The organism is Ochrobactrum sp. 19YEA23, assembly GCF_029909865.1.
In the GTDB taxonomy this organism is placed as follows: Bacteria; Pseudomonadota; Alphaproteobacteria; order Rhizobiales; family Rhizobiaceae; genus Brucella; species Brucella gambitense.
Genome location: NZ_JASAMQ010000005.1, coordinates 170794 through 228464, shown reverse-complemented (window position 1 = coordinate 228464; position 57671 = coordinate 170794). Strand labels below are relative to the sequence as shown.

The window sequence follows — 57671 nt, the reverse complement described above, 5'->3', positions numbered from 1 at the left end:
ATCAGGAGACTGGTGTTCATTTCGGTCAGTGTCAGTCGCACCTCCGGCCAACGGGCACGAAACTGCCGGATAGTGCCGCTGACCACCGGATTGAAGGCCGAGGACGCCGTGAAGCCCAAGGCCAGACGCCCTGTCTCGCCGCGCGCAGCACTCTGCGCGGCAAGCCTGGCTTTTTCCGCTGCGGCGACCGCCGCTTTTGCTTCCTCACGAAAGGCCGTACCTGCTGCCGTCAACTCCGCACCGTGGGGAACACGATGGAAGAGAGCGACGCCGATCTCATTCTCCAGATCGCGGATCTGCTGGCTCAATGGCGGCTGACCGATCCCGAGATTTGCCGCCGCGCGCGTAAAATTGCCCTCATCGGCGACAGCAAGGAAATATCTAAGGTGGCGCAGTTCCATCGGTATATCCAAAACATATCATAATCGTCTGTTCCATATATTAGACAAATGATGTGCTTTTGACTAGATCAAGGCTCGGGAGGATTTGAAAAGGCAAAGTCATGTCCCGCGTCCAAGAACGCAGTCTCGATAGCGTTAGAACACCAGACAGCACCCTCCGGCTGGTCACCGCTCCAACATCATCCGGAGCTGTACCGGAAGAAACGCACTATCTGGTCAAGGGCACGCCCGCATTTCGCAATGCCAGTGTCGCGCTCTTTCTGTCGGGCTTTGCAACCTTCTCGCTTCTCTATTGCGTGCAGCCTTTGATGCCGCTCTTCGCGCATGATTTTAACATCACGCCCGCAGCAAGCTCCCTGTCACTTTCCGTGTCCACCGGCTTTCTGGCCTTCGCTATTTTCTTTGCGGCCATCGTTTCCGAACGCTTCGGTCGCCGCTCGCTGATGTTTGCCTCCCTGCTCGGCTCTGCGCTTTGCACCATCGCCGCCGCCCTTGTGCCAGACTGGCACATGCTGCTGGCGCTGCGCGCATTACAGGGCCTTCTGCTCGGCGGGGTTCCGGCGGTCGCCATGACCTATCTTGCCGAAGAAATCGACCCGCGCGGTCTTGGCGCGTCGATGGGCCTCTATATCGCTGGCAACGCTTTCGGCGGCATGGCGGGACGCGTCATCACCGGAACACTGGCTGAGTTTTTCTCCTGGCGCGTCGGCCTTGCAGGCATGGGGCTTCTGGGCCTCGCTGCCGCAATCGGCTTTCTGATGCTACTGCCCTCCTCGCAGAATTTTACCCCGCGTCCGGGACTGAATGCGCGGTTTCACCTCGGCGCATGGATTGGCCATATCCGCAATCCGGCCCTGCCACTGCTGTTCGCTATCGGCTTCCTCGTCATGGGTTCATTCGTGACGGTCTATAACTATATCGGCTTTCGTCTTGTCGCAGCGCCCTACGGTCTGAGCCAGACGGCGCTCGGCGCCATTTTCTCGGTCTATCTGTTCGGCATCGCCGCATCATGGATTGCCGGACGCATGGGCGACAGGCTTGGCCACTTCATTGTGCTTCCCATCGGTTTGGGCATTGAAGCGGCAGGTGTGCTGCTGACACTGTTTGCACCCTTGCCGCTGATCATCGTCGGCATCGTATTTCTGACTGTCGGCTTTTTCGTCAGCCATTCGGTCGCCAGCGCTCTGGTCGGAAGGCTGGCGCTCCACACCAAGGGTCATGCGTCTTCACTCTACCTCCTGGCCTATTATCTCGGTTCCAGCATTGCGGGTTCCGCAGGCGGTATCTTCTGGATTGCCGGTGGCTGGAGCGCAGTGACGGAGTTTACCTTCGCCATGCTGGCCATCGCCTTTGTCGCATCACTCGCGGCAGCGCGTTTTGCCCGCCGGGATTGAAAATGCCCCTCAAATTGCCTAGCAGATGATTTGCCATGCAGCTGTCAGCACCTTGACAGCTGCATGGCAATGAATGGAGGCTGGGGCATGAGCGAATTGGCTGACTGGCTATCGGAAGGGCATCCGATCAATCGGAAAAACGCCGCCGAAGTCGTGTTCGACGACATACGGTCGGCGATCATATCCGGTCGCCTAGAGGTCGGCACCCGCCTTCCCTCGGAGACCCGGCTGGCCGACCGGTTCGGCGTGAGCCGCCCCATCGTGCGTGAGGCGCTGCGCTCGCTGCAAACCCTCGGCCTCACTCAGACGCGGACCGGCAGCGGCACCTATATATTGAACGCAACGCCCTCAGCCGAACTCAGCTATGACGGCTACTCCGCACGTGATCTGATTGAAGCGCGCCCCTTCATCGAAGTTCCGGCGGCAGGTTGGGCAGCACTTCGCCGAAGCGACGAACAGCTCGCACATCTGCTTGGACTTTGCGACAAGATGGACCGCCAGACCGATCCGCATAAATGGGAGTTGCTCGATTCCGAATTTCACAGCGCCGTAGCTGTCGCGTCCGGCAACACGCTCTTTGCCAAGATCGTCGCCGATGCCCGCGATGCGCTTATCCAGCAATCCGAGCTCATCAATCTCATGGCAGGTCGCCGCGAAGCGTCCAATATCGAACATCGCCGGATTGTCGAAGCCATCGAGGCCGGTTCCGAAACTGACGCCCGCGCCGCCATGGAGTTGCATCTGAGCAAGGTTAAAACCGCTGTAAACGCCATCACGGGCAGCAGCGGCTCTTAAGCACACCCTCTTCAAACCGACTGTTTTGCGCAAGTGACGGGCCGAAACCCGTCGCGGGGCGGCCTGTGGATAATTGTCACCGGGACAATCTTGGGAGGCTCACGAAATCGCTGCACGCGAAAGCTGAAAGCTAACGTATTCTTTTCAAAAAGATGTTCCGTTTGCCAGAAAACGCAGCTCCTTCCACAGCGCCAACCAGAGCTCGTCGATGACTTGACGGGTCATTTTCAATATGCGTTAAAGCACCATAATCTGTCATACAGCTTTACAGATTACCCACCAAATAGGGTGCAATATCACCCTCCCCATTGAATGGCCCGCAGCACGCCCTAGGTGGCGTTTCATGCCGCGAATGGTCTCCGTCGAAACGCGCTCACAGGGAGGAGCAATGTCGATTGAATCCGTAAAAGCCGGTCCGGTTGAACGAGAAATCTTCATCGAAGAGGATAGCGGCTACCACAAGGCCCTGAAGCCTCGGCAGATCCAGATGATCGCAATTGGGGGAGCGATCGGAACCGGGCTTTTCCTTGGTGCTGGCGGGCGACTTGCACAGGCGGGGCCTGCCCTCGTTTTCGTCTATGCGCTTTGCGGCTTCTTCGCCTTTCTGGTTTTACGCGCACTGGGTGAGCTGATCATGCATCGGCCAAGCTCGGGATCGTTCGTCTCCTATGCCCGTGAGTTCTATGGCGAAAAGCTGGCCTTCGCGGCGGGCTGGATGTACTGGCTGAACTGGGCGATGACTTCGGTGGCCGACGTGACCGCTGTCGCGCTCTACATGAATTTCTTCAAGCACTATGTTCCCTGGCTGCAGGGGATAGACCAGTGGATGTTTGCGCTCACCGCTTTGCTCATCGTGCTTGCAATGAACCTGATGTCGGTGAAAGTCTTCGGCGAACTGGAATTCTGGTTTAGCCTCGTTAAAGTTCTGTCGCTCGTCACCTTTCTGGTGGTCGGCATTTATTTCGTCGTCTCCGGCACACCGATAGACGGTCATGCCGCCGGTTTCAGTATCATCACCGATAGCGGGGGCTTATTCCCGAACGGCATATTACCGGCCTTCGTGATCATACAGGGCGTCGTCTTCGCCTATGCCTCCATCGAACTGATCGGCACCACGGCTGGCGAAACGGAAGATCCACGCAAGGTCATGCCCGGCGCAATCCGCACTGTCGTCTTCCGCCTGCTGGTCTTCTATGTCGGCTCGGTGCTGCTGCTTTCGCTGCTCCTGCCCTACACGGCCTATTCCGCTGGCGAGAGCCCGTTCGTCACCTTCTTCGGCAAGATCGGCGTCGAGGGGGCGGATATCATCATGAACCTCGTGGTGCTGACGGCCGTGCTCTCATCGCTCAATGCGGGCCTCTATTCGACAGGCCGTATTCTGCACTCGATGGCTATTTCCGGTTCCGCGCCTTCGGCTCTGGCCAAGATGAACAAGAACGGCGTTCCCTTTGTCGGCATTGCGGTTACCGCCGTCGTGACGGTGATCGGCGTTGTCCTCAATGCCTTCGTGCCTTCGGCGGCCTTCGAGATTGCGCTCAATCTCTCCGCGCTTGGCATTATCACCGCATGGGGCGTCATCGTTCTCTGCCAGCTGAAGCTCTGGTATCTGGCGCGGCGTGGTGAAATCGTGCGTCCCGATTTCCGGATGTTCGGCGCACCCTATACGGGCATCCTCACGCTGGCTTTTCTGCTTGGTGTTCTGGTTCTGATGGCGTTCGATTATCCGGTCGGCACCATGACCATCGCCTCGTTGCTGATCATCATCCCCGTGCTCATCATCGGATGGTATCTGATGCGTGACCGTATCCATCGACTTGCCGCAGAACGTGCTATAGACGCACGCACTCTGAGCAAGTGAGGGGACAAGTGAATACAGCGCCGAACAAGCCCATGGTGGCCATCATCGCCACCGGGGGCACTATTGCAAGCAAACGCGGTGAAGATGGTGCGAGCACGCCGACATTATCCGGCGAAGACCTGCTCGCGCTCGTGCCGAATATCGATGCCGATCTGCGGCCCATCGACCTTATGGCGAAGGATTCGTCGCTGCTCACGCTGGCCGACATGCAGCTTATCAGTAATGCAGTCGGCGAAGCGCTGAACAATGCCGACATCCATGGCGTGGTCGTGCTGCATGGCACCGACGCTATGGAAGAGACCTCGCTTCTGGTGCAGTTACAGCACCGGCTCGCAAAGCCGGTCATCTTCACCGGCGCGCAATTTACAGCGGATCATCCGCATGCCGATGGCCCTGCCAATCTTGCCGATGCGGTGGGGCTTGCCATTGATCCGGGTAATGCCGCACGCGGCGTGCTGATCGCTTTTGGCGGGCGGGTTCTCCCGGCATGGGGCGTCTATAAGGCCAGCAGCGACAGCGCCGATGCGTTTCATTCAACACGCAGGCTGGATGTGCTGCCCGACGTGAAACTCCCGTCACCGCTTGACAATGGCCGTATCGATACGGTTGCCGTTTATCCCGGCTGCGATGCTGTCCATGTTGCAGCAAGCGTTGCAGCAGGCGCGCGCGGCATTGTTCTCGCCGGTCTTGGCTCCGGCAATGCGACGCCGGAAATTGTCGAAGCCGTCCAGCTTTGCACCGAACGGGGCATCCCGGTTGTCGTATCGAGCCGCGTCCCGGAAGGTTTGCTGACACCCGGCTATGGCGGCGGCGGCGGCGGGCACGACCTTGCTGCGGCAGGTGCGATCCATTCCCGTACACTTCGTCCCGGTCAGGCGCGCATTCTGCTGGCGGCGCTGATCGCCAATAGCAGTCCGAAAGATGCAATCATCCGCGCCTTCAGCGACAACCAATAACTCATAGAAAAAGGCCGGATTGCTCCGGCCCTTTTGTCTTGTTGGAAGATAGATCACTCGCCCGGCACAAGATGCGGTGCTTCGATCTTCGCGCCCGAATGCTTGAGCGGACGCTCGCCGCTCAGCTTGCGGATCAGCACATAGAACACCGGCGTCATGAAGATGCCGAAGGCCGTCACGCCGATCATGCCTGCGAAGACCGCGATACCCATTGCCGAGCGCATTTCCGCACCGGCACCGGTGGATGTGACCAACGGCACCACGCCCATGATGAAGGCCATGGAGGTCATCAGGATCGGGCGCAGACGCAACCGGCTGGCTTCGACGGCGGCCTGCACCACGCTTCGACCGGAAAGCTCCAGCTCGCGAGCAAATTCCACGATCAGGATCGCGTTCTTCGCTGATAGTCCCACAAGAACGATTAAACCAATCTGGGTGAAGACATTGTTGTCACCCCCCGTCAGCCAGACGCCGGTGAGCGCAGCCATGATACCCATCGGAACAATCATGATGATCGACAGGGGTAGAGCAAGGCTTTCATACTGCGCGGCCAGCACCAGATAGACGAGCAGCAGCGCCAGCGGGAAGACGAGGAAGCCCGAATTGCCAGCTAGAATCTGCTGGTAGGTCAGATCAGTCCACTCGAAGGCGATGCCCGGAGGCAAGGTTTCCTGCGCGATCCGCTCGACAGCCGCCTGCGCCTGACCGGACGAGAAGCCGGGGGCCGGATTGCCGTTGATATCGGCAGACAGGAAGCCATTGTACCGGATTGCGCGTTCCGCACCCACGGTCTGCTCCACCTTCATCAGCGCCGACAGCGGGATCATCTCGCCCGATTGCGAACGAACCTTCAGCTTGCCAATATCTTCGGCATGGCTGCGGTAATTCGCATCGGCCTGAATGCGCACGCTGTAGGTGCGTCCGAATGCATTGAAGTCGTTGACATAGAGCGAACCCAGATAGATTTGCAAAGTTTCGAACACATCGGTCACGGCCACACCCAGCTGACGTGCCTTCACACGATCCAGATCTGCATAAAGCTGCGGCACATTGATCTGGTAGCTCGAATAGAGACCGGCCAGTTCGGGTGTCTGATAGGCCTTGGCGAGAAACGCCTTGGTGGCATCGTCCAGCGCGCGGAATCCAAGCCCGTTGCGATCTTCAAGCTGGAGCTTGAAGCCGCCCGTTGTACCCAGACCCTGCACAGGCGGCGGCGGGAACATGGCAATGAACGCATCCTGAATGGAGCCGAACTTCTGGTTCAGCTGCATGGTGATAGCGCCTGCCGACAGGTCCGGCGTCTTGCGTTCCTCAAACGGCTTCAGCGTGACGAAAACAATGCCGGAATTCGACGAGTTGGTGAAACCGTTGATCGAAAGGCCCGGGAAGGCAATGGCATTGGCGACGCCCGGCTGGTCGAGCGCGATATCCGTCATGCGGCGGATGACATCTTCCGAGCGGTCGAGCGTGGCCGCATCCGGCAATTGCGCAAAGCCGATCAGATATTGCTTGTCCTGTGCCGGAACGAAACCGCCTGGCACCGCACGGAACAGAACGAAGGTGACGCCGAGCAGTACGACATAGAGGCCCATCACCAGCGACTTGCGCGAGAGAATTGCGCCCACGCCACGACCATAGGCATTCGAGCTTGCACCGAAGAAGCGGTTGAAGCCACGGAAGAACCAGCCGAACGCCTTGTCCATGACACGGGTCAGACGGTCCTTCGGCGCATCATGCCCACGCAGCAACAGGGCTGCCAGAGCAGGCGACAGGGTCAGCGAGTTGAAGGCCGAAATCACCGTCGATATGGCGATGGTCAGCGCAAACTGACGATAGAACTGGCCGGTAAGGCCGGTAATGAAAGCCAGCGGCACAAAGACCGCAACCAGCACCAGCGCGATCGCGATGATCGGGCCAGACACTTCCTGCATGGCGCGATAGGTCGCTTCAACCGGCGACAGTCCCTGTTCGATATTACGCTCGACATTTTCCACCACCACGATGGCGTCGTCGACGACGATACCAATGGCCAGCACCAGACCGAACAGGCTGAGCGCATTGATGGAGAAACCGAACATATACATGACCGCAAACGTACCCACGATGGAAACGGGGACCGCGACCAGCGGAATGATCGATGCGCGCCATGTCTGCAAAAACAGGATAACCACGATCACCACCAAAACGATGGCTTCGAGCAAGGTGTGTATGACCGACTCGATAGAGGCTTTCACAAATGCAGTCGTGTCATAGACGATATCGAAATCCACGCCTTCCGGCATGGTCTTCTTCAGATCGGCCATGGCCGCGTGCACATTTTCCGATATCTGCAAAGCATTGGAACCCGGCGCCTGAAACACGCCCATGCCAACCGCCTGCTTGTTGTCGAGCAACGAGCGCAGCGAGTAATCGGCAGCACCCATCTCGACGCGCGCAACATCGCCAAGGCGGGTGATTTCGCCTTCGCTGCCCGATTTCACGACGATATTAGCGAAGTCTTCCGGTGTCTGAAGGCGGCCCTGCGCATTGACGGACAGCTGAAGATCAAGACCGGACACATTCGGTGAAGCACCGATCACGCCAGCGGCGGCCTGAACATTCTGCTGCCGGATTGCGTTTGCGATGTCGCTTGCTGAAAGTCCACGCTCGGCAGCCTTTTGCGGGTCGATCCAGACACGCATGGAGTAATCGCCGCCGCCGAATATCTGCACCTGACCGACACCAGCTATACGCGCAATGCGGTCCTTGACGTTCAAAACGGCATAGTTGCGCAGATAGTTCACGTCATATCGGCCATCGGGCGAGATGAGGTGAACGACGAGCGTCAGGTCGGGCGAACTCTTGGCGGTGGTAACGCCAAGCGTGCGCACCTCTTCCGGCAAGCGCGGTTCGGCCTGCGAAATACGGTTCTGCACCAGCTGCTGTGCCTGATCGGGATCAGTGCCGAGTGCGAAAGTGACAGTCAATGTCATGACGCCATCGGCTGTCGCCTGGCTCTGCATATAGAGCATGCCTTCAACACCGTTGATCTGTTCTTCAAGCGGTGTGGCGACAGTCTCGGAAATCACGGCAGGGTTGGCGCCCGGATATTGTGCGCGCACCACGATCTGCGGCGGCACGACTTCCGGATATTCCGAAATCGGCAGACCTGTCATGCCGATCAGACCGGCCACGAAGATCAGAACCGAAAGAACGCCAGCGAAGACCGGTCGGTCTACGAAAAAGCGTGAGAAGTTCATCGTTTTATCCCCCTTAAGCGGGAAGGCAAAGACTCTCCCGGCCCGCGAAGACAAGCGTTCTCGCGGGTTGAATAGCACTACAGTTGCATTCTTCGTGATGCCGGGCTGCAAAGAGCAATTTGTCTGCGTTCCGGTGCTCACGTACCTTTAAGTACGCTCCGCTCCGGTACTCGAAAATCACTCTTTTCGCCACGGCCTGACGAATTTGCAATTGTAGTGCAAGGCTGAGCTTTTGCGTTTACTGCGCGCCGTTCGACGCGCCGTTTCAGTTAATTCTTGGCAAGTGTTTCGGTTACGGGCTGCGGTGCGACGACCACGCCCGGACGAATGCGTTGCAGGCCGTTGACGACGATGTTTTCGCCAGCCTTCAGGCCGCTTTCGACAATGCGCAAGCCATCATAATTGCGACCAAGCACCACCTGCCGGTATTCGACCTTGTTGTCCGCACCCACGACGAAGACAAATTTCTTGTCCTGATCGGAGGCAATGGCGCGGTCGCTCACCACCAGCTTTTCGTCCGGTTCCGGTTCGCCGAAGCGAATGCGCACAAACTGGCCCGGAATGAGCTTGCCATCCGGATTGTCGATCGATGCCCGCACGCGGATCGTGCCCGTGGTGGCATCCACCTCATTGTTGATCAGCTGGATATGTCCGGAAATCGGCGTGCCATCATCGGCGGCTGTGCCGATCTGAACGGGAATACGTTCGATGGCGCTGCCACCCGGCGATGCGGCAAGCTTGGCGAGCGCCTTGGTGACAACCTCTTCATTGGCGCTGAAACTTGCATAGATCGGATCGACCGAAACAAGCGTGGTGAGCACCGGCGAAGCAGAGCTGGCGGCAACCAGATTGCCTGCAGTCACTTCCAGACGACCGACGCGACCGGAGATCGGCGCGCGCACTTCGGTATATTGGAGGTCGAGTTCAGCGGAGCGAAGTGCCGCCTTGGCTGAACGCAGGCTTGCCTGCGCTTCGTCAAAAGCGCTCGACCGCTGGTCCAGCCCGCTCTGGGCGAGCGTACGGGTGGTTACAAGCTGACGTCCGCGATCCAGTTCCGTCTTGGCCAGCGCCACGCGCGCCTCCTCGGCGGAAACCTGCGCCTTGGCTTTTTCAACCGCTGCCGCATAGGGTTCAGGATCGATGGTCACAAGCAGATCGCCCTGCTTGACCAGCGCACCTTCACGGAAATGCGCTTTCAGGATAGCGCCGCCGACACGCGGGCGAATTTCCACGCGCTCGATTGCCTCAAGGCGACCCGAAAACTCTTCCCAGGTCGAAATGCGGCGCGACTCCGCCCTGGCGACCGAAACGGGCACTGCGGGCGGCGGCGCAGACATGTCCGTCGCTGCGTCCGCCTTCAGATGGGGAGCGCCGAAGAGAATGGCGCCACCGCCAGCTGCAGACAATAGGATACTCACTCCGGCGCCCCACAGGGCCCGGCGTCCAATGATCGACGTCATGTTGTATCTCCTTGCCGGTCAGAGCCGGCTACATTCTGATCGTCAGAACAAAGCTTGGGAGGACTTTCGAACTGACGTTATGCTGGTATTGCCTTTGCACCAGCCCGCCGGAAGAAATCCGAGAACAGGCCGGTAAGAGCTTCTTTCTGTGGCGACCACTCACGGTCGGCCACGGTGCTTTCCGGTATCCAGCCAGCCTGACCCGGCAGGACATGGGACTGAACCTTGACGCCTGCCTGACGCAGCCGCTCGGCATAAGCCTGGGTTTCGTCACGCATCGGACATTCAGCACTGGTGACGAGCAATGTCGGCACCAGACCGGCAAGACGCGTACACAGCGCAGGCGCGGCATAGGGATGGGTAAACCCGCCGCACTGCCCCAGATAATGCTGCCAGCCATCCGACATTGTCTGCACAGCGCTTTCCGGGCAGTATTTGCGGAAAGATGCCGTTGCAAGGCAGGGGTCGAGCATGGGCGAAAGCAATATCTGACCTTTGAGATCCGTCAGATTCTGATCTCGCGCCATAAGCGCCAAACCGGCAGCAATATTACCGCCCGCCTCTTCTCCGGCGACGAACAGCATGGACTTCTTGTGTGCAAACTCCGGGCAACGCGCACGCATCGAAGTCAAAATGGCATAGGCCACCTCAAGCGCCGCCGGGAACGGGTTGAGACAGGCCGACGAATATTCCGGCGAGACGACCACCGCCCCCGCTTCAGCAAGAGCTTCGGCGACACCCTCGCAGGCATCTGGACAATCAGCAGAGAAAGCCCCACCATGGAGATGCAGCACCACAGGCGGCGGTGAAAGCAATTTGGCGCCGCGATAAATGCGTGCCGTGCAGGCGCAATCGCCAGCCTGCATTGTTTCAACCGTAAACTTCTCACACATCTTTCTTAACTCTCATGTATAGCGGCAAACCGCCATGGTCAGATATTAGCATTGTCTATTATCTGGAATAGTCCCCATGGATTGGTTACACTATCCCAAATTTCGAACAATGACGGTTATTGATCAATGGACCAACTCTCGGCCATGCGCGCCTTTCTCCGGGTTGTCGAAACCGGAAACTTCACGCGCGCCTCCGCTTCACTCAGCATGCCCAAGGCAACCATCAGCAATCTTATTCAAGGGTTGGAAGCCCATCTTGGCGCAAAACTCCTCAATCGCACCACCCGTCGTGTTCTCGTAACACCGGACGGCGCGCTTTACTATGAGCGTGCAGCACGCCTGCTCGCCGACCTGCAGGAACTCGACGGAAGCCTCTCCAGCGCACAGACCTTGCCCAAAGGTCGCCTGCGCGTGGAAATGGCGAGCGCCGTCGCCAATCTGATCGTCATTCCGGCCTTGATCGAATTTCACCAACGCTATCCCGATATCCAGATCGACCTTGGCGTTTCGGATCGCCCGGTTGATTATGTAGCGGAGAATGTAGATTGCGCCATTCGCATTGGAGAGCTGACCGATCAGTCGCTGATCGCCCGGCGCATCGGCGACATGCATTTTATCGCCTGCGCCTCCGCTGAATATCTGGATCGATGCTCTACACCGCTGCACCCGTCGGACCTTGCCAGCAACACTTATGCGGTTGGCTATTTCCGCCCATCGACCGGCCAGCAAATGCCGTTCCATTTCAAGCGCGGCACGGAGGAAGTCGAGATCAACGGGCGCTATGTCGTGGCCGCCAACGAGTCGACCACCTATCTGGCGGCAGTCCGCGCCGGTCTGGGTGTCGCGCAAGCGCCCTTGTTCATGGTTCAGGAGGATCTGGAAAAAGGCACGTTGCGGCCTGTTCTCGAAGACTGGCAGATCGAACCGATGCCGATTTATCTGGTCTATCCGCCCAACCGACACCTTAGTAACCGCCTGCGCGTTTTTGCCGACTGGCTGGTCAAGGTCATCGCCAAGTCGCAGATGGTGGAGCGCCGCTAACCGGCGTCCATCAAACGCATGAACTGGTACAGTTAAAGCCTTAGAATCGCTGGTCAGAGCACGTCGCGAAACTGCGCGAATTTATAGTCGATTTATTTCCCGATACTGGCCTTGACGAACGCTATTCCGCGCCTATTGATAATTAAATGCGTCTGTACCGGATTGAAACATATGCCTTATTGACGTCTGCTGTCGACGTCTTGGCAGTTTACTTATCATCTGACATGCAGTAGCTTCTCGTTAGCTAATATACAGGGGATTTCTTAGCTAACTCCCGTCGAGGCTTAGGACCTGCTAATTTGATGCAAATGGTGTGAGGCCATTCGTTTGAATACGAGGAGAAAAGGCGAAGGAAATGTGGTTCATTTTCGAGACTTTTCGACGAAGTAGGCGAGCGGATGGACCACATCCTTCGGACACCGAAATGACTGGCGATCTGCTGTGTCAAGCCGCTCGACCGGGGGAACCACCCCGTTCTTCGCGTCTCTCCTCGCATATCTTGTCATTTCTGGTGCCATTTTCACCAAATTAGCAGATCCTAAGCCTAATCAGACTGCTCGATCATCTGCCCAGAACTGCTTTCGTATCTTGTTCTTATTCGTTTTGTAATGAGAGGGGACTATGGCGTCAGGCGACAATCAAAAACTTCCGCTTCTCGCGCTCACTGCCATGGTTGTGGGATCGATGGTCGGCGCGGGTATCTTCAACCTGCCCGGCCGTTTTGGCGCGGCGACCGGTCCATTCGGGGCCATCATTGCCTGGCTGATTGCCGGTACCGGCATGTATATGCTGGCGCGCGTCTTCCAGTTACTGGCCGAGAAGAAACCCGATATCGACTCCGGTGTCTTTGCCTATGCCAAAGCCGGTTTCGGCAACTATATGGGTTTCCTGTCGGCCTTCGGCTACTGGCTCGGCAGCTGTCTCGGCAACGTGTTCTACTGGGTGCTGATCGGCTCCACGCTCGGACGTTTCTTTCCCGATCTCTTCGGCGACGGCAGCAGCATTCCTGCCATTGTCGTGTCGCTGATCGGCATCTGGGCGTTTCACCTGATGATCCTGCGCGGTGTTGAACAGGCCACGTTCATCAATACGATCGTCACCGTGGCGAAAATCGTGCCGATCATCGTCTTCATTCTCGTGCTGATCTTTGCATTCAACTACGATCAGTTTGCCGAGAATTTCTTCGGTGGCCCGGATATGCCCGCCAAGCCGCTGATCGCGCAGGTGCGCGACACGATGCTGATCACCGTATTCGTGTTCATCGGTATCGAAGGTGCCAGCGTTTATTCCCGCTTCGCCAAGAAGCGCTCCGATGTCGGTACGGCCACCATTCTCGGTTTTGTCGGTGTGCTGGGCCTCATGGTGGCAGTCACCTTGCTGCCCTATGCCGTCATGCCGCAATCCGCCATTGCCGCCGTCCAGCAACCATCGCTCGCCAGCGTTCTTGAAACAGTGGCTGGCCATTGGGGTGCTGTGTTCATTTCCATCGGCGTGCTGGTTTCAGTTCTTGGCGCTTATCTCGCATGGTCGCTGATCTGCGCCGAAGTTCTGTTTGCGGCTGCAAAATCGGATGACATGCCGAAAATGTTCTCCGTGCAAAACAACAACCGCGTTCCGGCCAATGCCCTGTGGCTGACCAATATCGTCGTCTCGCTGTTCGTCATCTCCACCTACTGGTCGCGGGATGCCTTCAACTTCATGCTCGACATGACCAGCGTGACCTCGCTTCTACCCTATCTGCTCGTGGCAGGTTACGGCATCCTGGTTGCCCGTCGTGGTGAAGGTTACGCACCCGGCGAGGGCGGACGTGGACGCGATCAGGCCTTTGCCTGGATCGCGGCCATCTACACGATCTTCATGTTTGTCGCCGCCGGGCTCAAATATGTGTTGCTGGTGGCGGTTCTCTTCGTACCGGGCACGATCCTCTATTTCTGGGCAAGGCGCGAACAGAAAGTACAGCTCTTCACCAAGGTTGAACTCGTCATCTTCGGCATAACCGTTCTTGCGGGTTTGATCGGGTTCTACGGTCTGGTGACAGGCCTCATAACACATTGACTCAATCGGCGAATAATCACGCGTAGGGAGGTTCAAGCACCATGACAAACGACACTCCGCTTGGTGTACATTCTGAAGTCGGTCAACTGCGCAAGGTGCTTGTCTGTGCGCCGGGGCGTGCCCACCAGCGTCTGACGCCCAGTAATTGCGACGACCTGCTGTTCGATGATGTCATGTGGGTCGACAATGCCAAGCGCGACCATTTCGACTTCATGACCAAAATGCGTGATCGCGGCATCGAAGTGCTGGAAATGCACAATCTGCTCGCCGAAACGCTGGCTGTGCCGGAAGCCAAGAAATGGATTCTCGACCATCAGATCGTACCGAACCAGATCGGGCTTGGCCTGATTGATGAAGTGCGCTCCTATCTCGAAGGTCTCTCCAACCGCGAACTGGCGGAAACACTGATCGGCGGCCTGTCGACGACCGAGTTTCCCGAGGCGATTGGCGGCGAGCAGCTCGCACTGATCCGCGATGCCGCCGGGGCCAATGAATATCTGCTGCCGCCGCTGCCCAACACGCTCTACACACGCGACACCACCTGCTGGATTTATGGCGGCGTGACGCTCAATTCGCTCTACTGGCCAGCCCGCCATGAAGAGACGATCCTGACATCCTCGATCTACAAGTTCCATCCCGACTTCGTAGGCAAGGTCAATGTCTGGTGGGGCGACCCGACCAAGGATTGGGGCCTGGCCACGCTGGAAGGCGGCGATGTCATGCCCATCGGCAAGGGCAATGTGCTGATCGGCATGAGCGAACGTACCTCCCGGCAGGCGATCAGCCAGGTCGCACAAGCACTGTTTGCCAAGGGCGGAGCGGAACGTGTTATCGTCGCAGCTATGCCGAAACTGCGCGCCGCAATGCATCTTGATACGGTCTTCACCTTCGCCGATCGCGATTGCGTGCTGATCTATCCGGATATTGTCGACGGGATCGACGCCTTTTCCTATCGCCCGGATGGCAATGGCGGCGTCGAACTGCACAAGGACAAGGGCAGTTTTGTCGACACCGTTCGCGATGCGCTGGGCCTGAAGAAAATGCGCATCGTTGAAACCGGCGGCAATGACTACATGCGGGAGCGCACCCAATGGGATAGCGGCGCAAATCTGGTCTGCGCTTCCCCCGGCGTCGTCTTCGCCTATGATCGCAACACCTATGCCAACACGCTGCTGCGCAAGGAAGGCATTGAGGTCATCACCATCACCGGTGCCGAACTTGGGCGCGGACGCGGCGGCGGCCATTGCATGACCTGCCCGATCATTCGCGACGCCGTCGACTACTGAGTTCCAGTCATGGCAGGTCTCTGTCTAACCGACCGGATTTGCGTCAGCACCGCGCCAACTCCTGGCGAGGTGCTTGTCGCATGACGGAAAGCACACGGACATTCGGCGTCATTGTACCGGCCATACTTGTGCTTGCCTTGGTGTATGTGGCGCAGTCGGTGTTCGCGCCGCTTGTCTTTGCGCTGTTTATCATCGCCATGGTCTGGCCATGCCAGTCCATCCTGCAACGCTATATGCCGCGCGGCCTCGCTTTGCTGATAACCCTCGTGGTTTCCATGGCCGTGATGATCGCCGTTGGATCGTCGCTGGTTTGGGGCGTCAGCAAACTCGGACAGTGGTTCTTCGTCAATGCTGACCGGTTACAGAGCATTTATCTCGGCTGGACTGACTGGCTGGAGGAGCATGGCATTGCGCTTGTCGGACCGCTGGCCGACCGGTTCGATGTTTTGTGGGCAGTTCGCTTCATGCAGGGCATGGCGGGTCGGCTGAACAGTTTTGCCGGCTTCCTGCTTCTCGTCTTCATCTTTCTTATGCTGGGTCTGCTGGAAGTGGACGACTTCAACAAGCGCCTCACTTCGCCCCATGCCCAGCCCTATGGCAAAACCATCCTGCTGTGCGACCGCATCATCGGCGCGAAACTGCGGCGCTATATGCTGGTGCGCACGTTTGCCAGCGTGCTTACCGGCCTGATTGTCTGGCTTTTTGCGCTTGGCGCCGGGCTGGAACTGGCGACCGCTTGGGGCGCAATCGCCTTTTCCTTCAACTATATCCCCGTGCTCGGTCCGCTCTTTGCGACAACATTGCCGACGCTGTTCGCCATTGTGCAGTTCGACTCCTGGCAATTTGCCATCGTGGTGTTTCTCAGCCTCAATGTCATCCAGTTTGTGATCGGCAGCTATCTCGAACCGCGGCTGGCCGGAGCAACGCTCTCGATCTCGCCATTCGCGGTGATATTTGCGGTCTTTTTCTGGAGCTTCATGTGGGGCATTGCGGGCGCCTTCATCGGCGTCCCCATCCTGATCGCCGTCATCGTCTTTTGCGCTGCCACGCCATCAATGGCGTGGATCGCCACGCTGATGTCAAACGACAAACCGCTTTTCTCGGACGAGCCGCCCGGCGATCTATCCGAAAATCCGAAAGCATCACCTGGAACAAAGCCAAGTTGAACGCACCTGAATAGCATTCAATGCTATCTTAAATTACCAACCCGGTAACAAGGGAGGAACTGTTATGTTTCGGCTGGGACAAAAATATCAATCCTTCGTCCATGGCTCCGGTTGCTCCTGTTTCAGCCCCGCTTTGCAACAAGCTTCCCGCCGGCTGGACAGCTTTTCACGCCGGTCGTTCCTGGCAGGCCTTGGAGCCACGGCAATCGCCGCCGCCACCCCGAAGACACTCTATGCCCAGACGACAGGCGCGACGAACAAGACCTTGTTCCGACAGGTCAAACTGTTTGACGGCAAGTCTGACAGCCTGCGGGACGACGTTCAGATTCTGGTCGAGGGCAACAAGATCATCGCCGTGGATGCGACAAACAGCGCACCGCCCGCCGATGCGAAGGTGGTGGATTGCGGCGGTCGCGTTCTCATGCCCGGCCTGATCGATGCGCACTGGCATACTCTTTATGCAGCCGTTCCCTTGAATGTCCTGCTGACCGGCGATCCGGCAGGCATATTCGCCTCATCAACGGCGGAGGCCGCTCGCACGCTTGAACGCGGGTTTACCACCGTTCGCGACATGGGCGGGCCGGTGTTCACATTCAAACAGGCTATCGATAACGGCATTATTCCGGGTCCACGCATTTATCCATCCGGCGCAATGATCACCACGACGGGCGGACATGGCGATCTGAGAATGCCTTTTGAAGTTCCCCGCAGCGGAAATGAACTCAGCCTCGGCGAGAAAATCGGCGGTGCAGCTATCGTGGACGATGCAGGCAGCCTCAAGATGCGCGTGCGCGAGCAATTGATGCAGGGCGCGTCTCAGGTCAAGCTGGTCGGCGGCGGCGGTGTTTCATCACCGCGCAGCCCGCTCGATATGTCCACTTTCGACGAAAACGAGATACGTGCTGCCAATGATGTGGCGCGCGACTGGAACACATATATGACCGTGCATGCCTATGCGCCGCACACGGTGCAACGCTCGCTGAATGTTGGCGTGGGCTGCATCGAACATGCGCATTTGATGGACGATGAAACCGCAAAGATGTTCGTCGACAAGAATGTCTGGCTGAGCACACAGCCATTCATGAGCGCGGCGGATACCGGGACGCTGAGCGGCCCCTCGGCCGAAAGAGCAGAGCAGCTGTTTGCCGCGACGCCGCATATGTATGAGCTCATTCGCAAACACGGGGTCAAAACCGCCTGGGGATCGGACATCTTGTTTTCACCCCAGCTGGCGCCACGGCAGAGTTTCATGCTTACACATCTCAGCCAGTGGTATTCGAATGCCGAGGCGCTGCGCATGGCCACCTCCGGCAATGCGGAACTCCTCACCCTTTCCAACCTGCGCAACCCCTATCCAGGCAAGCTCGGCGTCATTGAGAAAGACGCACTTGCCGATATTCTGGTTTTGAACACCAACCCGCTTGAAGACATTCACGCATTGGAAAAGCCAGCCGAAACCATGGCGGTCATCATGAAGGACGGGCGCATTCACAAGAATACGCTCTGACACGTCTCGTCCTACACGGATTGATTCAACCTCTTTTTCCGATCTGGATTGTCAATCCGGATCGGCTTTTTTATCGATATCAGAACGCTTAACGGCATATCTCCGTCTATTGTTCACCATACTGAATACAATATGTGAACCATATGCGGGCTTTGCGCAGCCCATCATTAGGCCTATCTCATAAGCAACGGAACGACGAAACAAACGCCGCTCCTGAGTTTAAAACAGCATTCCATGAGGCGAGTTACTCCCAACCTTTGCCGGGAATGCACCTGAAGGAGATAGGAAAATGAATAAGATTGTTCTTGCTGTTGCCGCCCTTGCCCTGAGCGCCGGTGCTGCCTTTGCTGAAAACCCAACCGTTGGCGAACCTGCCGATCTTTATGCAAATGATCGCACCCCGGTTGCCACGCAGAGCGTCGATTACACCGCACCTGCTGCCATCCAGCAGTCTGGCAAGGTTTTCCATGACGGCTCGGCTCACCGCTTCGGCGACGCTTCCCCGTCGTCTTACCAGAACTAATAAGCATAACGGCGAAAGCCGCACTCAATAGATGCAACAAAGGGCGGAGCTTCGGCTTCGCCCTTTGTTGTGTTTAAAGCACTAGCACGAGATGGCGATTATTTAGCCGAATGCCTATTTTATGAGCATCACCACCTCTTGGGCCTTAAAGGCTTATGCACTTTCATGCCAGCTTTTTGCCCGCGACTGATAAGTCGAGAAAATCGACAAAATATAAATTGTTCTTTTTCAATTGGTTAGAAAATTTCCGCCGTCGAAAAACACATGTTTTGTGAAACTGGCATGACGCTTGCTTTTAAATAGGCAGAAGCAGGGAAGAGCATATTGATGGTGGCTGCCCCTACTGTGTTGGTTCAATACCCATCATAAAAGAGACTAGGCGATGACAAAGTATAAGCTCGAGTACATTTGGCTAGACGGTTACACTCCGACACCGAACCTGCGTGGCAAGACACAGGTCAAGGAATTCGATGCGTTCCCGACGCTCGAGCAACTGCCGCTCTGGGGCTTCGACGGTTCGTCGACGATGCAGGCCGAAGGCCGCAGCTCCGATTGCGTGCTGAAGCCAGTCGCCGTCTATCCTGATCCGGCCCGCACGAATGGCGTTCTCGTGATGTGCGAAGTCATGATGCCGGATGGCGTCACGCCGCATGCATCGAACAGCCGCGCAACCGTTCTCGAAGACGACGATGCATGGTTCGGCTTCGAACAGGAATATTTCCTCTACCAGAATGGCCGTCCGCTCGGCTTCCCTGAGCACGGTTTCCCTGCCCCGCAGGGTCCATATTACTGTGGCGTCGGCTCCAGCAATGTCGGCCCGGTTGCCCGCAAGATTGTTGAAGAACATCTCGACCTGTGCCTCGCCGCTGGCATCAACCACGAAGGCATCAATGCCGAAGTGGCCAAGGGCCAGTGGGAATTCCAGATTTTCGGCAAGGGTTCGAAGAACGCTGCCGACCAGATCTGGATGGCGCGCTACCTTCTGCTTCGCCTCTGCGAACAGTATGAAATCGACATCGAATTCCATTGCAAGCCGCTGGGCGACACCGACTGGAACGGCTCGGGCATGCATTGCAACTTCTCGACCAAGTTCATGCGTGAAGTTGGCGGCAAGGACTATTTCGAAGCGCTGATGGCGCAGTTCGACAAGAACCTGCAGGACCACATCGACGTCTACGGCCCGGACAACCATCTGCGCTTGACCGGCAAGCACGAAACGGCTCCGCTGAACAAGTTCTCCTACGGAGTTGCAGATCGTGGCGCTTCGATCCGCGTTCCGCATTCCTTCGTCAAGAACGGCTATAAGGGCTATCTTGAAGATCGCCGCCCGAACTCGCAGGGCTGCCCATACCAGATCGCCTCCCAGGTGCTGAAGACCATTTCCGAAGTTCCGACCTCGGAAGATGAAGCTCTTGCCGCTTAATTAGGCAGGCAGAGAGACCAAACGAAAATGGCCGGGGCGCAAGCTCCGGCCATTTTTTGTGCATGTGAGCGGTGTCTGGTTCGGATCACACAGGCATCAGAGCCGTACCGATAGGAACGAGCGCGAAAGCCAAGGCCAGCAGCAGAAGGGCTGTCGCAAGAATGCCCGCGCAATGGGCCAGCAATATCTGCGTTGCGGAAACTGCATCCGCATCATCGTTCTGCCTCTTCATCACACGTCTGCTCCCGGCAATGTCTCCAGAAGTGGGCGAGCAAAATGCAGAACTTCGAAGGCAGTGCCTTGGCCGGTCGGTTCTGGTCGTTCCGACGAGACCAGCACACGCGTCAGTTTCCAGCTGAGCGGGTCCAGCCCCACGGCTGAGGCCACAGTTGCCGCCTGCCCGGACAACAGACGATTGCGCTCGATCTCCGCGGCGATCACATCGGTAAGCTCGCTATCGACCGGAACGGCAATCTCTTCCTTATGGAGGAAGCGCGCTTCCCGTGCCGCACCCTTACGAGCATCAAGTGCGAAGGCAGTCGCAATATCCGCGCGTCCAAAGCTGTCCGTCACAGTCTTGTAAGCGCCCGATATGAGAAAATCGCGAAAGCCTGCATCGTCCTGCCAGAGATAGAGCGAGGAATAGTGATTGGCCGTCGCGCCCAGCGCCCCGCTTTCACGCAGGAGGAAAGCCTTGAAAAGCAACCTCGGCGTGGAATCCCATAGTTTCCCGCGCTCGCGCGCCCGTTCCCGGATCAGATTGATATCGTAGTTCGATGGCAGCCGGTGGCCGTAATTGGCAATGATCATGACCCTTGTCCTTGCATTTCGTGCATCCTGCAAAGAAAGGTAGCCATCGACCGAACATTTGAATAGAATATCATTGGATGTTTCAATGATAACAGATTGAAATGGTATAGCCATGAAGGGACTGGATATCGAGGCCGCCCGCGCCTTCGTTCTGACCGCCGAGCTTCGCAGCTTCACCCGCGCGGCGGAGGCGCTCAACACCACACAAGCCGCTGTGAGTCTGAAGATCAAGCGTCTCGAAGACGGCATCGGACGCAAGCTTTTGGAGCGCACGCCAAGGCTCGTTCGCCTTTCCGCGGACGGCGACGCCTTCTTGCCACGTGCCCGCGCACTGGTGGCAGCGCATGAAGAGGCCATCGCCTGTTTCGACCTCGATCCTCGCCATCTGGTCGTCGGCATCAGTCATCATATCGTCGGTGCGGAGCTGCCTTTGTTGCTGAAGCGTCTGGGCAGTGCCGAGCCCGGCCTTGTGCTGGAAATGCGAATAGCGACCTCAAGGGATACGCTCGCAGATTTCGAGCGCGGTCTTCTCGACGCGGCCATTGTACTGCGCCATGACAACACCCGGCGCGATGGCGAGAAAATACTGGAAGAAACCTTCGGGTGGATGGCCACGCCCGATTTTGAATATCGCAAGGGTGAACCCTTGCGTCTGGCAACGCAGGCAGCGCCTTGCAATGTGCGCAGCATGGCGACAGATGCGCTTGACGCAGCGCATATTCCGTGGACGGAGGCCTTCGTTGGCGGCGGCGTCATGACGGTCGGTGCAGCCGCTTCAGCCGGACTGGCCGTCGCGGCGTTGGGCCGCCGGGTTGCACCAGCAGGAACCATCGATATCGGGCCGCAGGCGGGTCTGCCCCCGCTGCCATCGCGTGATGTTCTGCTCTACACCAGTGTTCACGATCAGCAGGCAAAAGCTGCGCTGCGCGCGCTGAGCGCGGCAATCCGCGCAACCGCAAACAGGGCCATCGGTGTTTGAACAAAGCCCCGCCCGATCAACCGACCGGGCAAGGCAATTTGCGATGTGCTTCAACGCAGGTGATGAACCGCCTGCAATTCATAGACCGGCGTATCAATGCCCTCCATGCGAGCCTTCAGTTGCAGCGACAAATATTGCGAATAATGCCGCGACTGATGCAGGTTGCCGCCGTGGAACCACAGCGCCTCCTGCTGCGTCGGCTTCCACATATTGCGCTGTTCGCCTTCCCACGGACCCGGGTCCTTGGGCGTTTCTGACCCGAGACCCCAGACCTTGCCGACCTTGTCCGCTGTCTCCTGATCGATGATATCCGCAACCCAGCCATTCATCGAACCATAGCCCGTCGCATAGACGATCAGATCGGCAGGCAGCTCGGTCCCGTTGGCGATCCGAACCGAATTTTCGGTGATCTCATCAATCTGCCCCGAGGCAAGCTTGATCTTGCCGTCGATGATGAGCTGCGAAGCGCCGATATCGATATAATAGCCGGAGCCGCGCCGCAGATATTTGAGGAACAGGCCCGAACCGTCAGAGCCGAAATCCAGCTGGAAGCCGGCCTTTTCAAGCGCTGCATAGAAATCGGCATCGATCTCGCGGATCTTGTCATAGATGGGCTTCTGGAACTCGTGCATGATGCGATAAGGCAGCGACGCGAAGATCAGGTCGGCCTTGGCAGTGGTGACACCGTTTTGCAAAGCCTCTTCCGAATAAAGCGCGCCAAGCCCGTGCTTCATCAGCGGTTCGGAGCGAACAATATGCGTCGATGAGCGCTGCACCATGGTCACATCCACACCCGCTTCGCAAAGCGCTGCGCAAATATCATGCGCCGAATTGTTCGACCCGATGACAACGACCTTCTTGCCTTTGTAACCGTCCGGCCCCGGGTGGCGGGACGAATGCTGCTGCTCGCCCTTGAAGCGGTCCTGCCCTTTGACGCTCGGAATATTCGCCTTGCCCGACATGCCGGTTGCGAAGACCAGTTGCTTTGGACGCAGAATGACTTCCTCGCCGTCCCGGTCCACAACGACAGACCATTCCTTCTTGTCCTCGTTCCACTGCGCAGATTTGACCGTGGAGCGTGTCCAGTAATTCAGCTCCATCACCTTGGTGTAGAATTCCAGCCAGTCGCCAATCTTGTCCTTCGGCGCAAAGACCGGCCAGTTTTTCGGGAAGTCGATATAGGGCAGATGATCATACCAGACCGGATCATGCAGGCAGAGCGACTTGTAGCGCTTGCGCCATGAATCGCCTGGACGTTCGTTGCGCTCGACGATGATCGTTGGCACGCCAAGCTGACGCAGGCGTGCGCCGAGCGCAATACCGCCCTGCCCGCCGCCGATCACCAGCACATAGGGCTGCTTGTCATAGCCGAGTGTGCGGGCTTCCTCCTCCTGCTCTTCCTTCCAAGTCTTGGCGCCAAGATCCCGACCGTGCTTCGCGCCTAACGGGCGGGTAAAGCCGGACTTTTCTTCGTGACCTTTCAGTTCCGACATGGCGGTGAGAAGGGTCCATATCTTGCCACCCTTCAGCCGAATGAGACCGTAACCGCGCGCGACTTCTGTCTCGAACGAGATCCAGCTTTCGGTGACGCCATCGGCTTCTGTCGCCGTTTCCCCCGCTGCGACGAGCCATTTGGTCGGCTTCACAAGCTGCAATTGCGATTGCAGCATATCGCGCACCTGATCATGACCCTCCACAGTCTTGATGTTCCAGGTGAAGGCGACCAGATCGCGCCAGTAGCAATCATCGGCAAACATCGAAACCGCTTCATCGATCCGGCCCGCTTCAAGTGCTGCGCCGAACTTGTCGAGAAAGGCCTGCACGCGGACATTTGGTGTTTTCTCAAGCATTGCAATTTCCTCCCTTAGATATTGACGCCGGGCTCTCCCAAGCCCGGCAGCGAAATGCGTTACCTTTTGAGATCGATCAGAATTTTGAGCTGCGTACCCGCCGGATCGAGCAAGCGGTCGAAACCTTCGGCAACAGCGTCCTCCAACGCGATTGTCTTGGTAACGATCTTTTTCGCCGGGATTTGGCCACTTGCAATCAGCCTTGCGACACGCGGCCAGTAATGGGTGGGATAGGCCCAGGAACCGCGAATATCGATATCCTTGAACGTGACATCGAACCAGTTGAGCGGGTTTTCATGCGGGTGAAGGCCGGTCTGCACCACCACGCCCTGCTTGCGAACGGCATCGGTGCAGTTCTTCAGAGCATGTTCATTGCCAACGCATTCAATTGCCACGTCGCAGCCGACATTGCCTTCCGTTTCGGCCCGGACCACATCGCCAACATTTTCCGACTTCGGATTGATGGTACGAATGTCACCCAGCTTTTCGCGTGCGAGCTGCAAGCGGGTCTCGTTGAGATCCGACAGGAATATCTGCGACGCGCCCGCAGCCCGAGCAGCCATCGCCACCAGAATGCCGATGGGACCAGCGCCAGTGACAAGCACGCTGTTGCCAGCCGTCACGCCGCCACGGTCGCAGGCGTAAACCGCAACTGCCGTTGGCTCGATCAGCGCCGCCTCTTCATCGCTGAGGTCGTCGGGGATTGGCTGTACATTATAGCTGTTGAGCAGGGCCTGTTGGGCCATACCGCCCGAATGCCAAGACAAGCCAGCGAGCGCCAGACTCGTGCTCAGGTGATGAAGCCCGCGATCAGCAAAATAGTCGCCAGCCCGTGGCATGATGAGCGGCTGCACGGACACGCGGTCGCCCACCTTCACATGGTGAACATCGGCCCCCACGGCTTTGACCAAGCCGCCAAATTCATGGCCCAAAATCTGAGGCCCACTTGCCTTGGTGAAGGGATGCGGTTCAGTCGGAATGAAAATCGGACCATAGGCATATTCGTGCAGATCGGTCCCGCAGATGCCGCAAAAGCGGTTTTCAATCAGAACCTGATCTGCGCAAAGATCGGCTGGCGCCGGCACGTCTTCAACGCGCAGATCCTTGGCAGCATAAAAGCGCAACGCACGCATATATTTCTCCTCCAATTGCGTCACTGGAGGAAAAAGCAAGCCGCGTGCCAGTTGCGGCTTATGTTCTAAGCCATTGTTTCGTCGTCATTTTATTTAAAGATAAATTTGTGGAAGGAACCGACGCAACAGGGTTGATGCAACAGCTGTTGCAACTGTTGCGTCGTCAGTGCGTCTGCTTCAAACGGCGATGGATCGTCGACCGATTAACGCCGAGTTTTCGCGCCAACGCGGAAATATTGTTGCCGCATGCGTCAAGCTCACGGCGCAGGGCTTGCTGATCCGTGTGGCCATTTCCCATGGCGATTTCGGCCTGAAAATGTTCGGGCAGGCAGTCGATGGTGATTGTTGCATCTGTTGCAATTGCGGCTGCAACACGCAACGTATTGTCGAGTTCGCGCAGATTTCCCGGCCAGCCATAGCCCGCCAGTACCTTTCTCGCGGCGCGATCAAGCGTGATCGTCTCGCCCTCATCTTCGCCGATACCGCGCAAAAGGTAATCGACGAGATTGTCGAAATCCTGCCTCTGGCGCAGCGACGGCAAAGTCAGTGTCGCGGCATTGAGCCTATAGAGCAGATCTTCGCGAAAACGCCCTTCGGCAGCCAGCGCAGCCAGATCGCGATGCGATGCCGACAAAAGCCGGAACTTGACCGGCTTCGGTTTCAAAGCGCCGACAGGCTGGATTTCGCTCTCGGACAGAACCCGAAGCAGGCGGCTTTGGAGCGCAAGCGGCATGTCGCCGATCTCATCCAAAAACAGTGTGCCGCCATTGGCCGCCTCGATAAGCCCCGTCTTTCCCTTCTGCATGGCACCGGTAAAAGCGCCGGGCACATAACCGAATAATTCGGATTCGATCAGCTGTTCCGGTATTGCCGCACAATTGACCGCGATGAACGGGCCAGGTTTGGCGTTGCTGTCATGAATAGCGCGCGCCAGATATTCCTTGCCGCTGCCGGTTTCGCCCTTGATGAGAATGGGGATATGACGGTCCGCCAGTTTGGCCGCACGGGCCTGTAGTGCCTCCATGGCCGGGTCGCCAAAACTCAACTGGCGCAAGGCCGCAGGCAATCGCACGGAGACGCTGGTCGCAGGAGCGCGGAAACTGCTGACAGGCGCAATGGCGCTTGCAAAAAGCGCCAGACCGTTGCGCGCGCGGAGCAGACGCTCACCATTGGGCCGTCCGCGCATCAGTGCCGGAAGCTGATCAATATCGATATCGAAGACGCTGGAGATCGGTTTCCCGATGAAGTCCCTCGTCGAGACCGTACTGAGATTCATGCCGCGCGCAACAGCGCCGAAACCGCCATGTGTCATGCCGGTGATCATGCCGTTACCGTCAATCGTCATTGCGGCATCGGGATCGACATCCAGAAAATCCGGCAAGCGCGCCAGACGCAGAACCCAATCCTCGCGGGCCCGGGTCATCAGATTGGCAAGCTCGATCCGCCGCGCCGTCGAGGCAACCAGATGCAGCGCCAGCTGCTGGCTGGTTTTCGCAGTCGGCGAGCGCAGTTGCGAAATATCGAGCACCGCCGAAAGATCGCCAAACGTATCGAAAATGGGCGCTGCCGTGCAGGTCAAGCCGATATGGCAGGCGTCGAAATGGTCATCCTGGTGGATGATGACAGGCTTGCCGGAAACCATGCAGGCCCCGACAGCGCAGGTTCCCGCGCGATCTTCCGACCATTCCGATCCGAGATAGAGACCCGCCTTGCGCAGTTGATTGTCGAATGTGGGGTCGCCCATGAATTCGACAGTGACGCCACGCGCATCCGACAGCAGCAGGACATAGCTTTGATCGGCGACTTGCCTGAACAGCGCTTCGAGGCCGGTGCGCCCGATGCGGATGAGTTCTTCCGACTGCTCGCGATGCTCCCGCAGCAATGTGTCGGGCACAATATAGGCTTCCTGCGTCTGGGCGGGATTAAGCCGATAATCATTGAGGCAGCGCAGCCAGGATTGAATAACAGGGCGATCGCGATCCGAGGCCCCGCCCATGGCGACGCGCTCAATCTCCTTGATGTGCGACAGTGTCGACACCATAACCATCCTCCTCCGTCTGAATGCTGGCACAAGACGGGGAGGCGTTCAAGCGAATAGAGTGTTGTCAGCTTTGGCTGACAAAGGCAGCGTAATTATCACCCAGCACTTTGCCCAATATGGCCGAATAAGCACTGTAATGATCGCCGCCTCTGGCGACACGCCCGAAAGTAGGTTCCGTAAAGGTCGATAGCGGCAGAAGCACCAGCGGCGTCGAAACCGGCGTCAGCTGTGCGCCCTGCCCTGCGCGTAATGTGGTCAGCAGGCCGAACATCTCGCCCGTGATGCTGGGGCGGGACAGAACCACCATCCGATACTGCCCGGATGTGTTGGTCACGAGATAGATGTGCCCTGACAAATGCGGAACGGATATTGAACCGTGCTGCGAAAAGGAAGCGTCGGTGCGCTCACGTTCGCGAAACCGCAGCCGCGTGCCTTCATCGTCCCAGACAATTTCCGTGCAATAGGCGAAGATCGCATCGGGATCGCCGAAGGACGGGCGCAGGGTCAGATAGGTTCCCTCCAGCCACGAAACAGCTGGTCGCGAATAGGCCCCCAGTTCCTCGGGCGCATGGCCGCTTCCGTAGCCGTTTGCGACAGCGCGCTCGGTGGCGTCACCAGCCTTCGGCGCCTGTGCCCCCACCGACTCGCGAAGGGCTACGCCCATCGCCTGTTCAAGCCGGATGATGGTGGCAAGCGTGAAAGGACGATGCCCCGACAGCGCTTTTTCCAGCGTTGAAAGGCTGATCCGCGCATCATCCGCGAGTCGCTGGCGCGAAATACGCCGCCGTGCGATTTCCTCGCGAACCCGCGCCGCAACGCTACTGCTTTGATTTTCCGACAGATAAGGGTCCCCGTGGACCATGCGCTGTTTTCCTGATTGCGTACTTTCTTTCACAATTCCACACATGTCCGCCAGCGGCAAGACGGTTTGCGGCAAGATGCGGACGAAAGAGGTCAAAGCTGACGCTGGCGAGGAAACAGCGCCTTGCAGACAATCGCTCCAGTTACTCCACAGAGGAAGGGAGCTTGTCATGCACACCGCAATCACTGTTTCACATCAAAGGGATCGGCGAAATTTTCTCGTCCGCTTCTGCCAGCTTCTATGGTTCGGGAACGCGATCCTGCTCCCCGTGCTGGCCGTGATCTTCGCCTTGTTTCACCCCTTGCAGGCGCGCGCGGAAACAACCGCTTTCGTGACGCCGAATGAGGTGGAATCGGGCAGCCTGCTGATGCAGACTGAACAGGCCGGGCAATATGTCGAGGCCCCCCGGCTTGCCACCGATGTGGACATCACTGTCAGCGGCCCAACAGCACGGGCGCGTCTTACCCAGGCTTTCGAAAACCCCACCAATGGTTGGGTTGAAGCGCTCTATGTGTTTCCACTGCCCGAAGATAGCGCGGTTTACTCGTTGAAAATGATTATCGGCAATCGCGTTGTCGTGGCCGACATCAAGGAAAAACAGGCCGCACGCGCCATTTACGAGCAGGCCCGCAGCGAGGGCAAAAAAGCCGCATTGGTTGAGCAGCAGCGGCCTAACGTCTTCACAAATGCCGTTGCCAATATCGGCCCGCATGAAAAGGTCGTCGTGCAGATCGAATATCAGCAGGCCGTTCGTCTGGCCGATAACCGCTTTTCGCTGCGCGTGCCGCTGGTCGTTGCGCCGCGCTACAATCCGCAGGACAAGGCAGCCATTGACCAGCGCGCAGAACTGAAAGGCGGCTGGGGACAGTCCGCCACCATCACCGCGCAGACCACCGATGATGCGCCTATCCATACGTCACTGACCGGACCGGACAGCACGCGGACCAATCCGGTTACGCTTGCAATCAAGCTGGATGCCGGTTTCCCGGTCGATGATCTGAAGAGCCTCTATCACCCCGTCAAGATCGATAGGCTGAATGGCGAGGCGCGCCAGATCACCTTGCAGGGCGATGCCATTGCCGACCGCGACTTCGTGCTCGAATGGGGCGCTGCGGCAAGCAATACGCCAACCGTCGGTCTGTTTCGTGAGCAGGTCGGCAAGGATGACTATGTGCTTGCCTATGTCACACCGCCGGTTCTGGCTTCGTCCAAAAAGACCGGTCGCGAGATTGTCTTCGTGATCGACAATTCGGGTTCGATGGGCGGCACCTCCATGGCGCAGGCCAAAGCCAGCCTCGACTATGCCCTGTCGCGACTGGAACCGAACGACCATTTCAATGTCATCCGCTTTGACGACACTTTGACCAAGTTCTTCCCGGACAGCGTTGCCGCAACCGGCGAGAACGTCACCGCCGCGCGCACCTTTGTCGGCCAGCTGGAAGCCTCCGGCGGCACGGAAATGCTGCCGCCGCTGCACGCCGCCCTCGATGACAGCCACCAGAGCAAGGGCCTGCGTCAGATCGTGTTTCTGACCGATGGCGAAGTGAGCAACGAACAGCAGCTTCTCGATACAATCGCCGCCCGGCGTGGACGCTCGCGCATCTTCATGGTCGGCATTGGCTCGGCCCCGAACAGCTATCTGATGAACCGCGCCGCGGAACTTGGTCGCGGCAGTTTCACCCATATCGGTTCGACCGCGGAAGTCGACGAGCGCATGCGCGCCCTGTTCGACAAGCTGGAAAACCCCGCCGTCACCGATATACGGGCCACTTTTTCCGAAAAGAATGTCAGCCTCACGCCAACATTGCTGCCCGACCTTTATCGTGGCGAACCGCTTGTCATTGCTGCCCGCATGGGCAAGGCAACCGGCGAAGTGACCATCAACGGCATGATCGGCGACCACCCGTGGACCGTGACACTGCCGCTCGATCAGGCCAGCAACGCGGAAGGCATTTCCAAGATCTGGGCGCGTCGCAAGATTGATGATGCAGAGGTTGAAGCTACGCTCGGTTCGATCAGCCAGGACGCAGCCGACGCCCGTATCCTGCGGCTTGCGCTCGATCATCATCTGGTGACCCGCCTGACCAGTCTTGTTGCCGTGGATGTATCGCCGTCACGCGCCCCCAATATTCCGCTGACCCAGGCCGATATTCCGCTGCATCTGCCTGCTGGCTGGGACTACCGCACCTTGCTCGGTATCGGCGCAACCCGTGATGCGAATGCCGGACAGTCAACCGAAAGCGAAACCGCCGAGTGGAGCGGCGTCAACCGTCAGGCCGAGCCGCAGGCTGCTCCGTCGCCGGTTTCTCCGAACCTCCCGCTGCCGCAAACGGCGACACCTGCAACCCTTCTGATGCTTCAGGGATTGCTGGCTGTGCTGGTCGGTGCACTTCTCTTCTGGTTCACGCGTCGTGAAAAGGCAGGCAGCCATGAATAATCGCCAGTCCATCTTCAACGGGGGCGCGCTTGCGCGCTCCCTCTCCACACTCCTCGCCTGCCTTCTGATTGCAGGCGGTCTGGTCCTCGCCGGTCAGGGTGTATGGATCCACGCCAAGGCCTATGCCGCCCAGTTCCTTCTGGAACGCGCTTTCACACAGAGTGTCGCGACTGGCGCTCCGGTCAAGCCATGGAGCTGGGCTGATACATGGCCGGTGGCGCGGATCGAAGTTCCGCGACTGGAAACGTCCGCGATTGCGCTCAAGGGCGCGAGCGGTCAGGCGCTTGCTTTCGGCCCGGGACACCTCGACAATACGCCCGAGGCTGGAAATCAGGGCACCGCAGTCTATGCCGCGCATCGCGACACCCACTTCGCCTTCCTGAAAAATGTCGAGCCGAACGACCTGATCCGCATCACGCGCCGCGACGGGAAAGTTGTTACCTATCGCACGACCCATATGACCGTGGCCCGCTGGGATGAAGCGCCGATCGACCCGCAGGCGACAGGAAAGCACCTCGTACTGGCTACATGCTACCCGTTCGACGCAGTCACACCCGGACCGCTTCGCTATCTGGTCTATGCCGATCAGGTCGCCGATCTGGCAGAAAGCAAATGAGCGGGCTCAGGCGGGGCCAAGCATGATGTTGGTCTCGCTTTTGCTGACGCCCTGAAGCGAACGGATCGTCGAGATCACCTCGTTGAGTTCCGACATCGTCGCCACTTCCAGTTCGGCAATCACATCCCACATGCCATTGGTGTTGAACAGACCCGTCAGACCCGGCACACGCTTGATCGCACTGATCGTCGATTTGAGCGATGAGCCTGACATCTCGATCAGCATGAAAGCCCGGATCTGGTCCTTGCCGATATCGTCGCGCACGCGGACCGTGAAACCCTTGATGTCGCCATTGGCCACCATGCGGTCGAGACGCTTCTGGGCCGTTGCACGCGCCACCCCCAGAAGCTCGGCCAGCTGAGGCACCGATGCGCGGCCATTGATACGCAGTTCCGTGATCAATCTCTTGTCGAGGTCGTCCATGTTCCCTCTTTCTTTTTAGTAAGTAAGACTACCTATATCGGCAGTAATTTATAAAAATAATCACTTTATGTTCTTTTTTGTCAATCTGATTGCAGATATTGATTTTCGCCGAGGGGATTGCCCAGGTGGTTTCCAGACGTCGAACGCGATGGAAACACACGGACAATCCCGGGCCAAATTTTGCTTGGACCGGTCACAAGGTCACGAAAACAAGCGCGTGCAAACGGCGATTTCACGGCCCCGATATCCGGGGCTATCACTGGGGAACTGACCTACATGAATACCGCGAAATTTTTCTCGACAGCGCTTCTGGCGCTCGGCCTCAGCTTTTCCATGACCGCGGCCAAGGCCGACGATCTGGATAAGATCCAGAAGGCCGGCAAGATGACCATTGCCCTGTCCGGCGTTTTCCCTCCCTTCAGCTTTGTGGATGAATCCAACAAGGTCGTCGGTTTCGACGTCGATGTCGGCTCTGAAATCGCGCACCGCCTGAAGGTCGAGCCGGAAATCGTCACCACCGCATGGGATGGCATTATCGCCGGTCTGGTCACCGGCCGCTACGACACCATCGTCGGCTCGATGGGCATCACCGAAGAGCGCAAGAAGGCCATTGCCTTTGTCGGCCCTTACTACCGTTCGGGTCTGGCGCTGTTCGTCCGCAAGGACGACGCTGCCACCTCGCTTAAGGAATTTGAAGGCAAGACCATCGGCGTGACGCTTGGCGAAACCTCTGAAAAGTGGGTCCGCGAGCAAGGCAAATACGACGTGCGTACCTATAAGGGCCTGCCGGAAATGCTGCTTGACCTCGGTTCGGGCCGTATCGATGCAGTTGTCGCCGACGACGTGCCGGTTCTGGTTGCCATTTCCAAGAGCAACGCGCCGATCAAGCAGGTCAAGGATGACCAGCTGCCGCGCTACGACATCGGCATTGCCGTGCGCAAGAACAATCCGGAACTTGCTGCCGCCATGCAGAAGGCTCTGGACGACATGATGGCCGACGGCACCTACAAAACTATCTCCGAAAAGTGGATCGGCGCGGATATCCGCTAATCTCCCTCTCCAGAAGATGGGTTGTTACGCACAACCCATCTTCGAATTTGATCCCCGAAAACGCCTTGGTACTGACCGCTTCCTGACCGCCGACAGACGGCTCGATCAAGCGTCACGGTTCCTCTGGCCATTCCGTGGACCACGTCCATGAGCACCGTGGGGAAGAAAGGTTGAAGGATGGATATCGCACTTATCGAGCGGATTTTTCCCTTCATTGTTCAGTCTGCCTGGGTCACCGTCCAGCTGACCGTCGTATCGCTTTTGATCGGTCTGGTCGTCGCAACCGTTCTGGTCATTGCCCGCTTTTCGCGCTTCAAGCCGTTCCGCTGGTTCGCCACAGGCTATGTCAGCATCATGCGTGGCACGCCGCTTTTGGTGCAGCTTTTTCTGGTCTTCTTCGGCGGCCCGCAATTCGGTCTGGAATTCAGCCCGTTCATGGCCGGTGTGATCACCATGGGCTTCAACATCGGAGCCTATATGTCGGAAGGCATACGCGGCGCCATTCTCGCCGTGGACAAGGGACAGAACGAAGCCGCCCGCAGCATTGGCTTCGGACGTTTCAACACGATGCGGCTTTTCATTCTGCCGCAGGCAGCACCCTTGATGATCCGTTCGCTCGGCGTCAACACGATCATCCTGACCAAGAGCACCGCGCTTGTCTCGACAATCGGGGTGGTTGAACTGACCTATTCCGCACAGCGTTTCGTCACCTCGACATACAAGCCCTTTGAAGTCTTCACGATCGCCGGCATCGCCTACATCGTCATCATAGCGATCATTTCGATGATGGTTCGCGGCCTTGAAACCTTCTTCAACGCTGACAGGAGGGCCGAAGCATGAGCCTCGATTTCACGGTCGTTCCTTCCTATCTGGAACTGCTCTTCATCGGCCTGCTCTGGACGGTGCTGATCACGATCCTCGCCGGTGTCATTAGCGTGGTGCTAGGCGTCGTCATCGCACTGGTGACGCTGCATGCGCCGAAGGTTGTCAGCCTGCCGGTGCGCGGCATCGTGTTTCTGTTCATGGGAACGCCGCTGCTGCTCCAGCTCTATCTTCTCTATTATGGTCTGTCGCAGATCGGCATCATGGTTCCGGCCTTCTGGACCGGCGTCTTCGGCCTTGGCATGCATTATGCCGCCTATAATGCCGATATTTTTCGCGCTTCGCTTCAGGCCGTGGATAATGGCCAGATGGAAGCGGCCCGTTCGTTGGGCTTCAGCCGGGGCATGTCGCTGCGCTATTTCATCATTCCGCAGGCGATCCTGACCGCGCTGCCGCAGGTAGGCAATAACAGCATCATCCTGCTCAAGGATACTGCTGTGCTCTCCGTCCTCGGCATCACGGAACTGGTTTTGAATGCGCAGCGCGCCATCAGCGAAACCTACCGTCCATTCGAATTCTATTTCGTCGCCGCCGTGCTCTATTACGCCGTCAATCTTCTGATGGAGTGGGCATTGAGCAAAGCGGCCAAGAAAGCGGAAGCTATCCGATGAACACACAGACACCCATGATCGAATTGCGCCAGATCCGGAAATCCTATGGCGACCATGAAGTTCTCAAGGGCATCGACCTGACCGTTGCGCGGGGCAAGATCGTATCCATCATCGGGCCCAGCGGGTCGGGAAAAAGTACGCTTCTGCGCTCGATCAACATGCTGGAAGAAACCTCGGGCGGAGAAATCTGGCTCGATGGCAATCAGGTCAACAAGCCGCTCAAGGGCCATGCCTTCGAAAAGCACATTAACCATATCCGTCAGGAAATGGGGATGGTTTTCCAGCAGTTTAACCTGTTTCCGCATCTGACCGTGCTGCAAAACATCATGATCGGACCAATGCGGCTCAAGCATCTGCCGCGCGCCGAAGCGCTGGACCGCGCCAACGCTCTGCTGGCAAAGGTCGGGCTTGTCGACAAGGGCGACGCCTATCCGGCCCGCCTGTCGGGCGGTCAGAAACAGCGCGTGGCAATTGCACGCGCCCTCGCCATGCAGCCGAAGGTCATGCTCTTCGATGAAGCCACGTCCGCGCTCGATCCAGAGCTGGTTGAAGAAGTCAATCAGGTGATGAAGCAGCTCGCCAGCGAGCACATGACCATGCTGATCGTGACCCATGAAATGCGCTTTGCCGCTGAAGTATCCGACCATGTGATGTTCATGGATGGCGGCGTTGTGGTCGAACAGGGATCGCCCGACCAGATGCTGTCCAATCCGAAAGAGGAACGGACTCGCGCTTTCCTGCGAAAGCATCTTTCGCACTAGAGCGCACAGCGCTCCTGAATTTTGTTTTGAAGCGCATTCTTTTCCGAAAACAGTTTAGACTTTTCGGGATGCGCTCTAGTCCACGGAGACGAGATCAATGACTGCGAATGGTTCAAACGGCCTGCAAGGCGCCGTAACGACGGCGCATAACCAAATCGATGCTAAACATGTCGAAGAGCTGGCTCTTCGCATGGTCGGCTGGCGCAGCGAAACCGGTACGCCCGGCGAAGCGGAATTCTCCGGCCGTTTTGTCGAACTGCTGAAGGAAATACCCTATTTCCAGCAGAACCCGGCGAATATCCGCACGGTTGCCAGCCATGGCGATCCGCTGACCCACAATGTGGTGGCGCTCGTTCGCGGCAAGGGTCGTGATACGGTGGTGCTTGCCGGTCACTTCGACACGGTCGCGACCGACAATTATCACGAGTTGAAATCGCTCTCCTGCGATAGCATTGATCTGAAAGAGGCGCTGATCAAGGACCTTGGCAAGCGCTCACGCTCGCAGCAGGAAGAGCGCGCGCTGGAAGACCTCCTCAGCGGCGACTTCCTCCCGGGTCGTGGCCTGCTCGATATGAAGAGCGGCATCGCCGCCGGCATTGCCTGCCTTGAACGCTTTGCTGCCGATCCTGACCGCAGCGGCAATCTGGTCCTGATCGTCACACCGGATGAAGAACGCGAAAGCCGCGGCATGCGGTCCATGCGCAATGCGCTGCCGGATATTGCCCGCGACTTCGATCTCGATATTTCGGCTGCCATCAATCTCGACGTGACCTCCGATCAGGGCGACGGTAGCGAAGGCCGCGCCGTCTATGCCGGCACCATCGGCAAGCTTCTGCCTTTTGCACTCGTCATCGGTTGCAGCTCCCATGCCAGCTACCCTTATGAAGGCGTCAGCGCACAGGCGATGGCCGCAGGCATTCTCACCCGTTTCGAAGGTAATGCGGATCTTGCCGACCGCGACGAAAAGGACATTTCCCCACCGCCCATCTGCCTTGAGGCAAAGGACCTGCGCGACGGCTATGAAGTGACGACACCGGAACGTTTCTGGATCGCGCTTAACTGGCTCTATCACGGCATGACCGCCGAAGAACTGTTCAAGCGCTTTCAGGACGAAGTGCGCACCGGCGCCGTCGATGCGGTTGCACGCTTCGCCGCACAGGCCGAAGCCTATGGCAAGCTGGTCGGCAAGCGCGCCGGAGCGACTCCGCCTGAACCGAAGCTGGTTACCTTCACGCAGCTGCGCGCCATGGCGGCAGACATTGCAGGCGACGACTTCGAACGCCTCTATGACGAGCAGGAACAGCGCCTTTCCGGCATCGACAATCCGCTGGCCGTCAGCCGCCAGCTGACCGAATGGCTGGTGGGCGTGGCCCACCTCGCCGGACCGGCGATTGTTGTCGGCTTTGCCGGGCTGCATTATCCTGCAAGCCATCTCGACGACACGAAAACCAACGACCGCCGGTTTCAGCAAGCCATTGATGAAACCATCAGGGTCTTTGCCGCCTTCCCCGATCAGAGCCTTGTCTGGAAGCCACATTTCCAGGGCATTTCCGACATGAGCTTTCTCGGTCAGGCAACGCTTGGACAGGATATCGTGTCGCAAAACACGCCCGTGTCGCGCCTCGTCGATCATCCAGCCGCCAATGCGCTGCGTTTCCCTGTGGTCAATATCGGCCCATGGGGTCGCGAATTCCACCAGAAGCTTGAGCGCGTCCACGCGCCCTACGCCTTCGAGGTTCTGCCGCAGATCGTTTCGATGATCGCTGAAAAATTCCTCACGGCGAAGACCGGAAACGGCGCGCGCTGATCGGGCGCTCGCGCCCTGTGCAAAAAGGTTCATTCAAATGACCAATGAAAAACTGAATATCGTCCCCTTCGTCAGCGTCGATCACATGATGAAGCTGGTTCTGACGGTTGGTGTCGAAACCTTCCTCAAGGAACTGGCCGTGGTTGTCGAAGAAGACTTCCGCCGCTGGGAACAGTTCGACAAGACGCCGCGCGTCGCCTCCCATTCCAAGGAAGGCGTTATCGAACTGATGCCGACCAGCGACGGCACACTCTATGGCTTTAAATATGTGAATGGCCATCCGAAGAACACCCGCGCGGGCCGTCAGACCGTGACCGCCTTTGGAGTTCTCTCCGATGTGGACAGCGGCTATCCGCTGCTCCTGACCGAGATGACCATTCTCACCGCCTTGCGCACAGCTGCCACCTCGGCGGTAGCCGCAAAGCATCTGGCGCGCCCGGATTCCAAAACGCTGACGATCATCGGCAATGGCGCGCAGAGCGAGTTTCAGGCGCTGGCCTTCAAGGCGCTGCTTGGCATCGACAATCTCCGCCTGTTCGATATCGACCGCTCGGCAAGCGAGCGTTGCGCAGCCAATCTGGCCGACAAGGGCTTTGCGGTCACTATTTGCGGTTCGTCGCAGGAAGCCGTCGAGGGTGCGGATATCATCACGACCGTCACCGCCGACAAGCAATATGCCACCATTTTGAGCGACAACATGGTTGGCCCCGGCGTTCACATCAATGCCGTTGGCGGCGATTGCCCCGGCAAGACCGAGCTGAACAAGGAAATTCTCCTGCGCTCGGATATTTTTGTCGAGTATCCGCCGCAGACCCGCATTGAAGGCGAAATCCAGCAATTGCCGGAAGATTATCCGGTCAAGGAGTTGTGGGAAGTGATCACGGGTAAACTGCCGGGCAGAACATCGGATCGCGCAATCACGCTGTTTGACAGCGTTGGCTTTGCAACCGAAGACTTCTCTGCCCTGCGCTATGTCTTCAGCAAGCTGGAAGAAACCGGTCTCTATGCTGAACTGGACATGCTTGCGGACCCCGATGAGCCGCGCGATCTCTACGGCATGCTGCTGCGATGCGAGCAGGCATTGGAAGCCGCATAAGATTTCGCCGGGATGCCTGGCATCCCGGCTCAGAAGATCGAGCGGTTCCTACACCTGTGGAATCAATGGAACCGCTCTATCTTTTTCTTCACGCATTATTCTGCGCAAAACCGCTTCGCACTTTTGCTGGAAATGCTCAAATCGGCCCAACACATGCTGTTGGGCCTGTTGTTGACGCTGCAATGTGATATCACCAACAGCATGTAACAGTGCGCGTGTAGTTGGATATCCTTGATCGTCTGAACGATGCAGCAATTGGCCAGAAAAATATCTGCAGAAATCGGCTGGGGTATTCCAAGCTCGATCGTCCTGCATCTGTTGCTGGCCTTTGTTCTGCTCGTCCGCTTGCCGGAATTACCGACAGCGCAGGAACAGAGCGTCAATGTAGAGCTTGTTCCCCCACCACCGCCCGCCGAAGAAAAACCCAAACAGGACCAGGACACGCCCGCCCCTGCGCCACCGCAGGCGCAAGCCCAGAAGCTTGCCTTTGAGTCCGCTTCCAACGACCCCAAGGATGAGACGCCGGAGCAGCCGGACGTTCCACCAGCGGCACCGGAAGCAAACGAAAAGCCCGACGAAGTTCCGCCTGCAACTGCCGAGGCCAAGAACGAACAGCCGCAGGAAGAGAAGCAGGAAGCGGCGGAGCTGAGCGCTCAATCTTCAAATGTCGATGACACCAACGGAGCCGCAGCGCCAGCTGTCGAGAACCCGCCCGTTCCGCAGCCAAAGCCGGAACAGGAAAAGCCAGCCGCCAAGGCCGTTTCGGAGCAAAAGGCTGAAAATTTCAAACAGGCGCGCAGGCTTTACTCGAAGGATGCCCTGTCCGACCCGCGCGTGAAACAGGCGCTGGGCAAACTCTCGCCGACGGATCGCGTCATCCAGATTTGCAGTATTGAAGCGCTCGAACAGATCCGCCGTCAGCAACCGGGCGCTTTCCCCGACATGCTGGCGCGCGCCGGAGGTTCGGTTTCCAACACCGGGCTGACGGTCAGCAATGGCGCGTTTCGCAGCCGCGCCCAATGGTATGGCGTGGACTTCAAATGTCAGGTCGATGCCGACGCGATGTCGATCCAGTCCTTCAGCTATGCCATCGGCCACGCCATTCCCGAAAGTGAATGGGGCGCACGACAACTTCCCCGAGACTAAAACATATTAAAGCCGAGCGCGCCGGAAGTGATGAGACAAGGCAAACAGCATTTGCTACAGTTCTCGATGTAATGCCCCACGAAACTAACCTTGAATGGAGACAGGCATGAAAGTCGTATTTGTGACGACCGCTGTCCTCGCTCTGTCGGTTACGGCTGCGATGGCAGACTGCCCTTACCATAGTGCGCAATCTTCTACCAAAATGGAAAAGCCGCAAACAACGGCGAGCGCAGAGACTACGGCACCCACCCAGAAATAAATATATTTCCAATGGGAGGCGTCGTGTGAAACGGTGCCTCCTGTTTGGGACACGGGAACCCAGACGCTAGTCAAAACCGCAAGCTGATACCGGCCTTGCGGAGAAGCCAATAGAACAGCGCTGTCGCGCCTACTCCCAGCAGCATCGCCCAGCCAAAACCGGACCCGTCGCCGGTGAAGGGCAGTCCGGCGGTGTTCATCCCGAAAATCCCGGCAATCAGCGTGCCCGGCAACAGCAAGGCGCTCATCACCGCCATTACTTTGAGGCTGCGGTTTGAATCATCCGCCAGTTCCGCCGCGATCTCTTCCTGAAGCAGCCGCGCACGATCATTGACCATGACGATTTCACGGTCGAGCCGCTCAAGCCGCATGGAAAGCCGCTTCAAAACCGCATGGCCCATCTCTGGCAAGGTCCAGTCCAGACGGTCTTCTTCTTCGAACAAGGCCACCATACCGGCCACCGGGCGGTGCAACGAGACGGCCAGACGGCGCACTTCCTTGAGGTCCCGACGTTCGTCGTTCAACCGCTCTGTCACCAGCCTGTCTTCCACGGAATCGAGCATTTTGCTCGCTTCGTTGAGCCGTTTCGCCGTGTTCTTGCAGAAACCCGTCACCACAGCCTCGAACAGTTCATAGGCCGTTGTCGGGCAAAAGCCGCTCGCGAATGAATGACGCACCCGGTCTATGGCTTCCAGCGGATGCCGCCTGCCGGTGACAAGAAGTCCGCTCGTCACCGCAAAATGCAGGCGACCGATAGTCGTGGACATGCGCTCCATATCCTGATGCATATCGGCGATGACGCCATGGATCGTCCCGGCTTCGTGGCTGAGCACCAGACTGTCGTCATGCCCCTCCAGTATCGCCCGCGCCGAGGCGGGCAAGGCGCAACGTTCAGAAAGCCATCCTTGCGCACGCTGATCGACCAGATCTACATGCAGCCAGACCCAGCCGTCCTGCGCGGCCAGTGCAGCACCCACCTCACCGGCTTTCAGTTCAACCACCGGCTGGTTGGGGCGCTTGTGAAAAGCGCCCACCAGACCGGGACAATGTTCCGTGTTGGAACCGTGAATAATGTTCAATGGCGTATACCGATGCTCGGCGCAAAGCGGCCTCGCATGAGACTTTCAATAGACTTCCGGCACATACATTTCGGACGGGGTCTGGTGACGCACATAATCGTCATGACGCACGCGTTCCGGCAGATGGATGGCAGATTTCGGCACATCCTCATACGGTATCTGCGTCAGAAGATGCGCAATGCAGTTGAGGCGCGCCTTCTTCTTGTCGACGGCTTCCACAACCCACCATGGCGCTTCCTCAATATGAGTGCGATGCAGCATCTCTTCCTTGGCCTTGGTGTAGTCTTCCCAATGCACGCGGCTTTCAAGGTCCATCGGAGAAAGCTTCCACTGCTTCAGCGGATCGTGGATACGCATGTTGAAGCGGAATTCCTGCTCCTCATCGGTGATCGAGAACCAGTACTTGATGAGAATGATCCCGGAGCGCACCAGCATGCGTTCGAACTCGGGAACGGAGCGGAAAAACTCTTCCAATTCGTCCTTAGTGCAAAAGCCCATGACCCGCTCGACCCCGGCGCGATTATACCAGGAGCGGTCGAACAGAACCATTTCGCCAGCGGTCGGCAGATGCGGCACATAACGCTGGAAATACCACTGATTACGCTCGCGTTCGGTCGGCGCAGGCAGCGCGACAACGCGGCAGACACGTGGGTTGAGGCGCTGGGTCACGCGCTTGATCGCGCCGCCCTTGCCAGCAGAATCACGGCCTTCGAACAGCACTACGACCTTGAGCTTCTTGTGCTGCACCCAGTCCTGAAGCTTGACCAGCTCATGCTGGAGGCGAAACAGTTCGCGGAAATACAGGCGGCGTTCCAGCGTCTGCTCGGCAGGGCCGGACATGCCCTCAGCGACCATCGCGTCAAGCCGCTCTTCCTCGATCTGCATTTCCAGCTCTTCATCAAAACTGTCGGCGATTTCCGCCTTGATACGGTCCAGATGGCTGTTCTCGAACATGTTCACACCATAAGCTGAAGATTATCCCCGAAACCGCAGCGGCTCCGCGCGATTGCACAGAATACTAGAAGCCCCTCATGACGGTTTCGTGACGTAATTTCGTCGGTCGTATTCCTTATTACTTTCCCCCAAGACTTTCTGTCGTCCGCCTCATCACATGTCGACCGTCATCAAACTGAAATATCTATCAGCCATGGCAGGATATGTGTTTCGGTGAGGACAGAACCCAGATGAAGAATACATACGATCTTTTGGTTGTCGGCGCGGGCATTGTCGGCCTTTCCACCGCACTTGCCGCAGCCCGAAAAGGCAAAAAGGTCGTTGTCGTCGAGCGCAATGCCAAGGCTGTCGGCGCATCGATCCGCAATTTTGGCTTCGTCACCATATCCGGTCAGAAGGCTGGCGATCACTGGGCACGGGCGCGGCGCGCCCGCGACATCTGGGCCGAGATCGCCGACGATGCGGGTATTGAGATCATCCATCGCGGACTGGTCATGCCTGCTTACCGCGAGCAAGCGGAAACCGTGCTGGATGCTTTTCTGAAAACGCCGATGGGTGAAGACTGCCGCAGACTGACACCCGGCGAAGCGCTGGAACATGTGCCGTCGATCCGCGCCGATGGAATGCGCAGCGCGCTCTTTAGCCCGCATGAACTACGCGTCGAATCGCGCGATGCCATCCCGAAAATTGCCGCGTGGCTGGAACGCCGCCACGGCGTCACCTTCCACTGGAACACCGCCGTCAATGCCATTGAAGGCAACAAAATTACCACCAGTCGCGGCATCATCGAAGCGGAAGCCACGGTTGTGTGCCCCGGTGACGACTTTTCGAGTTTGTTTCCAGAACGCATCGCCGCCTATGATCTGCGCATCTGCACGTTGCAGATGCTGCGCGTCATGCCCGCCCGAACCGCGCATTTCGGTGCCGCCGTCATGTCTGACTTAAGCTTTGGCCGCTATGAGGGCTTTGCCGATCTGCCGGAAGCCAAGGCGCTCTGCGACCGGCTTGATGCCGAACTTGGCGAAATGCGCCGGGGTGGCATTCATCTGATCGCCGTGCAATCCGCTGACGGTTCGCTGGTGGTGGGAGACAGCCATGTTTATGGCAATGCCCCCGAACCTTTTGCACAGGAACGCTTCGATACGTTGATCATGGAAGCCTTCGACCAGATATTCGATCTGCCGGGCCGCGAGGTCATCGGGCGCTGGTGCGGAACCTATGCCTCGGCCAGCGACCGCGTGGTCATGGTGGACGAACCCGCCGACAATATCCGCCTTGTCATGGTCACGGGTGGAACCGGCGCTTCGACAGGCTTCGCGCTCGGTGAGCAGGTCGTCAATTCACTCTACGCATAGAAACGGAGCAGTCATGGGACATCTCAAAGCAGTCGTGTTCGATTGGGCAGGCACGGTCATCGACTTCGGTTCCTTCGCGCCAATGGGTGTGTTTGTGGAAGCATTCGCGCAATTCGGCATTGAGGTTTCGATTGCCGAGGCGCGTGAACCCATGGGCCGCCCGAAATGGGATCACATCGAAGCCATGCTGGCACAGCCGCGCATCCATGCTGCATGGGAAGCACACCACGGCCACGCACCGACACAGGCCGACATTCAGGCTGTCTACGATGTGTTCGTTCCGCTGAACGAACAGGTTGTCGATCAATATGCCGATCTGGTGCCGGGTGCTGTAGAAACGGCCCGCGCATTGCGCGAACGCGGTCTCAAGATCGGCTCCACGACCGGTTACACCCGCTCGATCATGGAGCGCGTCCTGCCGCTTGCCAAGGCGCAAGGGTATGAGACCGACAATCTGGTCTGTGCCGGGGATTTGCCGCACGGACGCCCGACCCCGATGAACATGTATCGGTGTTTTCTCGATCTCGATGTCTGGCCAGCGCATGCTGTCGTCAAGGTTGACGATACCGGCGTCGGGATAGACGAAGGACGGGAAGCCGGATGCTGGACAGTGGGCGTATCGCTGAGCGGCAACGAAGCGGGCGTCACGCCGGACGAACTGGCCAAAATGAGCGAAGCCGAAAAAAACGCGCTTCGCGAAAAGGCATCTGCCGTTCTTTCCCGGCACCAGCCCGACTACATCATCGATACGGTTGCCGATCTTCTTCCGGTTATCGAGGCAATCGAACGACGGCTCGTCAATGGAGAGCGCCCCCTTGCCCATAGCCCTGCCTGAGCGAAGGGCTTCACCGAATTAATTTGACGCAAACGTAAAAAAATAAGCTTTCGTTGAAACCCGTTTGATTGCATTCTCCCGGACATGCGAACCACCGGGATCGTTCAATGATTGCAAAACCTTCCTTCCGTTTCCTCCGCTCCGGACGAAGCGTCATATTCGGAACCACGGCTGCTTTTGCATTCTGCATGTCGGCAATGACATTTGTCGTTCCAGCCCATGCTGATTCCCGCAATGTGGTTGCGGTTGCGGTGATGAAAGTCGCGGCAAGCGATTATCAGCCTAAATTGACGCTGTCCGGTGCGATCGAAGCCCGTTCGCTGGTCAACACATCGTTCCGGCTTGGCGGGCAGGTTGTGGAGCGCAAGACAGAGATCGGCCAGCATGTCGAAAAGGGCGAGCTAATCGCCCGCATCGATGATGCCGAACAGCAGGCAAATCTGCGTGTCGCTCAAGCATCGAAGGATGCGGCGCAAGCACAGCTCGTTCAGGCGGACGCGAATTTCAAACGCCAGAAGGCGCTGCTGGCTCAGGGTTTCACGACCCGCAGCACCTATGATCAGGCAAACCAGACCCTACAAACCGCGCAAAGCACGCTGGCGAGCGCCGAAAGCCAGCTGAGCGACGCGCGCGATCAGCTGTCCTATACCGAACTGCGTGCCCCGGTTTCCGGTGTCGTGACAGCGCGCAACATCGAGGCGGGCCAGGTGATACAGGCCGCCCAGACGGCGTTTTCCATTGCTGAAGATGGCCCCCGCGATGCCGTCTTCGACGTGCAGGAAACGCTGGTGAACCACGCCAAGGACGGCATGGGCGTGACAATCGCGCTCCTGTCGGACGCCTCAGTGGTTGCAGAAGGCCAAATCCGTGAAATCTCCCCTGTCGTCGATGCACAGACCGGCACGGTCAGGGTCAAGGTCGGCATCGCTCACACCCCACCGCAGATGGCGCTGGGCGCGACCGTAACCGGCACCGTGCATATGGAGAACCGTCAGGTCATCGTCCTGCCATGGAGCGCCATGACCTCCGACGCCGGGCGCGCCGCCGTGTGGCGGGTAGCTGGAGATACGAATGTCGCAACGCTGGTGCCGATCACCGTGCTTTCCTATGAAAAGGAACGGGTGATCGTTGATAGCGGCCTGAACGACGGTGAACTGATCGTCACGAAAGGCGCACAGATGCTGCGTTCGGGCGAACCGACCGAAATCATGCAGACGCAGGAAGGGGCGGTTGCGCAATGACGCCAGAAATCCGAAAGCCAGTTGCCCTGCCCCTGATGCGCGTTGCCGTCCTGATGGCCACCATTGCGCTTGCAGCTTGCGGCAAGAGCGATGAAAGCGACGCCAAGGCTGAACCCGTCCGCCCGGTTCTCTACATGGTTGTCGAACCAAGGCCCGCCACGCAGGCCGGTTTTGCCGGTACGATCGAGCCGCGCTATTCGACCGACCTCGCCTTCCGCGTGCTCGGGCGCATTATCACCCGCCCGGTACAGGTGGGCGATCTGGTGCAGAAGGGCGAGACGGTCGCAACGCTCGATCCATCGACACTTGATCTGGCGATCCAGTCGGCAAAGGCCGATCTCGCAAGCGCCGAGGCGCAATTTGCCAATGCCTCGGCCAGTGAGGAACGGCAGCGTATTTTGCTGCAAGGCAACAATGTTTCCCAAGCCGATTACGATGCCGCCAGACAGGCACGCGACAGCGCCAGCGCCAATCTGGAAAAGGCCCGCGCCGGGCTGAAAAAGGCACAGGACCAGCGCAGCTATGCCGTGTTGCGCCCCGACTATGACGGGGTGATTTCGGCAACCAATGCCGAGGTTGGACAGGTCGTGTCCGCGGGACAGGCCGTGATGACGGTCGCGCGCCCGGATATTCGCGAAGCCGTGGTCGATATTCCCGACAGCATGACCCAGTATTTTGCGCCCGGCGCTGCCTTCAATGTGCAGCTTCAGGCCGACCCGTCCGTGACCGGTGCAGGCACTGTGCGGGAAGTGGCCCCGCAGGCCGATGCACAAACGCGCAGTCGCCGGGTCAGAATTGCGCTCGATAATCCGCCTGACGGTTTCCGCCTGGGCGCGACCATTCGAGCGGCTCTTGCAACGCCGGAAAAAAATCTGGTGCGACTGCCGATCCAGGCTTTGCGCGAGGATAGTGGCAAGACAAGCATCTGGATCATCGATCCCGACAAGCAGACCGTTTCGCTGCACGATGTTCAGGTCATCGAGCGGCAGGGCAGCAATTTCGTCGCTGGTGGCGTCGATGTCGGAAGCTATGTGGCTATTGCCGGCGTACATGAGTTGAAAGAAGGACAGAAAGTCCGTCTGGACCAGAAAGGAACTGGCCTGTGAAAAAGGGATTCAATCTGTCCGACTGGGCTTTGAACCACAGATCGCTGGTCTGGTATTTCATGCTCGTATTTCTGGTCGCGGGCTTCGTGTCCTATATCGATCTCGGTCGCGAAGAAGACCCGGAATTTACCGTCAAGACGATGGTGGTGCAGGCCAACTGGCCGGGCGCGTCGGTTGAAGAAACGCTCAATCAGGTGACCGACCGCATCGAGAAGAAACTCGAGGAACTCGATACGCTGGATTATACGCGCAGCGTCACCACTGCGGGCCAGTCGGTTGTCTTCGTCTTCCTCAAGGATACGGTGCGCAAACGGCAGGTCACCGACGCCTGGAACGAAGTCCGCCATATGCTGGACGACATCAAGCCGGACCTGCCGAGCGGCGTTTACGGGCCTTATTACAACGACAAGTTCGGCGATGTTTTCGGCAATATCTTCGCCTTCACCGCCGACGGCCTGTCGATGCGGCAGCTGCGCGACTATGCCGAAGACGTGCGCGCAAAGATTTTGACGCTGCCCAATGCCGGCAAGGTCGAGCTGATCGGCGCGCAGGACGAAGCCATCTATCTCGAATTCTCGACACGGCAGGTGGCGGCACTCGGTCTCGACCAGCAAGCCGTGCTGCAAGCCTTGCAGGACCAGAACGCAATCACGCCATCGGGCGTCGTTCAGGCCGGGCCGGAACGGATCAGTGTCCGCGTCAGCGGCCAGTTCAATTCCGAAGCCGATCTGCGCGCGGTCAATCTGCGCGTCAATGACCGGTTCTTCCGCCTTTCCGATGTCGCGACCATCACACGCGGCTATGTCGATCCGCCGACATCCATCTTCCGCGTCAATGGCGCGGATTCCATCGGGCTTGGCATCGGCATGAAGCCGAACGGCAATCTGCTCGAATTTGGTGCAGCGCTCGACAAGATGATGCAGCAGGTGACGGCGGAACTCCCGGTCGGCGTCAAGGTATTCAAGGTGGCCGACCAGCCGCATGTCGTGAAGGAAGCCGTTTCCGGCTTCACCAGCGCGCTGTTCGAAGCCGTGGTCATCGTGCTTGCGGTCAGCTTTGTAAGCCTCGGTTTGCGCGCCGGTTTCGTGGTGTCACTCTCGATCCCGCTTGTGCTTGCAATCACCTTCCTGTCGATGTCGCTTCTGGATATTTCGCTCCAGCGTGTGTCGCTCGGCGCGCTCATCATCGCACTCGGCCTTCTGGTCGATGATGCCATGATTGCGGTCGAAATGATGGTGGCGCGACTGGAATTCGGCGATCCGATCAACAAGGCTGCAACTTACGTCTATTCGCATACGGCTTTTCCGATGCTGACAGGCACGCTTGTGACCATTGCGGGCTTCATTCCAATCGGCCTGAACTCCAGTCAGGCTGGCGAATATACCTTCACGCTCTTTGTGGTGATCGCGGTTTCACTGGTGGTTTCATGGATTGTCGCGGTGCTGTTTGCGCCGCTGCTCGGCGTCACCTTCCTGCCCAAGAAAATGAAGCCTCATGCGGAAAAGCGCAGTCGCTTCTTTGAAGCCTTTTCCAAGGCGCTGTTGATGGCGATGCGCTATCGTTGGGTGACCATCGTCACCACGATACTCCTGTTTGCGGTTTCTGTTTTCGGGATGCGCTTCATCGAACAGCAGTTCTTCCCGCAATCGGATCGCCCCGAACTCGTTCTCGACTGGACCTTGCCGCAAAACAGTTCCATCGCCGAAACCCGGGCTCAGATGGAGCGTTTCGAACAAACGATGCTGAAGGATAATCCCGACATCGAGCATTGGAGCACCTATGTCGGGCAAAGCGCGATCCGCTTCATCCTCTCCTTCGACGTGCAGCCGAACAATCCTTATTTCGGCCAGATGGTCGTCGTCGCCAAGGATGTCGAAGCGCGTGATCGCTTGAAAGCCAAGTTCGATGAGGTCTTCCGCAAGGATTATGTCGGCACCGACGTTTATGTGAAATTTCTGGAGCTTGGACCACCGGTCGGTCGTCCCGTGCAGTACCGCATTTCCGGTCCCGATATTCAGAAACTGCGCGGCATAGCGCAGGATTTTGCCGGTATTCTGAGTGCCGATCAACGGCTGGGCGTGGTGAACTACAACTGGAATGAACCCGGTCGCGTGATCCGCGTCGATGTCATGCAGGACAAGGCGCGCAAGCTTGGCATTTCGTCCAAGGATATTGCCACGACTCTCAACGGTGTCGTCGGCGGTATTACCGTTACGCAGGTGCGGGATTCGATCTATCTGATCGATGTCATCGTGCGCGCGCAAAAGCACGAACGCGATTCCATCGACACCTTGCAGAGCCTGCAAATTGCGACCGGCAACGGCACCTCGGTGCCGCTCGCATCTATCGCCAATTTCCGTTACGAGCTTGAGCAACCCGTCATCTACCGGCGGTCGCGCATCCCGACCATCACGGTGGCGGCAGGCATCATCGACAAGACGATGCCGGATACAATCGTGAAAGATCTGGGTCCTCTCATCAAGGCTTTCGCCGACAAGCTACCGGCTGGCTATTATATCCAGACTGCAGGCACGGTTGAGGAAAGCGGCAAGAGCCAGGGACCGATTGCAGCCGTTGTTCCGCTGATGCTGTTCGTGATGGCGACCGTGCTGATGCTGCAATTGCAAAGTTTCCAGCGTCTGTTCCTCGTCGTGGCGGTTGCGCCCCTCGGCTTGATCGGCGTGGTCGCAGCACTGCTGCCGAGCGGCAAACCGCTTGGTTTCGTCGCCATTCTGGGCGTGCTGGCGCTAATCGGCATCCTGATCCGAAACTCGGTCATCCTGATCGTGCAGATTGAGGAACACATCACTGAAGGCATGAAACCGTGGGATGCGGTGATGATTGCCAGCCAGCATCGTATGCGCCCCATTGCGCTGACGGCGGCGGCGGCAAGCCTTGCCCTTATCCCCATCGCGCGTGAAGTGTTCTGGGGGCCGATGGCCTATGCCATGATGGGCGGCATTATCGCCGGTACGGCGATCACCCTTCTGTTCCTGCCAGCGCTTTACGTGGCCTGGTTCCGCATCAAGGAACCGGACGCGGAAGAGTCCGCAGCGCCACAGCATTGATCTGCCAAACGAAATCAGTCTGGAGCGGGCTTCGCTCCAGACTGGAATGGCTCATCACAAAAATTTTACACCCGGGTCTTGAACGGGACAAAAACATACACATTTGAAGAAGGCAGCGCCGGGCCCCTCTGGTCATGGTTTTCCGCTATGGCGATGTCGGGGCTGCTCCACTTGTTCAAATGGAGATGGTCCGGCGATGGATTCGCTTATTGTAGCCCTTTCGGGCGATTTTCTCGGCACACCTGTATATTTCTGGGCGGCATTCATCACGATCGTCGTGGGTTTGCTGGTTTTCGATCTTGGTATTTTGCATCGCGACGAACATGAAATCGGAGCCAAGGAAAGCCTGCTCCTTTATGGTTTCTATGTTCTGATTGCGCTGGCATTCGGCGGCTGGGTCTGGTGGGAACGCGGCTCGCAGGCAGGCCTTGAATTCTACACCGGCTATCTGATCGAGCAGAGCCTTGCGATGGACAATATGTTCGTCATCGCAACCATCTTCGGCTTCCTCGCTATCCCCCGTCTTTATCAGCACCGCGTGCTTTTCTGGGGTATTCTGGGCGTCATCGCCTTCCGCGCGGTTCTCATCGGACTAGGCGCGGCACTGGTGCACGAGTTCAACTGGATCCTGTTCCTGTTCGGCGCCTTCCTCGTCTTCACCGGTTTCAAGATGTTCCGCCATCAGGATGAGACGCCCGATATCGAGCAGAATGCAGTCTTCAAATTCCTCCGCAAGCGCTTCAATATTACGAGCGAAGTGCATGGTCGCAATTTCACCGTCAAGAAGCCCGATCCGAAAACCGGCAAGCTGGTCACCTGGCTGACGCCGCTTGCGGTTGCCCTGATCATGGTTGAAACCGTCGATCTGATCTTCGCTGTCGACTCTGTGCCCGCCGTCTTTGCCGTAACGCAGGATACGTTTATCGTCTATACCTCGAACATCTTTGCCGTCCTTGGCCTGCGTGCGCTCTATTTCGCACTTGCCGCCGCCATGAACCGTTTCCGTTATCTTCAGGTATCGCTGGCGATCATTCTGGTGCTGATCGGTATCAAGATTTTCCTCGTGCCGCTCGGCGTCCACATCAACACGCTGCTGTCGCTGGTGGTAACGCTCGGTATTCTCGCAAGCGGCGTTCTCTACTCGCTGTACAAGACCCGTAACGAGCCGGATATGAGCGTCGAAGAGCTGGCCGCGCAACAGCATAAGGAAGGCTGATCGAAAGCTCTCTTTCCTCAAGACAAAGCCCCCGGACTTCTCCAAGTCCGGGGGCTTTCCATTTCGGGCAGAAGATCAGGCTGCGATATAGTTTTTCAGGAAGGCGCGTGTCCGGTCCTGCTGCGGGTTGCGCAGCACGTCTGCGGGTGCACCTTCTTCAACCACAACGCCGCCATCCATGAAGACGATCCTGTCGGCAACCTCGCCAGCAAAGCGCATTTCATGCGTCACGATCAGCATCGTCATATGCTCGGCCGCAAGCTGCTTCATGACCGCATTCACTTCATCGACCAGTTCCGGATCGAGCGCCGATGTCGCCTCGTCGAACAGCATCACCTTCGGCTGCATGGCCAAGGCGCGGGCAATGGCGACGCGCTGCTTCTGGCCGCCGGACAGGCGCGACGGATAGGTATCGACCTTGCTGGCAAGACCCACCTTGTTAAGCAGTTCCAGCGCGAGTTCACGGGCTGCCGATTTCGACAAGCCCTTCAGTTTTGTCGGTCCCAGCGTGATGTTTTCCAGCACTGTGAGATGCGGGAACAGATTGAAGTGCTGAAACACCATGCCCATCTGCTGACGCACGGAGTTGATGTGCTTTTCAAAAGCCTGCCCACTGAGCGGCTGGTTGACCTGCAAGCCATCCAGCCAGACCTCGCCGCCATTCAGCGTCTCCAGATGATTGATGGAGCGCAGCAATGTGCTCTTGCCCGAGCCGCTCGGGCCGATGATCGCAATGATCTGGCCGCGCGATACCGAAAGATCGATCCCTTTCAGGACCTCCAGCGCACCATAGGCTTTGCGGGCGCCCTTAACTTCAACCATAGGCTTCAAGGCGCTCATCGCGTAACCTCCACTTTTCTTTCGATATGCCGCAGGCCCGCTTCCATGATGAGATTGACCACGTAATAGAGCGCGGCGGCAGTCAGATAGAACTCAAACGGACTATAGGTTTCACTGATCGCGATCTGCGCGCTGTGAACCAGTTCTGCAATGCCGATGATCGACACGAGCGACGTATCCTTCAACAGCACGATCATGTTGTTGCCGATGGGCGGGATGGTGTTGCGAATGGCCTGCGGGATGATGATATAGCGCAGCGCCTGTCCGCGGCTGAGCCCGATGGATCGCGCACCTTCCATCTGGCCGGAATCGACCGAGACGATACCCGCCCGGAACACATCCGCATTATAGACAGCAAAATGCAGGCTGAGGCCAAGAATGCCGGCAAACAGTGCTGGAATATCAATGCCGATCTGCACCAGACCGTAATAGATGAGATAGAGCTGCAAAAGCAGTGGCGTGCCCATGAACAGCCACATGAAGAAGCGAACCGGATAGGCGAGCAGGACCGGTGCGTAAAGCACGACCAGCGCAAATGCGATGCCGAGGATAAAGCTCAGCGCGCTGGAAGCGACCGCAAGAATGAAAGTCCACCACAATCCGGTCAAAAGCAGATCGGTATAGGGAGCGACGATACTGAAATCGAGAGCTGGCATAGCGTCCTCCCTCAGCGTGCAGCGAAGCGCTTGTCGAGCAGATCGACAATCGACGCCACCACATAGACGATGACCATGTAAATGACCGCAGCGACCGCGAAAATCTCGAACGGCTTATAGGTCGAGCTGATGAAACGTTGCGCCGTATAGGTAAGTTCAACCACGGAAATGGTCGACACCAGCGCCGAACCCTTGACCAGAGCAACGGCATTTACACCGAGCGGGCGGATCATCAGGCGCGCCGCCTGCGGCAGAATGATGAGGCGCAGGGTCTGTCCGCGTCCAAAGCCGATCGAACGGGCCGCTTCATCCTGCCCCCGGTCAACACCTGCAATCGCACCGCGAATGGACTCGGCCATATAGGCGCCGATATTGAGTCCCAGACCGATCACACCAGCCGCATAAGGCTCCAGTTCCAGACCGATCTGCGGGCCGCCGAAATACAGAACAAACAGCTGCACGAGACAGGGCGTTCCACGAAAGATGCTGACATAAGTGCCGGATAGAAAACGCAGAATAGTACTGTTTGAAAGGCGTCCGGCGACCAGAATGCCCGCAATGACGAATCCCAACACGAGAGCAAGCACGGAAATCTGCACAGTTACCCATGCCGCCTCCAGAAAAAACGGGAGGACGTGCCGCATTAACGCAAGATCCATAGAATTACTCCGGAAGATCGCATGTGCCGGCCCGGACAAACCGGGCCGGATTGAAAGCTGGCTTAGCGAATATCGCTACCGATCCACTGCATCGAGATTTTCTCGTAGCCGCCATCGGCGAGCATGTCGTCAAGCGCCTTCTGCATAGCTGCCTTGAGTTCCGGATTGTTCTTGCGAATGGCAATGCCGAGCGCCTCACGACCGCCTTCAATATTCGGCGTATCGAGGATGCGGACCTTCTGGCCGGTTTCCTTGACGGCGATCTTCACCGGAATGCTATCCATGATAAGCGCGTCGATGCGGCCCGCATCGAGATCGATCAGCATTTCCGGCAGGCCCTTATAGGTGCGTACATTGAGGTCGCCCTGCGCCTTGGCCCACTTCTCATGGGCATCGCCCATGGTCACGCCAACGGTCTTGCCGTTGAGGTCTTCAAGTTTCTGGATGGGGGCGTCTTCCTTGACCACAACCGTGCGGCCCGCATGGTAGTAGGGTCCCACAAAGTCGACGGCTTTTTCGCGCTCTGGCGTGATGGTCATGGAGGCGACAACAGCGTCATATTTCTTCGCCAGAAGACCTGCAATGATACCGTCAAACGGCGTGGTCACGAGCTTGACCTTCACACCCAGACGATTGGCGATTTCCGTTCCGATGGAGGCATCGAAGCCGACCACCTGGTTATCGGCATTCGTGAAGCTGAATGGAGGATAGGCGCCACTCATGGCAACGCGTAACTCACCGCTTTCCTTCAGCTTTTCCAGCTCGTCAGCATGCGCAGGCATAGCTGAAAAAGCGGCTGCAATCGCAACGGCGCCAGCCGCAAACAGGGTCTTGAGCTTCATATTCATGGCTTTGTGTTTTCCTCTGGAATGGTCTTATTGTTAGGCTTATGGTTTGCCATCAACCTTCATCGGCAGAGCTTCGCACAGGCGTTGTTTTCAAGCATCCTGCAATATGACTGCTGACCCGACACATTGCCGGAATTGACCGGCATATTGTCGGCGGAAGAGATGCTTTTTCCGAGAAAACGCCATCACTGCGTGCCAAAGTTTTGTCCTGCCCCTCACCGACAGAACAGGCGTCACACTTTGAACCGCCAGCGCGAAAAAGGCCGCACTCCCACCCTGCGAACCGAATGGGAGTGCGACCTTGAAAATCGGCCCTGATATCGAAGACTTTACTTCAACGCAGCCTCGAAACTGTCAGCGAGAACGCTGAGCAGATGATCCGCATTGGCGCGGTTGAACACCATGGACGGACGCATCTTCAACACGTTGTCGTGCGGACCCTCGGTGCCCATCAGGATACCGCGTTCGCGCGCGCCGTCGTTGATCTTGCGAGCCAGCGCCGTTGCGGGAGCCTTGGTCTTGCGATCCGTGACAAGTTCGATGCCAAGGAACAATCCCTGACCGCGAACATCGCCGATAATATCGAAGCGCTGCTGCATCTTGCGGAAACCGTCGATGAGATAGTTACCGACATTCAGCGCATTCTCGCGAAGCTTGTCCCGTTCGATCACATCGATTACTGCAAGACCAGCGGCACAGGACACCGGATTGCCGCCGAAGGTGTTGAAATATTCCATGCCGTTATTGAAGCTGTCTGCGACTTCGCGGGTGGTCACAACAGCCGACATCGGATGGCCATTGCCAATCGGCTTGCCCATGGTGACGATATCCGGCACGACGTCCTGCATTTCAAACGCCCACCAATGACTGCCGACGCGACCGAAACCGACCTGCACTTCATCGGCAACGCACAGTCCGCCTTCCGCGCGAACCATAGCGTAGACTTCCTTGAGATAGCCTTCCGGCAGGAACACCTGACCGGCGACACTTGGAATGGATTCCGCAAAGAAGAAAGCCGGCGCACGACCCTGCTTGCGCATAGTGTCGATCTGTTCCGCAATGCTTTCGGCAAAGCGCTTGCCATGCTCCTCCAGCGGCCAGTCTTCCGGCGCGTGATAGCTGTCTGGAATGACCGCTTCATAGACGTGATCCGGCCGCCCCTTGCCGCCCTTCCGCTTGTATTTGTAGGGGCTGAGATCGATCAGCTCCTGCGTGGTGCCGTGATAGGCCCAGTCGAGAACGATGGCTTCCTTGCGACCTGTATGATTGCGCGCCATGCGCAGCATCAGGCTGTTTGCTTCACTGCCCGAGCAGGCAAATGACGCAACCGTCAGCCCTTCAGGCAAGGTTGCCGTCAACCGTTCAGCATAGGCGACGATGTTGTCGTGCAGATAGCGCGTGTTCGTGTTGAGCAGCGCCGCCTGACGGGCGATGGCTTCGACGACTTCCGGATGGGCATGGCCCAGATGACAGACATTGTTGAAGCAATCGAGATAGGCGCGGCCATAATTGTCGATCAGCCACGTACCATCGCCGCGCACGAACTTGATCGGTTCCGAATAGGAAATCGACAGGTTCGGCAGCAGGATTTCCTTGCGCTTTGCGATGATCTCGGCGCGGGTACGTCCATCCTGATGGAAGGTCTCCGGCGGAATGCCCGCCAGCCCAGCCACATCTGGAAAAACATCGGCCCAGACGTCGAGATAGGCGGCTTCGCCTACACCCAGAATTTCGGTTGCCGTCAGATTGATATCCGTCGTCATTTCGAAATGCAGATGCGGAGTCCATCCGCCATTCTCGTGAATGTCGCCCATATGGCCGACGAGGTCGCCAGCCTGCAACTTCTGACCGGGCTTGAGACGACCAAGCGCCTCATGCGCCATGTGTCCCCAAAGGGTTACGAAGGGCGGGCAGCCTTCCGGGCGATGCTCAAGCTTGACAAGACCGCCATAGCCGAGCGGCTCGCGTTCGATTTCGACACTGACGACGGTTGCGGCCAGCGGCGTGTAAAGCGGCGTTCCGGCAGGCATGAACAGATCGACGCCCAGATGATGGATGCGGCGCTGCCCTTCGATGAAGCGCGATTCGAACGCTGTGTCGGTATAGACGGTGCGCTTTTCGCCCCAAGGTCCGATACCAAGCTGGACGTTGTTCTCGGCGCAGAAATTATCCCACCATTCCGTCGCTTGCCCGGCGCGCTGTTCGGCGGAAGCAACCGTCATGAAATGCGCCGCATCGCCATAAGGCACCAGAGCCTTGGTCATGGTTGCCGGAGCCGGATGCACGATCGGCGCGAATGTTTTGCTGTTATCGGCAATCCATTTGCGGACAGCGCCCGCGCCTTCAATGGCGTCAAAGCCGCAGGCCTTGCGCAGAATAGCCGTGGCAAAGCGCGGGTTCATCGCGTCCATCTTTTCCAGAAGACGCCAGGCCGGAGCCTCGCTGATCGCCAGATATGGATTGTCATCCGTCTTGTCGTGACGCGAAGCCGAGAAAGTGACGCTGGTGACGAGACGCATGGCGATGAGATCGAACAACAGGTCGATTTCTTCCGCCTTGAGCGGGTATTTTTCGTGGAACCCGGCAGCCAGCGCTGCCGCCGCGCCGATTGGGTCTTCCATATCGAGGATGGAATAGGCGCAGGCAATGGCGACTTCGGCGATCAGAACGGTGTGCACCGCATCGCCAAAATCGATCAGTCCGGCAATCTGTTCATGGTCGCCCTTGCTAACCAGCACATTCCAGTCATTCGCGTCATTATGGATGGCCTGCGCGCGCAAGCGTGACAATTTCGGCGCGACGTGGTTTTCAAAACGCACGATGAAGCGCTCAAGCAGCGCACGCCTGTCGGCATCGCCGACGAAATGCAGGCGGGTCCGCGCCCGCCCCGCGTGGCGCAGATCCCAATCGAGTTCGCGCACGGCGCCCGGGTGGATAAAGCCCTGCAAGGCATGATCCAGTTCGCCAAGCGCGCGGCCCAGATTGCGCATCAGTTCGAATGTGCGTTTGACTTCCGCGAGCGGAACGCCCGGAAGCCAGCCCACCAGTCGCATGGCATGGCGCTCGCCGCCGCTAGCAACAGCCGAAGCAAGCACATCGCCCGAAAGGCTTGGTTTCAGATGCGGAACGGCAAGTTTCGCATCCGCATTGGCAAGATGGTGCAGAAGTGCGGTCTGGAATTCACTTTCAACCTGCGGCTCGCTGGCATTGACGATCTTCAAAATCCAGTCCGCGTCCGTTCCGGTTTCCAGGCGAAAATTGCGATCTCGTTCGCTGTCGAGCGGCGATGCCGTCGCGGTGACGCCAAAGACTTCAATGGCTAGTTTCTCGGCATCGGCTGCGGAAAACTGCGGGTTCGGATGGGAGAGATCGGTCATAGACGGTGCGTTTCCAGTTTACATTTCTTATCAGAAGCTTGGCACGCAATGCGTTTTCGGGCATCAAGTATCCTGTCGGAAGAACCGGCACTTTGTCGGAATAGACCGGCATATGTCCGGTCACGCGTATAGGGTAACGATGCGGGAACTTGATGCGAAAGATCGCGAAATACTGGCAATTCTGTCCAAGGAAGCGCGCATCGCGCTGAAGACACTGGCCGGTCGTATCGGCTTGTCGCGTAGTGCGACCAGCGAACGCGTCACGAATCTGGAACGCAGCGGCGTTATTCGCGGCTATCGTGCGGATATAGGCGAGATCGATACCAATTTCATCCGCGCCATTTTGCTCGTAAGCCTGAAACGCACGCCCGCGCTGGCGCTTCTCGACATATTGGCGCAGCATGCGGAAGTCCGCCGCGTCTCGTCGGTCAGCGGACAGCTTGATCTGGTTGTCGAGCTGGAAGCGGCAACAATCGACGATCTGAACCGCGTACGCGACCTTGTTGCCGCTCATGATATCGTGGACGACATCACCACCGCCTTCGTGCTGCGGCGCGATATCGACCGCGAAGTCAGATAGCTGCGGCAGGCGAAAGCTCGCGCTTCGCCTGTTTAGCTCTGATAAATATCAGCGCGCGTTTGCGGCACAGCCGAAATGCCCCGTTTGCGCTTCGAGGCGAGCGTCTGGTTGATCTGCACCGTGCCGCGCTCAAACGCCAATGCGCATCCTGCGAGATACAATATCCAGAGGCGCGCCCGCGGATAACCGACCTCGGCAACGGCCTTGTCGAAATTGGCATGGAGCCGATCCGCCCACATGCGGCAGGTGCGCCCGTAATGCTCGCGGAGATTTTCCACGTCATGCACCTCGAAGCCATGGCCTTCGAGATTCTCGACAGTCATGCCAAGATGGTCCAGTTCACCGCCCGGGAAGATATATTTCACAAGCGCCAGATGCTCAGCGCTTTTGCGGTTGAAGCTCTTCTTGTCCTTCTTCATCCGGCGGGTAATGGCGTGATGCATATAGAGGCCGCCCGGCCGCAGCAAACGCCGCACCGATTTGAAATAGGTGTCGTAATGGGCAATGCCGACATGTTCGAACATGCCGATGGAAGAGATCTTGTCGAACTCCTGATCAAGCTCCGTATAGGACTTGATGTGGATGGTGATCTTGTCTTCCAGCCCGGCAGCCTTGATCCTTTGTCGGGCCAGCGCCGTCTGCGCTTCCGACAGCGAAACGCCGGTTCCAATCACGCCGTAATTTTGCACGGCATGGATCAAAAGCGCGCCCCAGCCGCAGCCGATATCCAGAAAACGATCGCCCGGCTTCAGGCGAAGCTTGCGGCAGATGAGATCCAGCTTGTCGTGCTGCGCCTGATCCAGACTGTTCTGCCAATCGGTGAAATAGGCGCAGGTGTAGACCATGCGTTCATCGAGAAACAGCTGATAGAACTCGTTCGACACATCGTAGTGATGGGTGATTGCTTCCTTGTTCGAACCGCTGACGAAGGGCGACTTTCCGTCGATATTCGCCTGCTCCTTCGCCTTGCCAGCAAAGAGCAGCGATGGAATACCTTTCAGCAACTGCCATTTTGGCAGCGCCTTGATCCGTTCCTTGAGATGACCGTCTAGCTTCGTTTCGGCGACATCGAAGATGGTTCCATTTTCGATGTCGACT

49 protein-coding genes (2 of these 49 only partly in view) are annotated in these 57671 nt (G+C 57.9%); 30 read left to right on the top strand and 19 right to left on the bottom strand.

Annotated elements, in window-relative coordinates; all coding sequences use genetic code 11:
* Positions 1 to 401, bottom strand: the start of a protein-coding gene (locus QBD01_RS14940; RefSeq protein ID WP_280993449.1) for a LysR family transcriptional regulator. 481 nt of this gene lie to the left of the window's left edge; 401 of the gene's 882 nt are visible here — the first part of the coding sequence; the start codon lies at positions 399 to 401; its stop codon lies beyond the left edge, outside the window.
* 101 nt (positions 402 to 502) lie between these two features.
* On the opposite strand from QBD01_RS14940, the gene QBD01_RS14935 reads away from it, so the two are divergent.
* From QBD01_RS14935 to QBD01_RS14920, 4 genes are all read left to right on the top strand, one after another.
* Positions 503 to 1795, top strand: coding sequence for an MFS transporter (locus QBD01_RS14935; protein WP_280993448.1), 1293 nt, complete (start codon positions 503 to 505; stop codon positions 1793 to 1795).
* Between the two features lie 87 nt (positions 1796 to 1882).
* Positions 1883 to 2590 (top strand): FadR/GntR family transcriptional regulator, encoded by a 708-nt coding sequence (locus tag QBD01_RS14930; RefSeq protein WP_280993447.1) that lies wholly within the window; start codon positions 1883 to 1885, stop codon positions 2588 to 2590.
* Between the two features lie 388 nt (positions 2591 to 2978).
* Positions 2979 to 4448, top strand: coding sequence for an amino acid permease (locus QBD01_RS14925; protein ID WP_280993446.1), 1470 nt, complete (start codon positions 2979 to 2981; stop codon positions 4446 to 4448).
* 32 nt (positions 4449 to 4480) lie between these two features.
* Positions 4481 to 5404: an asparaginase gene (locus QBD01_RS14920; RefSeq protein WP_280993575.1), complete on the top strand. Its 924-nt coding sequence runs from the start codon at positions 4481 to 4483 to the stop codon at positions 5402 to 5404.
* 53 nt (positions 5405 to 5457) lie between these two features.
* Here the strand turns inward: QBD01_RS14920 and QBD01_RS14915 are convergent, their stop codons facing one another.
* The 3 genes from QBD01_RS14915 to QBD01_RS14905 form a co-directional block, all read right to left on the bottom strand.
* Positions 5458 to 8643 (bottom strand): multidrug efflux RND transporter permease subunit, encoded by a 3186-nt coding sequence (locus tag QBD01_RS14915; RefSeq protein WP_280993445.1) that lies wholly within the window; start codon positions 8641 to 8643, stop codon positions 5458 to 5460.
* Between the two features lie 269 nt (positions 8644 to 8912).
* Complete coding sequence (locus tag QBD01_RS14910; RefSeq protein ID WP_280993444.1) at positions 8913 to 10103, bottom strand: efflux RND transporter periplasmic adaptor subunit; 1191 nt, start codon at positions 10101 to 10103, stop codon at positions 8913 to 8915.
* 77 nt (positions 10104 to 10180) lie between these two features.
* On the bottom strand, positions 10181 to 10996 hold the full coding sequence (locus QBD01_RS14905; protein WP_280993443.1) for an alpha/beta hydrolase: 816 nt from the start codon (positions 10994 to 10996) through the stop codon (positions 10181 to 10183).
* 126 nt (positions 10997 to 11122) lie between these two features.
* Here QBD01_RS14905 and QBD01_RS14900 point away from each other — a divergent pair, with 126 nt between their 5' ends.
* From QBD01_RS14900 to QBD01_RS14870, 7 genes are all read left to right on the top strand, one after another.
* Complete coding sequence (locus tag QBD01_RS14900) at positions 11123 to 12037, top strand: LysR substrate-binding domain-containing protein (RefSeq protein WP_280993442.1); 915 nt, start codon at positions 11123 to 11125, stop codon at positions 12035 to 12037.
* Between the two features lie 621 nt (positions 12038 to 12658).
* Positions 12659 to 14092, top strand: a complete 1434-nt coding sequence (locus QBD01_RS14895) for a basic amino acid/polyamine antiporter (RefSeq protein WP_182521267.1) — start codon at positions 12659 to 12661, stop codon at positions 14090 to 14092.
* A gap of 41 nt (positions 14093 to 14133) precedes the next feature.
* Positions 14134 to 15378 carry an arginine deiminase gene (gene arcA, locus QBD01_RS14890; protein WP_182521268.1) on the top strand — a complete coding sequence of 415 codons (1245 nt, stop codon included), beginning with the start codon at positions 14134 to 14136 and terminating at the stop codon, positions 15376 to 15378.
* 80 nt (positions 15379 to 15458) lie between these two features.
* Positions 15459 to 16544, top strand: coding sequence for an AI-2E family transporter (locus QBD01_RS14885; RefSeq protein WP_280993441.1), 1086 nt, complete (start codon positions 15459 to 15461; stop codon positions 16542 to 16544).
* A gap of 64 nt (positions 16545 to 16608) precedes the next feature.
* Positions 16609 to 18051 carry an amidohydrolase family protein gene (locus QBD01_RS14880; RefSeq protein ID WP_280993440.1) on the top strand — a complete coding sequence of 481 codons (1443 nt, stop codon included), beginning with the start codon at positions 16609 to 16611 and terminating at the stop codon, positions 18049 to 18051.
* A gap of 289 nt (positions 18052 to 18340) precedes the next feature.
* The gene (locus tag QBD01_RS14875) at positions 18341 to 18574 is read left to right on the top strand and encodes a hypothetical protein (protein WP_182521271.1); all 234 of its coding nucleotides are present in this window, start codon (positions 18341 to 18343) and stop codon (positions 18572 to 18574) included.
* 382 nt (positions 18575 to 18956) lie between these two features.
* Positions 18957 to 19997, top strand: coding sequence for a glutamine synthetase beta-grasp domain-containing protein (locus QBD01_RS14870; protein ID WP_280993439.1), 1041 nt, complete (start codon positions 18957 to 18959; stop codon positions 19995 to 19997).
* Positions 19998 to 20082: 85 nt separating this feature from the next.
* On the opposite strand, the gene QBD01_RS14865 is transcribed toward QBD01_RS14870, so the two are convergent.
* A complete protein-coding gene (locus tag QBD01_RS14865; RefSeq protein ID WP_280993438.1) occupies positions 20083 to 20229 on the bottom strand; it encodes a hypothetical protein in 147 nt (48 codons plus the stop codon).
* Positions 20229 to 20807, bottom strand: a complete 579-nt coding sequence (locus QBD01_RS14860; protein WP_280993437.1) for a DUF4865 family protein — start codon at positions 20805 to 20807, stop codon at positions 20229 to 20231. Before QBD01_RS14860 ends, QBD01_RS14865 begins: the two co-directional genes overlap by 1 nt.
* A 112-nt stretch (positions 20808 to 20919) precedes the next feature.
* On the opposite strand from QBD01_RS14860, the gene QBD01_RS14855 reads away from it, so the two are divergent.
* On the top strand, positions 20920 to 21786 hold the full coding sequence (locus QBD01_RS14855) for a LysR family transcriptional regulator (protein WP_280993436.1): 867 nt from the start codon (positions 20920 to 20922) through the stop codon (positions 21784 to 21786).
* 50 nt (positions 21787 to 21836) lie between these two features.
* On the opposite strand, the gene QBD01_RS14850 is transcribed toward QBD01_RS14855, so the two are convergent.
* The 4 genes from QBD01_RS14850 to QBD01_RS14835 form a co-directional block, all read right to left on the bottom strand.
* Positions 21837 to 23636, bottom strand: a complete 1800-nt coding sequence (locus QBD01_RS14850) for an NAD(P)/FAD-dependent oxidoreductase (RefSeq protein WP_280993435.1) — start codon at positions 23634 to 23636, stop codon at positions 21837 to 21839.
* A 59-nt stretch (positions 23637 to 23695) separates the two neighbouring features.
* The gene (locus tag QBD01_RS14845) at positions 23696 to 24769 is read right to left on the bottom strand and encodes a 2,3-butanediol dehydrogenase (protein WP_280993434.1); all 1074 of its coding nucleotides are present in this window, start codon (positions 24767 to 24769) and stop codon (positions 23696 to 23698) included.
* A 163-nt stretch (positions 24770 to 24932) separates the two neighbouring features.
* On the bottom strand, positions 24933 to 26810 hold the full coding sequence (locus tag QBD01_RS14840; RefSeq protein ID WP_280993433.1) for a sigma-54-dependent Fis family transcriptional regulator: 1878 nt from the start codon (positions 26808 to 26810) through the stop codon (positions 24933 to 24935).
* Between the two features lie 64 nt (positions 26811 to 26874).
* A complete protein-coding gene (locus QBD01_RS14835; RefSeq protein WP_280993432.1) occupies positions 26875 to 27672 on the bottom strand; it encodes a helix-turn-helix transcriptional regulator in 798 nt (265 codons plus the stop codon).
* A 169-nt stretch (positions 27673 to 27841) separates the two neighbouring features.
* Between QBD01_RS14835 and QBD01_RS14830 the strand changes: the two genes are divergently transcribed.
* Together QBD01_RS14830 and QBD01_RS14825 are read left to right on the top strand one after the other, a co-directional pair.
* Positions 27842 to 30109 carry a marine proteobacterial sortase target protein gene (locus tag QBD01_RS14830; RefSeq protein ID WP_280993431.1) on the top strand — a complete coding sequence of 756 codons (2268 nt, stop codon included), beginning with the start codon at positions 27842 to 27844 and terminating at the stop codon, positions 30107 to 30109.
* On the top strand, positions 30102 to 30725 hold the full coding sequence (locus QBD01_RS14825) for a class GN sortase (RefSeq protein ID WP_280993430.1): 624 nt from the start codon (positions 30102 to 30104) through the stop codon (positions 30723 to 30725). The genes QBD01_RS14830 and QBD01_RS14825 overlap by 8 nt, the downstream gene beginning before the upstream one ends.
* 6 nt (positions 30726 to 30731) lie before the next feature.
* On the opposite strand, the gene QBD01_RS14820 is transcribed toward QBD01_RS14825, so the two are convergent.
* Positions 30732 to 31148, bottom strand: coding sequence for an Lrp/AsnC family transcriptional regulator (locus QBD01_RS14820; protein WP_280993429.1), 417 nt, complete (start codon positions 31146 to 31148; stop codon positions 30732 to 30734).
* Between the two features lie 276 nt (positions 31149 to 31424).
* Between QBD01_RS14820 and QBD01_RS14815 the strand changes: the two genes are divergently transcribed.
* From QBD01_RS14815 to QBD01_RS14775, 9 genes are all read left to right on the top strand, one after another.
* The gene (locus QBD01_RS14815) at positions 31425 to 32198 is read left to right on the top strand and encodes an ABC transporter substrate-binding protein (RefSeq protein ID WP_280993428.1); all 774 of its coding nucleotides are present in this window, start codon (positions 31425 to 31427) and stop codon (positions 32196 to 32198) included.
* A gap of 177 nt (positions 32199 to 32375) precedes the next feature.
* Positions 32376 to 33038 carry an amino acid ABC transporter permease gene (locus QBD01_RS14810; RefSeq protein WP_280993427.1) on the top strand — a complete coding sequence of 221 codons (663 nt, stop codon included), beginning with the start codon at positions 32376 to 32378 and terminating at the stop codon, positions 33036 to 33038.
* On the top strand, positions 33035 to 33691 hold the full coding sequence (locus QBD01_RS14805; protein WP_280993426.1) for an amino acid ABC transporter permease: 657 nt from the start codon (positions 33035 to 33037) through the stop codon (positions 33689 to 33691). Before QBD01_RS14810 ends, QBD01_RS14805 begins: the two co-directional genes overlap by 4 nt.
* Positions 33688 to 34452 carry an amino acid ABC transporter ATP-binding protein gene (locus QBD01_RS14800; protein WP_280993425.1) on the top strand — a complete coding sequence of 255 codons (765 nt, stop codon included), beginning with the start codon at positions 33688 to 33690 and terminating at the stop codon, positions 34450 to 34452. The genes QBD01_RS14805 and QBD01_RS14800 overlap by 4 nt, the downstream gene beginning before the upstream one ends.
* Before the next feature lie 97 nt (positions 34453 to 34549).
* On the top strand, positions 34550 to 36259 hold the full coding sequence (locus tag QBD01_RS14795) for a M20/M25/M40 family metallo-hydrolase (protein ID WP_280993424.1): 1710 nt from the start codon (positions 34550 to 34552) through the stop codon (positions 36257 to 36259).
* A gap of 37 nt (positions 36260 to 36296) precedes the next feature.
* Positions 36297 to 37355: an ornithine cyclodeaminase gene (locus QBD01_RS14790; RefSeq protein ID WP_280993423.1), complete on the top strand. Its 1059-nt coding sequence runs from the start codon at positions 36297 to 36299 to the stop codon at positions 37353 to 37355.
* A gap of 12 nt (positions 37356 to 37367) precedes the next feature.
* On the top strand, positions 37368 to 37562 hold the full coding sequence (locus QBD01_RS14785) for a hypothetical protein (protein ID WP_280993588.1): 195 nt from the start codon (positions 37368 to 37370) through the stop codon (positions 37560 to 37562).
* 39 nt (positions 37563 to 37601) lie between these two features.
* Complete coding sequence (locus tag QBD01_RS14780; RefSeq protein WP_280993422.1) at positions 37602 to 38501, top strand: DUF930 domain-containing protein; 900 nt, start codon at positions 37602 to 37604, stop codon at positions 38499 to 38501.
* Between the two features lie 106 nt (positions 38502 to 38607).
* Entirely contained in the window at positions 38608 to 38760 is a 153-nt protein-coding gene (locus tag QBD01_RS14775) for a hypothetical protein (protein WP_280993421.1), read from the top strand.
* 70 nt (positions 38761 to 38830) lie between these two features.
* Here the strand turns inward: QBD01_RS14775 and QBD01_RS14770 are convergent, their stop codons facing one another.
* Together QBD01_RS14770 and ppk2 are read right to left on the bottom strand one after the other, a co-directional pair.
* A complete protein-coding gene (locus QBD01_RS14770) occupies positions 38831 to 39838 on the bottom strand; it encodes a transporter (RefSeq protein WP_280993420.1) in 1008 nt (335 codons plus the stop codon).
* Positions 39839 to 39883: 45 nt separating this feature from the next.
* A complete protein-coding gene (gene ppk2 / locus QBD01_RS14765) occupies positions 39884 to 40792 on the bottom strand; it encodes a polyphosphate kinase 2 (protein ID WP_078338237.1) in 909 nt (302 codons plus the stop codon).
* A gap of 230 nt (positions 40793 to 41022) precedes the next feature.
* Here ppk2 and QBD01_RS14760 point away from each other — a divergent pair, with 230 nt between their 5' ends.
* From QBD01_RS14760 to QBD01_RS14735, 6 genes are all read left to right on the top strand, one after another.
* Positions 41023 to 42147 (top strand): TIGR03364 family FAD-dependent oxidoreductase, encoded by a 1125-nt coding sequence (locus QBD01_RS14760; protein ID WP_280993419.1) that lies wholly within the window; start codon positions 41023 to 41025, stop codon positions 42145 to 42147.
* A 13-nt stretch (positions 42148 to 42160) separates the two neighbouring features.
* Entirely contained in the window at positions 42161 to 42982 is an 822-nt protein-coding gene (gene phnX, locus QBD01_RS14755) for a phosphonoacetaldehyde hydrolase (RefSeq protein WP_280993418.1), read from the top strand.
* A gap of 188 nt (positions 42983 to 43170) precedes the next feature.
* The gene (locus tag QBD01_RS14750; protein ID WP_392391421.1) at positions 43171 to 44223 is read left to right on the top strand and encodes an efflux RND transporter periplasmic adaptor subunit; all 1053 of its coding nucleotides are present in this window, start codon (positions 43171 to 43173) and stop codon (positions 44221 to 44223) included.
* 35 nt (positions 44224 to 44258) lie between these two features.
* The gene (locus QBD01_RS14745; RefSeq protein WP_280993574.1) at positions 44259 to 45329 is read left to right on the top strand and encodes an efflux RND transporter periplasmic adaptor subunit; all 1071 of its coding nucleotides are present in this window, start codon (positions 44259 to 44261) and stop codon (positions 45327 to 45329) included.
* Entirely contained in the window at positions 45326 to 48397 is a 3072-nt protein-coding gene (locus tag QBD01_RS14740; protein ID WP_280993416.1) for an efflux RND transporter permease subunit, read from the top strand. Before QBD01_RS14745 ends, QBD01_RS14740 begins: the two co-directional genes overlap by 4 nt.
* Before the next feature lie 196 nt (positions 48398 to 48593).
* Positions 48594 to 49613 (top strand): TerC family protein, encoded by a 1020-nt coding sequence (locus QBD01_RS14735; RefSeq protein WP_280993415.1) that lies wholly within the window; start codon positions 48594 to 48596, stop codon positions 49611 to 49613.
* A 75-nt stretch (positions 49614 to 49688) separates the two neighbouring features.
* Here the strand turns inward: QBD01_RS14735 and QBD01_RS14730 are convergent, their stop codons facing one another.
* The 5 genes from QBD01_RS14730 to QBD01_RS14710 form a co-directional block, all read right to left on the bottom strand.
* Positions 49689 to 50453, bottom strand: coding sequence for an amino acid ABC transporter ATP-binding protein (locus QBD01_RS14730; RefSeq protein WP_280993414.1), 765 nt, complete (start codon positions 50451 to 50453; stop codon positions 49689 to 49691).
* The gene (locus QBD01_RS14725; RefSeq protein ID WP_280993413.1) at positions 50450 to 51109 is read right to left on the bottom strand and encodes an amino acid ABC transporter permease; all 660 of its coding nucleotides are present in this window, start codon (positions 51107 to 51109) and stop codon (positions 50450 to 50452) included. Before QBD01_RS14725 ends, QBD01_RS14730 begins: the two co-directional genes overlap by 4 nt.
* 11 nt (positions 51110 to 51120) lie before the next feature.
* The gene (locus tag QBD01_RS14720; RefSeq protein ID WP_280993412.1) at positions 51121 to 51768 is read right to left on the bottom strand and encodes an amino acid ABC transporter permease; all 648 of its coding nucleotides are present in this window, start codon (positions 51766 to 51768) and stop codon (positions 51121 to 51123) included.
* Positions 51769 to 51830: 62 nt separating this feature from the next.
* Complete coding sequence (locus tag QBD01_RS14715; RefSeq protein ID WP_182521296.1) at positions 51831 to 52616, bottom strand: ABC transporter substrate-binding protein; 786 nt, start codon at positions 52614 to 52616, stop codon at positions 51831 to 51833.
* Positions 52617 to 52945: 329 nt separating this feature from the next.
* Positions 52946 to 55993 (bottom strand): aminotransferase class III-fold pyridoxal phosphate-dependent enzyme, encoded by a 3048-nt coding sequence (locus QBD01_RS14710; protein ID WP_280993411.1) that lies wholly within the window; start codon positions 55991 to 55993, stop codon positions 52946 to 52948.
* Positions 55994 to 56132: 139 nt separating this feature from the next.
* On the opposite strand from QBD01_RS14710, the gene QBD01_RS14705 reads away from it, so the two are divergent.
* Positions 56133 to 56573, top strand: coding sequence for an Lrp/AsnC family transcriptional regulator (locus QBD01_RS14705; RefSeq protein WP_078338226.1), 441 nt, complete (start codon positions 56133 to 56135; stop codon positions 56571 to 56573).
* 32 nt (positions 56574 to 56605) lie between these two features.
* Here QBD01_RS14705 and QBD01_RS14700 read toward each other — a convergent pair whose 3' ends face one another.
* Positions 56606 to 57671, bottom strand: partial view of a cyclopropane-fatty-acyl-phospholipid synthase family protein gene (locus QBD01_RS14700; protein ID WP_280993410.1) — the 3' portion only. 203 nt of this gene lie beyond the right edge of the window; the window shows 1066 of its 1269 coding nt (coding positions 204–1269); the start codon falls outside the window, past its right edge; the stop codon is at positions 56606 to 56608.

Bases quoted from the DNA above. Each gene is read 5' to 3' on its own strand.
- phnX (WP_280993418.1), top strand. From the start codon at position 42,161: ATGGGACATCTCAAAGCAGTCGTGTTCGATTGGGCAGGCACGGTCATC.
- QBD01_RS14705 (WP_078338226.1), top strand. From the start codon at position 56,133: ATGCGGGAACTTGATGCGAAAGATCGCGAAATACTGGCAATTCTGTCC.
- QBD01_RS14905 (WP_280993443.1), bottom strand. From the start codon at position 10,996: ATGTGTGAGAAGTTTACGGTTGAAACAATGCAGGCTGGCGATTGCGCC.
- QBD01_RS14880 (WP_280993440.1), top strand. From the start codon at position 16,609: ATGTTTCGGCTGGGACAAAAATATCAATCCTTCGTCCATGGCTCCGGT.
- QBD01_RS14930 (WP_280993447.1), top strand. From the start codon at position 1,883: ATGAGCGAATTGGCTGACTGGCTATCGGAAGGGCATCCGATCAATCGG.
- QBD01_RS14840 (WP_280993433.1), bottom strand. From the start codon at position 26,810: ATGGTGTCGACACTGTCGCACATCAAGGAGATTGAGCGCGTCGCCATG.
- QBD01_RS14900 (WP_280993442.1), top strand. From the start codon at position 11,123: ATGGACCAACTCTCGGCCATGCGCGCCTTTCTCCGGGTTGTCGAAACC.
- QBD01_RS14865 (WP_280993438.1), bottom strand. From the start codon at position 20,229: ATGAAGAGGCAGAACGATGATGCGGATGCAGTTTCCGCAACGCAGATA.
- QBD01_RS14920 (WP_280993575.1), top strand. From the start codon at position 4,481: ATGGTGGCCATCATCGCCACCGGGGGCACTATTGCAAGCAAACGCGGT.
- QBD01_RS14855 (WP_280993436.1), top strand. From the start codon at position 20,920: ATGAAGGGACTGGATATCGAGGCCGCCCGCGCCTTCGTTCTGACCGCC.
- QBD01_RS14720 (WP_280993412.1), bottom strand. From the start codon at position 51,768: ATGGATCTTGCGTTAATGCGGCACGTCCTCCCGTTTTTTCTGGAGGCG.
- QBD01_RS14820 (WP_280993429.1), bottom strand. From the start codon at position 31,148: ATGGACGACCTCGACAAGAGATTGATCACGGAACTGCGTATCAATGGC.
- QBD01_RS14835 (WP_280993432.1), bottom strand. From the start codon at position 27,672: ATGGTCCACGGGGACCCTTATCTGTCGGAAAATCAAAGCAGTAGCGTT.
- QBD01_RS14750 (WP_392391421.1), top strand. From the start codon at position 43,171: ATGTCGGCAATGACATTTGTCGTTCCAGCCCATGCTGATTCCCGCAAT.
- QBD01_RS14910 (WP_280993444.1), bottom strand. From the start codon at position 10,103: ATGACGTCGATCATTGGACGCCGGGCCCTGTGGGGCGCCGGAGTGAGT.
- QBD01_RS14935 (WP_280993448.1), top strand. From the start codon at position 503: ATGTCCCGCGTCCAAGAACGCAGTCTCGATAGCGTTAGAACACCAGAC.
- QBD01_RS14810 (WP_280993427.1), top strand. From the start codon at position 32,376: ATGGATATCGCACTTATCGAGCGGATTTTTCCCTTCATTGTTCAGTCT.
- QBD01_RS14925 (WP_280993446.1), top strand. From the start codon at position 2,979: ATGTCGATTGAATCCGTAAAAGCCGGTCCGGTTGAACGAGAAATCTTC.
- QBD01_RS14805 (WP_280993426.1), top strand. From the start codon at position 33,035: ATGAGCCTCGATTTCACGGTCGTTCCTTCCTATCTGGAACTGCTCTTC.
- QBD01_RS14915 (WP_280993445.1), bottom strand. From the start codon at position 8,643: ATGAACTTCTCACGCTTTTTCGTAGACCGACCGGTCTTCGCTGGCGTT.
- QBD01_RS14775 (WP_280993421.1), top strand. From the start codon at position 38,608: ATGAAAGTCGTATTTGTGACGACCGCTGTCCTCGCTCTGTCGGTTACG.
- QBD01_RS14830 (WP_280993431.1), top strand. From the start codon at position 27,842: ATGCACACCGCAATCACTGTTTCACATCAAAGGGATCGGCGAAATTTT.
- QBD01_RS14715 (WP_182521296.1), bottom strand. From the start codon at position 52,616: ATGAATATGAAGCTCAAGACCCTGTTTGCGGCTGGCGCCGTTGCGATT.
- QBD01_RS14885 (WP_280993441.1), top strand. From the start codon at position 15,459: ATGACGGAAAGCACACGGACATTCGGCGTCATTGTACCGGCCATACTT.
- QBD01_RS14790 (WP_280993423.1), top strand. From the start codon at position 36,297: ATGACCAATGAAAAACTGAATATCGTCCCCTTCGTCAGCGTCGATCAC.
- QBD01_RS14730 (WP_280993414.1), bottom strand. From the start codon at position 50,453: ATGAGCGCCTTGAAGCCTATGGTTGAAGTTAAGGGCGCCCGCAAAGCC.
- QBD01_RS14800 (WP_280993425.1), top strand. From the start codon at position 33,688: ATGAACACACAGACACCCATGATCGAATTGCGCCAGATCCGGAAATCC.
- QBD01_RS14870 (WP_280993439.1), top strand. From the start codon at position 18,957: ATGACAAAGTATAAGCTCGAGTACATTTGGCTAGACGGTTACACTCCG.
- QBD01_RS14845 (WP_280993434.1), bottom strand. From the start codon at position 24,769: ATGCGTGCGTTGCGCTTTTATGCTGCCAAGGATCTGCGCGTTGAAGAC.
- QBD01_RS14735 (WP_280993415.1), top strand. From the start codon at position 48,594: ATGGATTCGCTTATTGTAGCCCTTTCGGGCGATTTTCTCGGCACACCT.
- QBD01_RS14745 (WP_280993574.1), top strand. From the start codon at position 44,259: ATGCGCGTTGCCGTCCTGATGGCCACCATTGCGCTTGCAGCTTGCGGC.
- QBD01_RS14760 (WP_280993419.1), top strand. From the start codon at position 41,023: ATGAAGAATACATACGATCTTTTGGTTGTCGGCGCGGGCATTGTCGGC.
- QBD01_RS14850 (WP_280993435.1), bottom strand. From the start codon at position 23,636: ATGCTTGAGAAAACACCAAATGTCCGCGTGCAGGCCTTTCTCGACAAG.
- QBD01_RS14795 (WP_280993424.1), top strand. From the start codon at position 34,550: ATGACTGCGAATGGTTCAAACGGCCTGCAAGGCGCCGTAACGACGGCG.
- ppk2 (WP_078338237.1), bottom strand. From the start codon at position 40,792: ATGTTCGAGAACAGCCATCTGGACCGTATCAAGGCGGAAATCGCCGAC.
- QBD01_RS14860 (WP_280993437.1), bottom strand. From the start codon at position 20,807: ATGATCATTGCCAATTACGGCCACCGGCTGCCATCGAACTACGATATC.
- QBD01_RS14825 (WP_280993430.1), top strand. From the start codon at position 30,102: ATGAATAATCGCCAGTCCATCTTCAACGGGGGCGCGCTTGCGCGCTCC.
- QBD01_RS14710 (WP_280993411.1), bottom strand. From the start codon at position 55,993: ATGACCGATCTCTCCCATCCGAACCCGCAGTTTTCCGCAGCCGATGCC.
- QBD01_RS14725 (WP_280993413.1), bottom strand. From the start codon at position 51,109: ATGCCAGCTCTCGATTTCAGTATCGTCGCTCCCTATACCGATCTGCTT.
- QBD01_RS14780 (WP_280993422.1), top strand. From the start codon at position 37,602: ATGCAGCAATTGGCCAGAAAAATATCTGCAGAAATCGGCTGGGGTATT.
- arcA (WP_182521268.1), top strand. From the start codon at position 14,134: ATGACAAACGACACTCCGCTTGGTGTACATTCTGAAGTCGGTCAACTG.
- QBD01_RS14875 (WP_182521271.1), top strand. From the start codon at position 18,341: ATGAATAAGATTGTTCTTGCTGTTGCCGCCCTTGCCCTGAGCGCCGGT.
- QBD01_RS14895 (WP_182521267.1), top strand. From the start codon at position 12,659: ATGGCGTCAGGCGACAATCAAAAACTTCCGCTTCTCGCGCTCACTGCC.
- QBD01_RS14785 (WP_280993588.1), top strand. From the start codon at position 37,368: ATGCCTGGCATCCCGGCTCAGAAGATCGAGCGGTTCCTACACCTGTGG.
- QBD01_RS14815 (WP_280993428.1), top strand. From the start codon at position 31,425: ATGAATACCGCGAAATTTTTCTCGACAGCGCTTCTGGCGCTCGGCCTC.